This window comes from Xanthomarina gelatinilytica (assembly GCF_000348685.1).
Classification (GTDB): domain Bacteria; phylum Bacteroidota; class Bacteroidia; order Flavobacteriales; family Flavobacteriaceae; genus Xanthomarina; species Xanthomarina gelatinilytica.
Map to the genome: position 1 here is coordinate 1 of NZ_ANLA01000017.1, position 57,671 is coordinate 57,671.

The 57,671-nt window shown below is 36.2% G+C and carries 47 protein-coding genes (1 of these 47 running past the window's edge); 22 read left to right on the forward strand and 25 right to left on the reverse strand.

The window, feature by feature from the left end; translation table 11 throughout:
- Positions 1-115: 115 nt before the first annotated feature.
- Positions 116-310, reverse strand: coding sequence for a hypothetical protein (locus D778_RS11000; RefSeq protein ID WP_007650648.1), 195 nt, complete (start codon positions 308-310; stop codon positions 116-118).
- 24 nt (positions 311-334) lie between these two features.
- Entirely contained in the window at positions 335-3,166 is a 2,832-nt protein-coding gene (locus D778_RS11005) for a M16 family metallopeptidase (RefSeq protein WP_007650650.1), read from the reverse strand.
- A gap of 100 nt (positions 3,167-3,266) precedes the next feature.
- On the opposite strand from D778_RS11005, the gene D778_RS11010 reads away from it, so the two are divergent.
- Entirely contained in the window at positions 3,267-4,076 is an 810-nt protein-coding gene (locus D778_RS11010) for a DUF1853 family protein (protein WP_007650652.1), read from the forward strand.
- A gap of 8 nt (positions 4,077-4,084) precedes the next feature.
- On the opposite strand, the gene D778_RS11015 is transcribed toward D778_RS11010, so the two are convergent.
- Positions 4,085-4,453 carry a hypothetical protein gene (locus tag D778_RS11015; protein ID WP_007650654.1) on the reverse strand — a complete coding sequence of 123 codons (369 nt, stop codon included), beginning with the start codon at positions 4,451-4,453 and terminating at the stop codon, positions 4,085-4,087.
- A gap of 194 nt (positions 4,454-4,647) precedes the next feature.
- On the opposite strand from D778_RS11015, the gene D778_RS11020 reads away from it, so the two are divergent.
- Positions 4,648-5,484 carry an OmpA/MotB family protein gene (locus tag D778_RS11020; protein WP_007650656.1) on the forward strand — a complete coding sequence of 279 codons (837 nt, stop codon included), beginning with the start codon at positions 4,648-4,650 and terminating at the stop codon, positions 5,482-5,484.
- A gap of 95 nt (positions 5,485-5,579) precedes the next feature.
- Here D778_RS11020 and D778_RS11025 read toward each other — a convergent pair whose 3' ends face one another.
- Positions 5,580-6,431, reverse strand: coding sequence for a universal stress protein (locus D778_RS11025; protein ID WP_007650657.1), 852 nt, complete (start codon positions 6,429-6,431; stop codon positions 5,580-5,582).
- A gap of 248 nt (positions 6,432-6,679) precedes the next feature.
- On the opposite strand from D778_RS11025, the gene D778_RS14535 reads away from it, so the two are divergent.
- Positions 6,680-6,826 (forward strand): hypothetical protein, encoded by a 147-nt coding sequence (locus D778_RS14535; RefSeq protein ID WP_007650658.1) that lies wholly within the window; start codon positions 6,680-6,682, stop codon positions 6,824-6,826.
- Between the two features lie 185 nt (positions 6,827-7,011).
- The gene (locus D778_RS11030) at positions 7,012-8,577 is read left to right on the forward strand and encodes a T9SS type A sorting domain-containing protein (RefSeq protein WP_007650659.1); all 1,566 of its coding nucleotides are present in this window, start codon (positions 7,012-7,014) and stop codon (positions 8,575-8,577) included.
- 95 nt (positions 8,578-8,672) lie between these two features.
- Here D778_RS11030 and D778_RS11035 read toward each other — a convergent pair whose 3' ends face one another.
- On the reverse strand, positions 8,673-10,232 hold the full coding sequence (locus D778_RS11035) for a DEAD/DEAH box helicase (RefSeq protein ID WP_007650660.1): 1,560 nt from the start codon (positions 10,230-10,232) through the stop codon (positions 8,673-8,675).
- A 151-nt stretch (positions 10,233-10,383) separates the two neighbouring features.
- On the opposite strand from D778_RS11035, the gene D778_RS11040 reads away from it, so the two are divergent.
- Complete coding sequence (locus tag D778_RS11040) at positions 10,384-10,962, forward strand: pseudouridine synthase (RefSeq protein ID WP_007650662.1); 579 nt, start codon at positions 10,384-10,386, stop codon at positions 10,960-10,962.
- On the opposite strand, the gene D778_RS11045 is transcribed toward D778_RS11040, so the two are convergent.
- Complete coding sequence (locus tag D778_RS11045) at positions 10,952-11,641, reverse strand: hypothetical protein (RefSeq protein ID WP_007650664.1); 690 nt, start codon at positions 11,639-11,641, stop codon at positions 10,952-10,954. The genes D778_RS11040 and D778_RS11045 overlap by 11 nt on opposite strands.
- A 541-nt stretch (positions 11,642-12,182) precedes the next feature.
- Between D778_RS11045 and D778_RS14855 the strand changes: the two genes are divergently transcribed.
- Positions 12,183-12,314 carry a hypothetical protein gene (locus D778_RS14855; RefSeq protein WP_007650665.1) on the forward strand — a complete coding sequence of 44 codons (132 nt, stop codon included), beginning with the start codon at positions 12,183-12,185 and terminating at the stop codon, positions 12,312-12,314.
- 48 nt (positions 12,315-12,362) lie between these two features.
- Here the strand turns inward: D778_RS14855 and D778_RS11050 are convergent, their stop codons facing one another.
- Positions 12,363-12,731 (reverse strand): 3D domain-containing protein, encoded by a 369-nt coding sequence (locus D778_RS11050; RefSeq protein ID WP_007650666.1) that lies wholly within the window; start codon positions 12,729-12,731, stop codon positions 12,363-12,365.
- Positions 12,732-12,885: 154 nt separating this feature from the next.
- Here D778_RS11050 and D778_RS11055 point away from each other — a divergent pair, with 154 nt between their 5' ends.
- Positions 12,886-14,199 (forward strand): dipeptidase, encoded by a 1,314-nt coding sequence (locus tag D778_RS11055; protein WP_007650667.1) that lies wholly within the window; start codon positions 12,886-12,888, stop codon positions 14,197-14,199.
- A 138-nt stretch (positions 14,200-14,337) separates the two neighbouring features.
- On the opposite strand, the gene D778_RS11060 is transcribed toward D778_RS11055, so the two are convergent.
- Positions 14,338-16,344 (reverse strand): alpha-ketoacid dehydrogenase subunit alpha/beta, encoded by a 2,007-nt coding sequence (locus tag D778_RS11060; RefSeq protein ID WP_040492262.1) that lies wholly within the window; start codon positions 16,342-16,344, stop codon positions 14,338-14,340.
- A gap of 123 nt (positions 16,345-16,467) precedes the next feature.
- Here D778_RS11060 and D778_RS11065 point away from each other — a divergent pair, with 123 nt between their 5' ends.
- Genes D778_RS11065 through D778_RS11085 form a run of 5 tightly spaced genes read left to right on the forward strand, consistent with a single transcriptional unit; the run spans position 16,468 to position 20,448 of the window.
- Positions 16,468-17,418, forward strand: coding sequence for an isopenicillin N synthase family dioxygenase (locus tag D778_RS11065; RefSeq protein ID WP_007650669.1), 951 nt, complete (start codon positions 16,468-16,470; stop codon positions 17,416-17,418).
- A gap of 5 nt (positions 17,419-17,423) precedes the next feature.
- The gene (locus D778_RS11070; protein WP_007650671.1) at positions 17,424-17,756 is read left to right on the forward strand and encodes a translation initiation factor; all 333 of its coding nucleotides are present in this window, start codon (positions 17,424-17,426) and stop codon (positions 17,754-17,756) included.
- On the forward strand, positions 17,756-18,697 hold the full coding sequence (locus tag D778_RS11075) for a DUF1835 domain-containing protein (protein WP_007650673.1): 942 nt from the start codon (positions 17,756-17,758) through the stop codon (positions 18,695-18,697). Before D778_RS11070 ends, D778_RS11075 begins: the two co-directional genes overlap by 1 nt.
- Entirely contained in the window at positions 18,687-19,553 is an 867-nt protein-coding gene (locus tag D778_RS11080) for a nucleoside phosphorylase (RefSeq protein WP_007650675.1), read from the forward strand. The genes D778_RS11075 and D778_RS11080 overlap by 11 nt, the downstream gene beginning before the upstream one ends.
- Before the next feature lie 40 nt (positions 19,554-19,593).
- Complete coding sequence (locus D778_RS11085; protein ID WP_007650678.1) at positions 19,594-20,448, forward strand: substrate-binding domain-containing protein; 855 nt, start codon at positions 19,594-19,596, stop codon at positions 20,446-20,448.
- Positions 20,449-20,744: 296 nt separating this feature from the next.
- Here D778_RS11085 and ung read toward each other — a convergent pair whose 3' ends face one another.
- Entirely contained in the window at positions 20,745-21,410 is a 666-nt protein-coding gene (gene ung / locus D778_RS11090) for a uracil-DNA glycosylase (protein ID WP_007650679.1), read from the reverse strand.
- A gap of 68 nt (positions 21,411-21,478) precedes the next feature.
- On the opposite strand from ung, the gene D778_RS11095 reads away from it, so the two are divergent.
- On the forward strand, positions 21,479-22,972 hold the full coding sequence (locus D778_RS11095; protein WP_007650680.1) for a YfcC family protein: 1,494 nt from the start codon (positions 21,479-21,481) through the stop codon (positions 22,970-22,972).
- Positions 22,973-22,975: 3 nt separating this feature from the next.
- Here the strand turns inward: D778_RS11095 and D778_RS11100 are convergent, their stop codons facing one another.
- Positions 22,976-23,941: an alpha/beta fold hydrolase gene (locus tag D778_RS11100; RefSeq protein ID WP_040492264.1), complete on the reverse strand. Its 966-nt coding sequence runs from the start codon at positions 23,939-23,941 to the stop codon at positions 22,976-22,978.
- A 129-nt stretch (positions 23,942-24,070) separates the two neighbouring features.
- Between D778_RS11100 and D778_RS11105 the strand changes: the two genes are divergently transcribed.
- From D778_RS11105 to D778_RS11115, 3 genes are all read left to right on the forward strand, one after another.
- On the forward strand, positions 24,071-26,239 hold the full coding sequence (locus tag D778_RS11105; protein ID WP_007650683.1) for an endonuclease MutS2: 2,169 nt from the start codon (positions 24,071-24,073) through the stop codon (positions 26,237-26,239).
- Between the two features lies 1 nt (position 26,240).
- On the forward strand, positions 26,241-26,660 hold the full coding sequence (locus tag D778_RS11110) for a thiol-disulfide oxidoreductase DCC family protein (RefSeq protein WP_007650684.1): 420 nt from the start codon (positions 26,241-26,243) through the stop codon (positions 26,658-26,660).
- Between the two features lie 317 nt (positions 26,661-26,977).
- Positions 26,978-27,889, forward strand: coding sequence for an EamA family transporter (locus tag D778_RS11115; RefSeq protein WP_007650686.1), 912 nt, complete (start codon positions 26,978-26,980; stop codon positions 27,887-27,889).
- 279 nt (positions 27,890-28,168) lie between these two features.
- Here the strand turns inward: D778_RS11115 and D778_RS11120 are convergent, their stop codons facing one another.
- From D778_RS11120 to D778_RS11150, 7 genes are all read right to left on the reverse strand, one after another.
- The gene (locus tag D778_RS11120; protein ID WP_007650689.1) at positions 28,169-29,329 is read right to left on the reverse strand and encodes a flavohemoglobin expression-modulating QEGLA motif protein; all 1,161 of its coding nucleotides are present in this window, start codon (positions 29,327-29,329) and stop codon (positions 28,169-28,171) included.
- Positions 29,329-30,159 (reverse strand): N-formylglutamate amidohydrolase, encoded by an 831-nt coding sequence (locus D778_RS11125; RefSeq protein WP_007650693.1) that lies wholly within the window; start codon positions 30,157-30,159, stop codon positions 29,329-29,331. The genes D778_RS11120 and D778_RS11125 overlap by 1 nt, the downstream gene beginning before the upstream one ends.
- Before the next feature lie 3 nt (positions 30,160-30,162).
- Complete coding sequence (locus tag D778_RS11130) at positions 30,163-30,999, reverse strand: sulfurtransferase (RefSeq protein ID WP_040492266.1); 837 nt, start codon at positions 30,997-30,999, stop codon at positions 30,163-30,165.
- 41 nt (positions 31,000-31,040) lie between these two features.
- Positions 31,041-32,078 (reverse strand): glutathione synthase, encoded by a 1,038-nt coding sequence (gene gshB / locus D778_RS11135; RefSeq protein WP_007650697.1) that lies wholly within the window; start codon positions 32,076-32,078, stop codon positions 31,041-31,043.
- Between the two features lie 61 nt (positions 32,079-32,139).
- Positions 32,140-33,585, reverse strand: coding sequence for a dicarboxylate/amino acid:cation symporter (locus D778_RS11140; protein WP_040492268.1), 1,446 nt, complete (start codon positions 33,583-33,585; stop codon positions 32,140-32,142).
- A gap of 58 nt (positions 33,586-33,643) precedes the next feature.
- On the reverse strand, positions 33,644-34,705 hold the full coding sequence (gene aroC, locus D778_RS11145; RefSeq protein WP_007650700.1) for a chorismate synthase: 1,062 nt from the start codon (positions 34,703-34,705) through the stop codon (positions 33,644-33,646).
- A 71-nt stretch (positions 34,706-34,776) separates the two neighbouring features.
- Positions 34,777-37,707 carry an FAD-binding and (Fe-S)-binding domain-containing protein gene (locus tag D778_RS11150; RefSeq protein WP_007650701.1) on the reverse strand — a complete coding sequence of 977 codons (2,931 nt, stop codon included), beginning with the start codon at positions 37,705-37,707 and terminating at the stop codon, positions 34,777-34,779.
- Between the two features lie 97 nt (positions 37,708-37,804).
- On the opposite strand from D778_RS11150, the gene D778_RS11155 reads away from it, so the two are divergent.
- The 3 genes from D778_RS11155 to D778_RS11165 all read left to right on the forward strand — a co-directional run bounded on the left by D778_RS11155 (position 37,805) and on the right by D778_RS11165 (position 40,294).
- Positions 37,805-38,296: a hypothetical protein gene (locus D778_RS11155; protein ID WP_007650705.1), complete on the forward strand. Its 492-nt coding sequence runs from the start codon at positions 37,805-37,807 to the stop codon at positions 38,294-38,296.
- A gap of 63 nt (positions 38,297-38,359) precedes the next feature.
- Complete coding sequence (locus D778_RS11160; RefSeq protein ID WP_040492269.1) at positions 38,360-39,199, forward strand: sugar phosphate nucleotidyltransferase; 840 nt, start codon at positions 38,360-38,362, stop codon at positions 39,197-39,199.
- Positions 39,200-39,202: 3 nt separating this feature from the next.
- Positions 39,203-40,294: a phosphotransferase enzyme family protein gene (locus D778_RS11165; RefSeq protein WP_040492270.1), complete on the forward strand. Its 1,092-nt coding sequence runs from the start codon at positions 39,203-39,205 to the stop codon at positions 40,292-40,294.
- On the opposite strand, the gene D778_RS11170 is transcribed toward D778_RS11165, so the two are convergent.
- Positions 40,277-41,680, reverse strand: a complete 1,404-nt coding sequence (locus D778_RS11170; RefSeq protein ID WP_007650712.1) for a Gfo/Idh/MocA family protein — start codon at positions 41,678-41,680, stop codon at positions 40,277-40,279. The genes D778_RS11165 and D778_RS11170 overlap by 18 nt on opposite strands.
- Positions 41,681-41,936: 256 nt before the next feature.
- Between D778_RS11170 and D778_RS11175 the strand changes: the two genes are divergently transcribed.
- Positions 41,937-42,533: a hypothetical protein gene (locus tag D778_RS11175; protein ID WP_007650714.1), complete on the forward strand. Its 597-nt coding sequence runs from the start codon at positions 41,937-41,939 to the stop codon at positions 42,531-42,533.
- On the opposite strand, the gene D778_RS11180 is transcribed toward D778_RS11175, so the two are convergent.
- The 3 genes from D778_RS11180 to D778_RS11190 form a co-directional block, all read right to left on the reverse strand.
- The gene (locus tag D778_RS11180) at positions 42,530-44,053 is read right to left on the reverse strand and encodes a GH3 family acyl-acid amido synthetase (RefSeq protein WP_007650715.1); all 1,524 of its coding nucleotides are present in this window, start codon (positions 44,051-44,053) and stop codon (positions 42,530-42,532) included. The genes D778_RS11175 and D778_RS11180 overlap by 4 nt on opposite strands.
- A gap of 169 nt (positions 44,054-44,222) precedes the next feature.
- A complete protein-coding gene (bshA, locus tag D778_RS11185) occupies positions 44,223-45,359 on the reverse strand; it encodes an N-acetyl-alpha-D-glucosaminyl L-malate synthase BshA (protein ID WP_007650717.1) in 1,137 nt (378 codons plus the stop codon).
- 57 nt (positions 45,360-45,416) lie between these two features.
- Positions 45,417-48,332, reverse strand: coding sequence for a glycoside hydrolase family 3 N-terminal domain-containing protein (locus tag D778_RS11190; RefSeq protein WP_007650721.1), 2,916 nt, complete (start codon positions 48,330-48,332; stop codon positions 45,417-45,419).
- 252 nt (positions 48,333-48,584) lie between these two features.
- On the opposite strand from D778_RS11190, the gene D778_RS11195 reads away from it, so the two are divergent.
- Positions 48,585-48,956 carry a hypothetical protein gene (locus D778_RS11195; RefSeq protein ID WP_007650724.1) on the forward strand — a complete coding sequence of 124 codons (372 nt, stop codon included), beginning with the start codon at positions 48,585-48,587 and terminating at the stop codon, positions 48,954-48,956.
- Between the two features lies 1 nt (position 48,957).
- Positions 48,958-49,755 carry a TerC family protein gene (locus D778_RS11200; protein ID WP_007650726.1) on the forward strand — a complete coding sequence of 266 codons (798 nt, stop codon included), beginning with the start codon at positions 48,958-48,960 and terminating at the stop codon, positions 49,753-49,755.
- A gap of 74 nt (positions 49,756-49,829) precedes the next feature.
- Here D778_RS11200 and D778_RS11205 read toward each other — a convergent pair whose 3' ends face one another.
- The 4 genes from D778_RS11205 to D778_RS11220 form a co-directional block, all read right to left on the reverse strand.
- A complete protein-coding gene (locus tag D778_RS11205) occupies positions 49,830-52,769 on the reverse strand; it encodes a T9SS type A sorting domain-containing protein (RefSeq protein WP_238307667.1) in 2,940 nt (979 codons plus the stop codon).
- Positions 52,770-53,028: 259 nt separating this feature from the next.
- Positions 53,029-55,692: a DNA gyrase/topoisomerase IV subunit A gene (locus D778_RS11210; protein ID WP_007650733.1), complete on the reverse strand. Its 2,664-nt coding sequence runs from the start codon at positions 55,690-55,692 to the stop codon at positions 53,029-53,031.
- Positions 55,689-56,174 carry a hypothetical protein gene (locus D778_RS11215; protein WP_007650734.1) on the reverse strand — a complete coding sequence of 162 codons (486 nt, stop codon included), beginning with the start codon at positions 56,172-56,174 and terminating at the stop codon, positions 55,689-55,691. The genes D778_RS11210 and D778_RS11215 overlap by 4 nt, the downstream gene beginning before the upstream one ends.
- Positions 56,171-57,671 carry the 3' portion of a DNA topoisomerase IV subunit B gene (locus D778_RS11220; RefSeq protein WP_007650735.1) on the reverse strand. The gene runs 359 nt beyond the window's last position, so the window shows 1,501 of its 1,860 coding nt (coding positions 360-1,860); its start codon lies off the right edge, out of view; its stop codon occupies positions 56,171-56,173. Before D778_RS11220 ends, D778_RS11215 begins: the two co-directional genes overlap by 4 nt.

Below are 57,671 nucleotides of genomic sequence, written 5' to 3' on the forward strand. Positions count from 1 at the left end.
ATATTATGTAAAATAGAATATTTTGAAACTACCTCCTAGAACTAGATATAAACTAAAAAGCATTCTTTTTTATAAGAATGCTTTTGCTTAGTATTATATGGTTTTACAAACGCCATTATTGTTTTATGTCCTTAAATGCTTCTCCTATAAGCGTATCTCCTTGAATAATTTCAAAGGTTTGTTTGTTGGTAGCAGCCTCATGTAAAGACCTTACCAATACTTGAGCCACATCATCCCGCGAAATCTGTCCTTTTGTGTTTAAGGATTTTGATAATTGAATTTTACTAAGACCTTTGTCAAAACAAAACATTGACTCAAACCGTTTACAGGAACACTATAAACGATTTCCATGGATATCCAGTTCTACAACAGGCTTGCCCAATTTTTTTACTTCAGAAAACTGTGTGGCCTTATCACCAACTACTACATATATCATCTCCCGTTCGTTGATGTGTTTGTTGATGATATTTTTATAGTCTTCCAAGCTCATGGCTATTAATTCGTCCTGCTCGTCCACCAAATAACTTGTTTTTTTATCATATTTACTTAGCTCGGTTAAAATATTCAGTTTAGCGCCCAAACTTTCATAAGCTGTGGTATTGGCTTTTAGGATTTTGTTCTTGGTTATGTCCACCTCTGTTTCGGTAAAGCTTTGGCCATAATCCCTTAACATGTCTTTAATGATCTTCAAAGATTGCAAGGTGGCATTGGCCCTAACGCTGGTTTGTACATAAAATGGTGCCATTTCTTCACTGGTGGCCAATCTGGAATAGGCCCCATAGGTATATCCTTTCTGGATACGAAGGGTTTGAAACAGTCTGCCACTGGAACCACCTCCTAAAATTTCGTTGGCATACTGTAGGTTATTGGCTTGTTCATCGCTACTGGATAAGGCCAATGTTCCAACATATATTACCGATTGCTTGGCATCTGGTACATCTATAAAATATAAGGTTCCTTTTTTGCCTAAAGCTGCAATGGGTTCTTTTGGAAGTTCAACAGGCTCCCCAGTCCAGTCCTGAAGTCCTGCCAAAGCTTGTTCTGTCTCAGCTTTACTGATATCACCAGCTATATGAAAGGCAGCCTCTTTAGGTGACAGATACTGATAGTAGGCTTTTAAGTCGTCCATACCAATGTTTTTGATACTTTCCAAGGTGCCTGATCCGGCTGTTCCAAACCTATGCTGCTCACCATATAACAGTTTGTGCAAGGCCAAATTACCAATGGCATTTGGGTTGGCCTCTCTCCCTTTTAAGCTGGTTTCCAAGGCCTGTTTCAACCTGTTGAATTCATTTTCGTCCCAACGAGGTTCCAGAATAATCTCTTTTACCAAGGCCATGGTTTCGTTAAAGTTTTTAGACAAGCATGATCCAACAATATGTAGGTCTTCCTTACTGGAATAAATAGTAATGGAGGCGCCAAGCAAACCTATGGCTTCTTCCAATTCGGCAGGGGTTTTGGTGGCTGTACCTTCCATGAGTAAGTCGGCAAACAGGTTTGATACGCCTTCTTTGCCTTTCGGATCCAATAATTCGCCACCTGGTATACGGATATCAAATTGTACCAAAGGCACCTCCTTGTTCTCAATACCATAGATGCTCAATCCATTGTTTAAGGAACTTTCCCATATCTCTGGCGATTTAAACAGAGGCAATTCCCCAAAAGGAGGTTCGCTTCTATCGTGTTTGCTTGGGGTTTTTTCGTAAACAGCCTCTTCCCCTTGGCTTACCTCTTCGTTGGCAACACCTTGTACTACTTCTTCTTTCCAAACGGTGGCTTCTTGACTATTTTCAACAGCCAATTGTTTTTGGCCTTTTGGAACCACACTGGTCATAACATAGTTTCTGCCTTTCAGATATAATTTGTACACACGCATCACATCATCGGCCGTAACGGCATTGGTCAATTTGGCTGTTTGTGTAATATAGCTAGGGTCTCCACGAAACTCGTTGTCTTGTGCCAGTTGAAATGCTTTGTTCAACACCGTACTGACCCCTTGGTACAGTCCAGTTTCAAGCTCGGCTTTGATACGTTTTAGGTCGCTAGGGTTCACACCTTCGGTTTCAAAGCGTTGCAAGCCCTCATCAATGGCTTTTTTAACAGCATCCAAATCGGTATTTTCATTGGCCCTAACCCGAATGATAAACTCCCCTGCAATTTCATTACTGGATTGGTAAGTGCTGATGGCTGGTGCCAATTGCGCTTCCTCTACCACCACTTGGTATAAAGGTGCTTTTTTACTTCCACTTAGTAATTGTCCTAAAATGTTTAAGGCATAAACATCCTTATGATATTCTTCTACGGTTGGAAATACCATGCGTAATTCTGGGAGCTTGGCAAAGTCGTCTTCAAAATACAAACTTTTGGTTTCCCCTAAGTACACTGGTTGGGCTATCAATTTTTCAACCTCTGGACCACTTGGGATTTCGCCAAACCACTTCTCTACCAATTTTTTGGTTTCTTCTATATCTATATCCCCAGCTATCACCAAAGTGGCATTACTGGCACCATAGTATTTTTTATAAAAGGTTTTAACATCGTCAATGTTTGCTGCCTGCAAATCTGGTAAGGCACCTATTACGGTCCAACTGTAAGGATGGCCTTCTGGATAAAGGTTTTTTCGTATAATCTCATCGGTATAGCCATAGGCAGCATTGTCCACACGCTGTCTTTTTTCGTTTTTCACCACCTGTTTTTCACGCTCTAATGCAGCTTCTGTTACCGTATTGAGCATGTAACCAAAACGATCGGAATCTATCCAAAGGATTTTTTCAAAAGCATCCTTAGGTACAACTTCATAATACACGGTTCCATCGCTCCAGGTACCACCATTCCTACTCCCTCCCCATTCTGGAATGAGTTTTCTATTGGCACCAACCGGCACATTTTCGGAATCGTTAAAACTCATATGCTCAAAGAAATGTGCAAAACCTGTTTTACCAGGCTCTTCCCTATTGGAACCAACATGCATCATGGTAGCCACCGCAATCAATGGATCGCTGTGGTCCTCATGTAAAATGACCTCCAGGCCATTATCCAAAGTAAATTTTTCGTAATCAATTTTAAATTCTGGAGCTTCAGCAATTGCAGGTTCCTCTTTTTTATCTGTTTTACAGGATAGCAAACACACGATAAAAACAAAAGCTGCTAGTTTTAAATATGTCATGGTATTGATGCGTTGGTTATTAAAGCACTTAAAAATAAATACTTTTGGGAAACTTGTATTTAAATGAACTGTTAAACTTTTGAATTTGTAAATTGCCACCATGCCAAAGAACGCTGTCCAATTACAATACGAAGCCTATGTAAACACCCCAAAACTGTGGTGGAACAACTCCGTTTATGGGTTGGAACAGTTCTCTTTTAAAACAGAAACATCCATACCTTTTTCAGAACCTTTGCCCAAAGGCATCCGTTTGGGTAAACGTGTGGAGCAGTTTGTGTTTCATGAGTTACGGCAAGTGCCACAGCTAAACTTGGTGGCTCAAAACCTGCAAATACAGCAAGAAAAACATACTTTAGGTGAAATAGATGCCTTATTGGTGAAGGATGGTACAGCCATTCACCTGGAAATAATCTATAAGTTTTATGTGTATGATGAAACTGTTGGCTCTTCTGAATTGGAACATTGGATAGGCCCCAACCGGAAAGATAGTTTGGTAGAAAAACTGAACAAATTAAAACACAAACAACTACCACTACTCTACCATCAAGAAACCTTGAAATACCTAAACACCTATCAGTTGGATATCTCAAACATCAAACAACAGGTATTGTTTAAAGCCCAATTGTTTGTGCCTTATAAACACACACAAGCCGAATGGCATGAGATCCATACTGCTTGTATCATGGGTTATTATTTAAAACAAGGGGATTTCATTGACTTTAAAGATTGCAAATTTTATATCCCCAAAAAGGCCAATTGGTTACTACAACCACAAATTGATGTGTCTTGGCTTAGCTTGGATGCTTTTTCAAATAAGATGATTGGTTATTTTGAAAATCAACAATCTCCCATGGTGTGGATAAAGCATCCCAAGGGTCGTATGGACAAAGTTTTTGTGGTTTGGTGGTAACAGCTTTTTTATCTTTTCTTGTCCACTGTAGTTATAGGTTGAATGCTTGGTTTTACACGTGTGTACACTTGCATCTGGTTTCTGGTTAAAATGTCTTTCATTTCTTCGGTTTCCTGATCCTGTAAAAGATACAAGGCTTCCAATTTGTCCCTACCTTCCAATGTGTTTTCAATTTTTTCCCTTCTTATAAGGAACTCTTCCAGTTTGATTTCAAAAACCTTTAACTGATCGGTATTTAATGCCAATTCGTTATTGTAAGCCAAACTTAGTGATTTTACCTCCTCATGCAGGCTTCTATCAGGTTTTTGAAGCATGGGATCCTGTGCAAACACAGTTGTTGTAAGAACCATTAAAATAAGTGTGAATATATTTTTCATAATATTTGTGTTTTAATATAAAATAAGGCTTAAGCATTTAAAAATCAAATAATTAATATTTTTTAACACTTCTTAGCACAGCTGTTCATAGCTTAGAGCGGATTTTGTTAAATAAATGATAAAATATCCCCACGGAACGTCTAAGGCTAGTCTGGATGCGTAGATAGTATAAACCCAAAACTTAAATTATAATTATGAAAAAACTTTCAATTTTATTACTAACCGGAGTATTACTATCAGCCTGTGTTTCTAAAAAGAAATACGTTGCCTTAGAACAGGAAAACGGGGAAATTAGAAGCGAGTTACAGAAAACCCAAGTCGCTAAAGAAGATTTAGAAGCCAAGTTTGATGAAATTCAGGCACGAATAGATACTTACAATTCCAAAATAAATTCCCTCACCGAAGAAAATGATGCCAAGATTGTAACCGTTGGCGACGACTTAGTGATTTCCAATGATGTAAGAAAGCAAATGGAAGCCACATTGCAACATGTCGATCCAAACGAGTTGGCTCAAGCTCAAACACTTAAAGACTCCATGAACTTGGCTGTAGGTTACAATTTGCGTCAATCCATGGATACCTCCAACATGAATGAAGATGAGGATATTGCTATTGATATTAACGAAACTGTGGTAATGATTTCCATATCAGATAAAATGTTGTTCAACTCTGGTAGCTATCGTATTAGCAGTAAAGCCGATGCCATTCTACAAAAAATAGCGGATGTTATCAATTCTGAAGAAAGTTTGGACGTGATGGTAGAAGGACATACAGATAACAAAACCATGGTAGCCAATGCATCGGTAAAAGACAATTGGGATTTAAGTGTGTTACGTGCCACTTCCGTAGTTAAGAAATTGCAAAAGGATTATGGTGTGGCCCCTGAAAAGCTGATTGCAGCCGGAAGAAGTTTTTACCAACCTCTAGTGGATAATGACACCAGTGAAAACCGAGCTAAAAACAGACGTACACGTATTATTATCCTACCAAACATCAATAAGTTTTTTGCCCTAATGGCCTCAAACGAATAAAACAAGCCTCTTATATTATATTAATTAGTCCAAAAAAAGACGTTTCCATTAGTAAGGAAACGTCTTTTGTTTTGTTACAGAACCTAGATCAAATATTATAAACTCTCATGATTGAAAATAATTAGTGGCACATTCAAATGACTGCTAATGGACTTGCTATTGCTTCTATTGAACAATTTCTCAAAGAAACTTCGTTTCTTATTGATGATACAGAGCATTCCAAGTTTTCTACTTTCACTGAATACACGTGTTCCCACTTCCACAGGCACATCGTTTATCAAGTAAAAATCCATTTTTATTGGTTTTAATGTCATTTCCAAAGCCAATTTGTTGGCCAATAAATCTGGGCTTAGGTTTGTGCTTTTATTGGTGATGTGCACAGCAGAGATGATAGCGTTGTGTGCCATGGCAATTTCTTTTAATAAGTCCAGATCGTCGCCATAATTTTCTATACTCAAATCGGTTGCAAAACCAATTTCAGACAGATCCATACTGCTAAGGGCATTTTGTGGCACAGCAATAATTGGGCAACTTTGTTTGTTGATTAAGTTGGCCGTGTTGCTACCAATGGTCATTTCCTTGATACCACTAGCGCCTTTGGTCCCTAAAATAACAATATCGATTCCCAGTTTCTTTACAGTAGAGGTAACTGCATCCAAAAAGTAATCATGAACCAGTAGCGTTTCAAATGCATGATTGCTGTTTTTAGGAAGTTCTTGAATTTTTTGGAGCTCTTTTTCCAATTCCATTTTAGATTCATTATTTCTAGAATTTAAAATGGCTTCATTGGCTCTTCTGGATGAAACAGAAGATGGTGCGGATACCAATGGCTCAAGCGAGTGCATAATGTAAAAGGTACATGGCTCATTTTTAAATAAGTTTAAGGCATAACGTGTCGCTTCCCAGGAATTTGCAGAAAAGTCTGTTGGCAATAATATCTTTTTCATCTCTATAAAATTTAAAGTAGAAAGATATTATTTATTTGTTAATTATAAATTGACATTTATCACTTTTAAGAAAAAGTAATCAACTCGTTGGTTCACAGGTTTTTATTAAATGGGAATTTTAAGCCAAAAAAGACTTTTATAGCTTAAAGCACTGTTTTTAACGTTAAAAAGTAAAATTTTGTAAGAATTTAGCATGAATAATTTCCAATTTTAAATAATTTTGCTGATTTATTTTAAAATTTATAAATATGAAAAAAATTAATTTAATAGGTCTTTTAATGTTGTTTATAACTAACATACAAGTTTACTCACAAACCGAGTTTTGGTCGGACGATTTTGAAGATACCGGGTCTCCATCTTCTGGAGTAAGAACCCCTCTAATAACATTGCTCTAGGTAATCCTTCTCAATTCTACTTTGCAAGAATTAATAATGAAGGTATTGATTTAGCTTTTGGCTCTTATACAGGAAATAATGGTGATTACTTTTGGGCTGGTGAAAATCATAGAGGTTTTTTTGGTGTTGACAATGAAGAACAGAATATAGTATTTTCTTCTATTGATGTTAGTGGTAAAACAAACTTGGTTTTTAAAGGTCTTTTTGCAGCAAATAATCAGTCGGCAGCTTTTGAGAATGTTGCTTTTGGCCATTCACATACTGATTACATAATTGTTGAATATAGTATTGATGGAGGTTCATATCAAAACTTGATTCAGTTTTATTCCATTAATACATCTGGAATCTATAACAAATCATTGGCAGAAGACACCAATTACGATGGTATTGGAGATGGAACTGTCTTAACTGGCGATTTTACTGTGTTTACCAAATCCATACCAGAAACGGGTAATTCACTATCCTTAAGAATTCGTTGTTCTACAAATGGGAGCAATGAAGAATTTGCCTTCGACTATTTACAAATATTTGGAGATAGTTGCGTACCACTTATTATAACAACTAATCCTGTAAACCGTTATATATGTAATGGTAATGATACAAGTTTTGAAATGAATGCAAGTGGTGCTACCTCGCTGCAATGGCAGGTGGATTCTGGAAGTGGTTTTACAAATATCTCAAATGGTGGTGTGTACTCTGGAGCTACCAGCAACATGTTAAGTATTTCTGGTGCCACTGCTTCCATGTCGGGTTATCAGTATCGATGCATAGCATATTACGGAGATACAGACTGTTACTCCACAACCAGTTCAGCTACGTTATCCATTTCCAATATGACAACTTCAGGAGCTCTATCTAACATATTGTGTAGTGGGAACGCTAATGGAGCAGCTGCTGTAAGTGTTTCAGGAAGAGTTCCACCTTATTCTTATAATTGGCTTCCTTATGGAGGTTCTGGAAGTTTGGCTACAGGGCTTACAGCTGGTACTTATACAGTAACTGTAATTGACAATATTGGATGTATTACAATTCGAAATTTTACAATTAGCGAACCAAGTCCATTGGATGCTACTCCAAGTTCTCAAACAAATGTTACTTGTTATGGTGGAAACAATGGCAGTGCCAGTATAAGCGTGTCAGGTGGCGTTTCTGGCTATACCTATGATTGGACTGGAAACCCATCAGGCGATGGTACCCCAACGGTTGCTGGATTGACTGCTGGACCAATTTCCTGTACCATTACAGATGCCAATGGTTGCACTGCAACCGTAAATTTTGTAATCACTGAACCTGACATGATAAACAGTACTGTTACACAAGTGGATGGCTCATTGACAGCAGGTCAAGATGGTGCTTCTTATCAATGGTATAAATGTCCTGATGTATTGTTGGCTGGTGAAACAAATCAAAGTTTTGAAGCCACTGAAATTGGAGATTACAAAGTTGAAATTACACAGGGTTCCTGCACGGAAACTTCTGCTTGTGTAACTGTTTCTACGTTGTCTGTGAAACCTACGGAAGCAATTAGCAAATTTTTGATGTATCCTAACCCTAGCAGTGGAAGTTTTCATATTCAATCGGCTTTAGAAGGAGATTTTTACGTGGTCAACCTTTTGGGGCAAGTGGTAAAAACATTTGATGTAGAAGCGAATATTATGAAAACAATAACTGTAAACGATTTACAAAATGGAATCTATTTTGTAAAACATCGTATAACAAATCAATCCCAAAAATTAATCATTAAAAACTAAATATATTTATTAAAAGTGTCGTATATCCAGTTGGATTGACACAAAAAAACCTCTCTAAAGCTTATTTAGAGAGGTTTTTTCTTCTGAAGTGTTTGTTAGCTTTCTGCAGGTTTTCCGTGAATTTCTTCAAATACCTCGTCAAAATTCGCTCTTAAGTAAGCCCTTAGTTTCTTTCTGTAATCGTCTTTCAACCATTCCACAAAATTATAAGTGCTTTTACTGATGCATTTGGTATAGCGATGAATTCTATAATCAATATCGTCACCCAGTTTTTTGGCAAGGTCCAAGGCATCGTAAACATCCTCACTGTTTTCGATACATATTTTGGCATGATGCTCAATGGAACGCTCCAAAACCACTTTGGATGACTCCCCATTTCTAACAGCACTGATATAGGTTTCCTTGATATTAAAGTAAACCACATCAGAATTTCCAAACTCAGCACGTAAATCGGCCGGCATTTCATACCTAAAGTTATCTTCCAGTTCTTCATCACTTAAAATATTATCCAGGTAATAGTTAGGGGATTTAAAGATGCGCTGCCAGTCCAAATCGGCTCCCCAAGGCCCAAAACGATGCAGGTTGTTCCCTAAATCGATAACCGTAAAGGTGTTTTTGTTTTTTAAAATTCGGGATCCACGACCTATCATCTGGTAATAAAGGGTTAAGGACTTTGTGGCTCTATTTAGGATGATGGACTCTACGGTTGGCTCATCAAAACCTGTGGTTAAAATACTCACTGAGGTTAAAATGGCATCTGGTGTTTGGTTGAACCATTTAAGGATTTTACGACGTTCTTTTTTGGTGTTGGTATTGTCCAAATGCGCAATTGGATAGCCTGCAGCACGAAAGGTATCGTACACATGCAAGGAGGTGTTGATCCCATTATTGAAAATAAGGGTTTTCTTCCCTTTGGAACGTTCTTCATAGGCTTGCATGAGCTTGCTAAGCATGTCGTTGTTGGTATATAAATCTTCAGAAGACTTAACGGTATAATCACCATTGGCACCAACAACCAAAGAGGTTAAACCTACATTATAGGAATAAATGTCTGCTTTGGACAGGAATTTGTTTTTAATCAAGGATTCAATGGTTTCCCCAACAATCAACTCATCGTAATTGTCTTTCATCGGTAGTTTGATGTTGGAGCTTAAAGGCGTGGCCGTAACCCCTAAAATAAAAGACTTTTCAAAGTATTTAAACAACTTGGTAAAGGAGTTGTAATGAGCCTCGTCTATGATAACCAAACCAATATCCGAAATATCCAGTTTGTCTTCCTGCAAACGGTTGTTCAAGGTTTCTACCATGGCCACAAAACAACTGTATTGTGCTTGGTCGTCCAGGTTGGCCTTACTGCTTACCACTTTATTGACCACTCCAAACTCTTCGAGCATGCTGGATGTTTGTCGGCATAACTCAATTCGGTGTGTCATTACCAACACCTTTTTTTTATGATGTTTTAGGTATTGTCTAACAATTTCAGAAAATATAACGGTTTTTCCTCCACCAGTTGGTAATTGATATAGTAAATGGTAATCTTCTGGAGCCTCTTCAAAGCATTTAAAAATCTTGTCTATAGCTCCTTTTTGATAGCTATAAAGGTCCTTCCCTACACGTCTGTCTTCTAATTCTAAAGATGTAACTGTCTTGCTCATAAATTTTGTAATGTGCAAAAATAAGGTGTTTTCTTAGTTTTTGTTGCTTTAAACCGAATAAAATTCTCAAGTTTTTTTAACATTTGCAGTTGATAAGATTCATTAATGAAATCTAAATTCATTTTAAAACACTCTCTTATTTTATTATATTATGTCCCATTCTAAAATCCATACCCATTTTAAACTCTACAAACCTTATGGATATTTAAGTCAGTTTGTTAATAATCAGAACAAAAGACGAAATAAAAAACTCTTGGGCTCACTTTATCCATTTCCTAAAAACCTGATGGCCATAGGCAGACTGGATGAGAAATCTGAAGGCTTGTTGTTGCTTACAACCCATGGAAAAGCAAGCGATTATATAAGAAGTTCTGTAATAGACAAGGAATATTATGTTATGGTTGATGGTATTTTAACTGTTGAAGCAATTGATAAGCTTAAGAATGGCGTAACTATTTCGATAAATGGACAACCGTACCTTACGAAAGCCAAGGATGCTTATTTGTTTTTTGAAACACCAAATGTGCCAGTTAGATTTGTAAGGGATGAAAAACATGGCCCAACCAGTTGGATATCAATAACCTTAACTGAAGGTAAGTTTAGACAGGTTAGAAAAATGACTGCAGCCATTGGCTTCCCTACGTTACGCTTGGTACGTGTTAGGATTGGCAACTATAGGTTGAACCAGATGCAACCAGGCGATGTGGAAGAAATAGAAACTATTCTTTAATTACGATAAGAGTGGCCTTGACACCTGTAGCCAAATTCCATACTCCAGTAGCTATAACATTTCCAGTACTGTCCAGAATTTGAAGTTCGGCAGTATTGGGACCGGAATCACCTTGATTTAAAGCTTGAAAGTCTATTTTATTGAAGCCTTCTACCAAATCCAATTGAAAGCCTTTAAAGGAAGATTGCAATTGCACATCAGACATGACCACATCGTCGTTAACAAAAATACGTACTCTATCACCATCAGGATATTGATGGTCTCTATAGATAACATTTACTTTGGATACTCCTGTTTTAAAATCCCCTAAATATTGATTGGTCGTACTGCCATTATCCCTGGAACCAGCTTCTTCTTTAGTGAATTGGGCGTGTTTTTTTATTTGTTTGGTGTATAGCTCTGCCGGATTGCCAAAGGTTTCACTGTTAAACATGGAAAACCCTTTTTCGTTAGGATCTGACATCTCGTTCTGTTTGGGAACAGACAAACCATTGATTTTATCGGAATTGGTATTGCTCAAACCTTTGTTTTCTATGGGTTTCGATTCCAATAACGATGTCCCCTGGCTACCTTCCTCACTTTTTACGGCAGGAATACTGGTTGATTCCCTACTGGCATCAATTTGTGAGAATACCGAAACAGAAAACAAACAACAAAAGATGAAACAAATGTATTTCATGGTTAAGCTTTATGATTATAATAATAAGTTCTTAAGAAAACTTATTAATTCAAAAATCGTACCTTAAAAAATAATATCCAATTTTTTATCAAAACTTTAATGAAATAGTTTTTAGAACAATTGAGTCCAGATTCCAGCATTTCCCTCCCCTATTGTTAAAAAATGTTAAATATCTATTATGTTATGCATAGTACTGTAACAATTTTAAATATCTATCGTCTATCTAGTAACAATCAATCATTTAAAACAAAACATTATGAGAACTTTAAACAGCAATCAAGTATCAGAAAGAACAACCACAAGTATAGGATATACCTGGAACAGCAAAAGACGATATAGATAAGCCTATAGACACGATCATCAATCAAAAATAAAAATCAAGAAATCATGAGAACATTAAACAACAATCAATTAACAGAAAGACAAAGCAGTAGTAAAGGTTACACCTGGAACAGTAAAAGAAGATACAGATAGGTATCTAAAAGCAAATTTTATCAAATCAATCTGCCTAAGTGTTAGGGCAGGTAAAAAACCAATTATCATGAAAGCAGTTATTAAAATCTCCAGGGATTCTTACGGGAAAGTAAAACACCTTTCGGTTAATAAACTCATACAGAGGTTTAATAACTCAAATGAAGAACTTTGGACTGGCATTAAGCGTTTTGCGCATTGAATATTTTGAAATTAGTACAAAAAAACCAGCAATAACTTGCTGGTTTTTTTATTCATTGGTGTTTATTGTTGTCTCTTCTTTATTCATAACACCATAATGTATGGTTACTTTTCTTCTTCCCCAATGTTTTGCAGCTTTAACATCAGTTCCCATATAAATATCAATTTTATTTTTCCAGCGTGAGTGCATTCTGTCCTTTACCAAATAGGTGCCTTCCAGTCCTTCAATCTTCACAGGTGTATTATAATCAAGCCCCAAAGCCTGTAAATCCCTTGAAACAGCTATGTATTTTAAACCAGGCTTTAAACTGTCGCCAAAAGCAGTTATATGAGGGTTGCTATTTGTTTGATAGGCCAAAGAGTTGTATGCAGAAGCTGTAACCTCTAATGGTTTCCATGTATAAGGGTCATTAAACATGGTACAACCCGAGTTCCATACAAACAACGATAAAGTGAAAAAAAATTTAATAATCATCTTTTTATAAGCTAAAGTTTAAAGATACAATTTTTACTTAGATCTTAGATTCAATTTTGTTTTGTAACTTCACAATACGAACCAACAAAACAAACACATGAAAACCAATGTATTAATTATCATATTTGCCATAGCATGTTTTTCCTGCAAAAATGATGTCAAACAAGTCCCTGAACAAGATATGAAAAACGATTCCCTTGCCCTAATGGAGCACGCCAAAGCCATACATGAACGTATAATCACCATTGATACCCACGATGATTTTGAGTTAAGTAATTTTACGGATTCCATCAATTATACCCAAGATTTAAGTTCGCAAGTAACCTTGCCCAAAATGAAAACGGGAGGATTGGATGTTATTTGGCTAATTGTATATACGGGCCAGGACACCCTAACAAATGCAGGCTATAAAAAAGCTTATTCTCAAGCGATGTCTAAATTTGATGCCATCCATAGATTGGTTGACGTGTATGCGCCAGACCAAATAGAATTGGCTTTAACGTCAGATGATGTTAAACGAATCCATGCTTCTGGAAAAAAGGTAGCGATGATTGGTGTCGAGAATGGTTTTCCAATTGGATTGGATATTAAAAATGTTGAAAAGTTCTACAATCTAGGAGCACGATATATGTCCTTGGCACACAATGGCCACAGTCAGTTAAGCGACAGTCATACAGGAGAAGCAGATGACGTTTGGCTTAATAACGGATTAAGTGATCTTGGAAAAGAAGTGATTGGTGAAATGAACCGTTTGGGGATGATGATAGATGTGTCACATCCTTCCAAAGAAGCCATGAAGCAAATGATTGCACTAAGTAAAACACCAATTATAGCTTCACATTCGGCAGCTAGGGCCTTAAGTAATGAAAGTAGAAATCTGGACGACGAACAGTTGCAATGGTTAAAACAAAATGGTGGTGTGGTACAAGTGGTTGCTTTGGATGATTACTTAAACATCAACAAAATGAATACCAGGAACAAGAAAATAATAAGCATACAAAAACAAGTGGCTGATTCCTTAGGTGTTAAGTGGTACGCATCAAAAGAGGAAGTCATGGCGTTGAAACCACAAGAACAAAATGATTTTTTTGGATATTATAAAAAAGTGCTGGACTTGGCTAATGCCAAAGCCAATAAAATTGAAGGCTTCCCTCCTAACGTAAATGTATCGGATTTAGTAGATCATATTGATTACATCGTTGAAAAAATTGGCATAGAACATGTTGGTATTAGTAGCGATTTTGATGGTGGTGGTGGCATTGAAGGTTGGAATGATGCTTCTGAAACCTTTAATGTCACTTTGGAATTGGTAAAACGTGGTTATACCGAAGAGGAAATCGACTTGATTTGGGGTGGGAATTTGTTGCGTGTATTGGACGAAGTTCAGGCTTATGCAAATTCTTTAAAATAAACCAGCTCAGTTCTAACAAAGTCGATAACACCAGTTATTATTATCTATTTAAGAATTCGTTCAGTTATTATTGAATAATTTTGCCACGAACACACGATTTAATTTTTACATCAAATTCATGTGTTCGTGGCAATAATACTAATAAGCCAGCAACTCCTTCAAAGCTGTTTCAAACTTGCCTTTTGCTAAATATTGCGTTTCCAGTTGATTGATAAACGGAATAGGTGTTTCCATACTTGCCACACGTTTTACTGGTGCATCTAGGTCTTCAAAACAGTTTTCCATAATCAGGGAAGAAATATCCGAAGCAATACCACCAAACAAGGAATCTTCCTGTAAAACAATGGCACGACCGGTTTTCTTAACTGAAGCATAAATGGTTTCGGTGTCAAGAGGCTGTAAAGTCCTTAAATCTATAACATCTGCTTGAATGTCTGGATTGTTCTCCAGAGTCTCCAAAGCCCAATGTACTCCTGCTCCATAAGAGATTATGGTAACCTCATTCCCTTCTTTTAAAAGAGAAGCTTTTCCAAAGGGAAGTGTAAAGTAATTGGTTGGAACTTCTTGTCTGATGCTTCTATATAAGGCTTTATGTTCAAAGAACAATACAGGATTTGGATCATTGATGGCGGTTGCCAATAAACCTTTGGCATCTAAAGGAAATGCTGGATAAACCACTTTTAAGCCAGGTGTTTTGGTAAACCATGCCTCATTGGTCTGCGAATGAAAAGGGCCTGCAGCCACTCCAGCACCACAAGGCATCCTTACTACCACATCGGCTTCTTGGTTCCATCTATAATGTGATTTGGCCAAATAATTGACCACAGGGTTAAAACCAGACGTAACAAAATCTGCAAATTGCATTTCAACAACAGCTTTCATACCTGCAATGGATAAGCCCATTCCGGCTTCTACGATGGCAGATTCACAGATAGGCGTATTTCTTACACGATCTTTCCCAAATTGCTCAACAAAACCTTCGGTAATTTTAAAAACACCACCATATTCTGCAATATCTTGACCCATAATCACCAAATTATCATGTTGCTCCATGGATTGCTTTAAGCCTTCGGAAATGGCATCAATCAAACGGAGTTCCTTGGTGTTTGTATTTTGCGTAACTTCTTTATATTCAAAAGCTTTGTATACATCATTTAACTCAACGCTTTCATCTGGAACAATGGTTTTTTCATCAAAGGCCATTTGAAGGTGTTCATTGATTTCATGAACAATAGCTTCTTTAATAGCAACTTCTTCCGTTTCGGTTAAAAGCCCTTCCTCTTTAAGGTAAGCCTGATAATTTTCTAAAGGGTCTTTTTTAGCCCAAGCGTCCATTAAATCTTGAGGCACATATTTGGTACCACTAGCCTCCTCGTGCCCACGCATTCTAAAGGTTTTAAACTCCAGCAATACAGGACGTGGGTTTTGCCTGATGCTTTCAGCAAAGTCCCTTACTTTGGTGTAAACTTCAATGATGTTGTTACCATCTATAATATGGGATTCCATACCATAGCCTAAAGCACGATCTGCAATATCTTTACAGTTGTATTGTTCATTTGTTGGCGTGGAGAGTCCGTAACCATTGTTTTCCACACAAAACATAACAGGCAATTGCCAAACCGAAGCCACATTTAATGCTTCATGGAAATCGCCTTCGCTGGTACCACCTTCTCCAGTAAATACAGCTGTCACCTGATTTTTATTTTGAAGTTTGCTTGCCAGGGCAATCCCATCTGCAACACCCAATTGTGGTCCCAAATGGGAAATCATGCCCACAATCTTGAATTCTTGTGTTCCAAAATGAAACGACCTATCGCGACCTTTGGTGAAACCATTTGCTTTTCCTTGCCATTGACTGAACAAGCGATGCAATGGGATCTCCCTAGTTGTAAAAACCCCTAGATTTCGGTGCATGGGTAAAATATACTCCTCCTTTTTTAAAGACATGGTAACTCCCACGGCAATAGCTTCTTGGCCAATGCCAGAAAACCATTTGGAGATTTTGCCCTGACGTAATAGAATAAGCATTTTCTCTTCTATTAATCTGGGCTTAAGCATGTTTTTGTATAATTCCAATAATTCGGTGGAATCCAAATTAGCTTTATTGTATTGTATTACAGTAGGTATAGACACGTGCGTACTCATAAAAATTGTTTGTCAAATATAGTATAAATTGAGAATTACAATCTAAATTCTTAAAATAATTAGTGTTCAAAACTTTATAATGTTTTCGTACATTTGTAATACATACTTATTAAAATAGATACCATGAATAATATACCTAGTGTTAATTTAAACGATTTCACTTCGGGAGATCCAGTAAGAAAGCAAAAGTTTGTTGATGAAATTGGTAAAGCTTATGAAGAGATAGGCTTTGTTGCCTTGAAAGGCCATTTTTTGGATGATGCCTTAGTGGATAAACTGTATAGTGAAGTGAAAAAATTCTTTGCACTTCCTTTGGAAACCAAACAGAAATATGAAATAGAAGGCATTGGTGGTCAAAGGGGATATATCTCTTTTGGAAAGGAAAGCGCCAAAGGCAAGAAAGAAGGCGATTTAAAAGAGTTCTGGCACTTTGGGCAGTATGTGGAAAACAATCCGAAACTGGAAGCAGAATATCCAAAAAACGTCGAGGTTGAAGAGCTTCCGGAATTTAATAAAGTAGGTAAGGAAACTTATAGAATGCTGGAAAAAACTGCCAAATATGTATTGCGTGCCTTGGCTTTGCATTTGGGCTTGGAAGAAACCTATTTTGACAATTACATCCATAATGGAAACAGCATCTTAAGACCTATCCACTATCCTCCAATCTTAGAAGAACCAAAAAACGCAGTTCGTGCTGCAGCTCATGGAGATATCAACCTCATTACCTTGTTAATGGGTGCCCAAGGACGTGGTTTGCAAGTTCAAAACCATAAAGGCGACTGGTTGGATGCTATTGCAGAACCTGATGAATTGATGATAAATGTTGGCGACATGCTTTCCAGGCATACCAACAACAAACTAAAATCTACCATTCACAGGGTAATCAATCCACCAAGGGAACTTTGGGGAACCTCGCGATACTCCATTCCGTTTTTTATGCATCCTGTGAGCGATATGAAATTGGATGTTTTGGAAAGTTGTATAGATGAAGATAACCCAAAACAATTTGAAGATATCACTGCAGGAGAATTCTTAAACGAACGTCTTGTTGAGTTGGGATTAATCAAGAAATAGCAGCTATGGATTTACAGGATCAATTAAAACAACTTTTTCCGGACCATAAACCAGACCCATCCACCCAAGAACCTGAGGAAGAAACCCAAGGTCTATGGATGCAAGAGGATCCTATTATCTGTAAATATGAAAAACGTAAAGGCAAACCCATTACCATTCTTGAAGGTTATACTGGAGCCACAGAAGATTTTAAAACCTTGGCCAAAGAGATAAAAACCACCTTAAGTGTTGGAGGCAGTTTTAAAGATGACAAAATCATGATTCAAGGGGATTTTAGGGATAAGATCATGGAAATCCTTAAAGATAAAGGTTTTCAGGTAAAACGTGTTGGAGGATAATGAGCCAAAACACCTTGCATATAACCAATGGAAGTAGTTTAACCACCTACTTAAAAGAACTTGATATTCCTGGAGAGATATTAACTTGGCAGGAAATGTTGTGTGAAGGGCCTACTGCCAGAAATATAGATTCTGAAGAATTTTTAGCAAAACGAAAAGCCTTTTTAAACGAGTTTTACCAAATAGAAATCAACGAAACCGAGTACAAAAATGAATTGGCCATTTTAGATAATTCGGAAGCGTTTACTGAAATCATCCTTTGGTTTGAATACGACTTGTTTTGTCATATCAATCTCTTGGCGGTTATTAAATTGCTGAAAGAAAAAAACATCAAACTCCCACTCTATTTGGTTTGCAGCGGAAGGGTTAAGGGAGAAACCGAACTGAAAGGACTTTCAGAATTGAATTCAGAGCAATTGTTGCAACATTACAAAGACAAAGTAAAATTAACGGAAGCTGATATTGACATGGCCATTTCCATTTGGGATATTTACTGTGGGAAAGACCATAACCTATTAAAACCTTATATCACGCAAAAGTCCTCTTTTAAATACCTTAGCAACTGTTTGAAAGCACATTTAAAACGGTTCCCGAACTTAAAATCCGGATTGAATGCCTTGGAAAAAAACATTCTTAGCATCATAAAAGAAAAAGAAGTAAAATCCAGAAACCAGTTAATGGGCTATGTGCTTAATTACCAAGGATATTATGGCTATGGAGATTTGCAAATTTACCGTTTAATAGATTTGCTTCAAATGTTTTACACGGAAGAAAACAACAAGATAAGTCTAAATAGAAAAGGTCATGAAGCTCTAATAGGCAATCATAATTTTTCTTATCAAATAAATAATAATTTGACTTTTGGAGGCATCAATCGCTTAGATTTTTCATACGATAGTCACACCAATAAATTAATTAAAACCCCATTAAATGTCAATTAAAGATTCAGAATTAATTTTAAATCCAGATGGTAGTATCTATCATTTAAATTTAAAACCAGAACATATTGCACACGATATCCTTTTGGTAGGAGACCAAGATCGTGTAGAGAAAATCACCAAACATTTTGACAGCATTGAATTTGCTACTCAAAAAAGAGAGTTTAAAACCCAAACAGGATATTATAAAGGCAAGCGATTAACGGTTCTTTCCACTGGCATTGGACCCGATAACATAGATATTGTTTTAAATGAGTTGGACGCTTTGGTGAATATCGATTTAAAAACCAGAAAACCTAAAGAGACCCATACCAGTCTTAATTTTGTTCGTGTTGGAACGTCCGGTTCTTTGCAAGCCGATGTGCCTGTAGATGGTTTTGTTATCAGTTCTCATGGATTGGATTTAAATGGCATGTTGCATTTTTATAAAATAGATGACATTAGCAACCCAGAAATAGAAGAAGCTTTTGTTGCATTTACGAACTGGAATAACAAAAAAGCACGTCCTATAGTTATAAACAACAGTAAAAAATTGGAAGCAATTTTTGATGGCAATGAGGTATATAAGGGTTTAACAGCAACAGCAGGTGGTTTTTACGGCCCACAAGGGCGTGTGTTGCGATTGCCTTTGCAAGATCCAGATTTGAACAAAAAAATGGACACCTTTAGCTTTAATGGCATGAGAATTACCAATTTTGAAATGGAAACCTCTGTTATTTATGGTTTATCCAAACTGCTTGGTCACCATGCACTTTCATTAAATGCCATTATTGCCAACAGAGCCACAGGACAATTCAGTAAAGACCCAAAAGCTGTAGTGGAAAGACTTATTGCCTACACACTAAATAAACTGGTGTGATTTTTTTAATGCCTTTTGTATGGCAAATCAAATAATTTAAATGAAAACAATTCATATTGGAGGTGTTCCAGAGCATTTTAATTTAGCCTGGTATTTGGCACTTAAAAATGGGGATTTTAAAAAAGCTGGAATCAACTTAAGATGGGAAGATTATCCCAGTGGCACTGGAGCAATGACCAAGGCCTTAAGAAAAGGAGACATTGATTTGGCTGTTATTTTAACCGAAGGCATCATTAAGGATATCGTAGAAGGCAATCCCAGCAAAATAATACAAACCTTTGTTCAAACCCCATTGATTTGGGGAATACATGTGGCTGCAAAATCAAATTACCAAACCATAGACCATTTAAAAGGAACCAAAGCTGCTATCAGTCGTTTTGGTTCTGGATCTCATTTAATGGCCTACATCAATGCCCAAAACAATCAATGGAATGTGAATACGGATTTAGACTTTGAAGTCGTTAAAAATGTGGAAGGTGCTGTGGAAGGTTTAACACAAGGTAAAGCCGATTATTTTATGTGGGAAAAATTCATGACCAAACCACTGGTAGATAAAGGTATCTTTAGACGTGTGGGAACCTGTCCAACGCCTTGGCCATGTTTTGTGGTTGCAGCTAGAATGGAGTCTTTGAAAACGCATCGCGATGAAATTAAAACCATATTGGAGATAATTAACCGTATTACAATAGATTTTAAAAACATCGCAGATATCGATAAGGTCATAGCCAATAGATACCATCAAAAAATTGAGGATGTGCAAGCGTGGTTATCCCTTACAGAATGGTCTCAAGACCTTATTTCAGAAGAAACCATACATAAAGTTCAAGATCAATTGTTGGCTTTGAATATTATTCCAAAAAAGTTGAATTATTCCGATTTGGTGACTCAAATCTAGTCTGTGATTTTAACATAAATATTCCTTAAGGATTTTTAAAATCAGCTAGAAATCACTGCTTTAAAAATGGCTTTTTTCAGAAAATGTTAAAAAATATTTAATTTTTAACAATGAATCTCTTATATTTGTCGGTACAGGAGTTTAAAAAAAACAATTGCTTATGCTATTAACAATTACTTTAATCCTTTCTTTTTTAGTTGCCGTAAATTTTTTATTGCTGTTTTTTAGTTGTAACAAAACCACGCGACGTACTGATACTGTACAAAAACAGACAACCATCATTATTAAACCTGAGACTACCACGCAACAGGCTGTAAGCCAACTTGCTCCAACAGGTAGTTAGTTTTACTAAAATGTTTATTTCCAAACCAAAAGCCTCTATTGGCACTTAATGGAGAAGGATGTCCTGTTTCCAAGATAAAATGTTTGTGTTTGTCTATTAATTTTGCCTTCTTTTTCGCATATCCTCCCCAAAGTAAAAAGACTACTTGCTCTTTATGTTCATTAATTATTTTAATTACAGCATCTGTAAACTGTTCCCAACCTTTTTTTTGGTGACTTCCTGCCTCTCCTTCCCTAACGGTTAGTGTGGCGTTTAATAAAAACACACCTTGGTCTGCCCATTTGTTTAGATTACCACTTTTGGGATAAGGAATGCCTAAATCCTGTTCCAGTTCTTTAAAAATATTTATTAAAGAAGGAGGATGTGCCACATCTTCATTCACCGAAAAACACAATCCATGTGCTTGTCCATTTCCATGATAAGGGTCTTGACCTATAATCACCACTTTTAAATTTTTAAAGGAAGTATGTGAAAACGCATTAAAGATGTCTGTAGCTGGAGGAAAACATGTGTTGTTTTCATATTCTTTGGAAATGAAATTGGATAAGTCCTGAAAATAAGGTTTTTCAAATTCTTCCTTTAAAAAAGGCAACCAACTTGGGTCTACATTAATTGTCATTTTATATCTTCGCTTTTAAGTTTCAACTAAAATAATACTATCTATATTCTAATTAAAATAATAAACACTTGAAAAATATAAAATTCCCAACAGCACAAACCATTTTATTGTTAATAGCAGCTATTGTAGCCCTTTTAACTTGGGTTATTCCTGCTGGAAAATACGATTCACTTTCTTACAACAAAGACACCAATACCTTTACTAGAAGCAGTATGGAAGGTTCCACCACCTTGGAGGCTACTCAAGAAACCTTGGAAACATTACAGGTGAAAATTCCTTTGGAAAAATTTACCAATGGAGACATATGGAAACCTATTTCCATTCCCAATACCTATCAGGAAGTGGAGCCAAGGCCTCAAGGGCTTCTCGCGTTTTTTAAATCGCCAATCAAAGGAATTATAGAAGCTGCTGATATTATTTTTCTTGTATTGATTATAGGAGGTTTAATTGGAATCATGAATCTTACAGGAGCTTTTGATGCAGGTATTTCATGGTTGGCGAAAACGTTAAAAGGTCATGAGTATGTCCTTATTATTTTGGTAACCATCTTGGTTGCATTAGGAGGTACTACTTTTGGCCTGGCAGAAGAAACCATAGCCTTCTACCCTATTTTAATCCCCATGTTCCTGGCAGCAAAATATGACGCCATTGTACCGTTGGCAGCTATTTATATAGGTTCCTCCATTGGTACCATGTGTTCAACCGTAAACCCATTTAGTGTCATCATTGCTTCTGATGCTGCTGGCATTAACTGGACCACAGGATTCTCGGGAAGATTGATAATGCTTATTCTGGGAACCCTTATCTGTATTATTTATATTTTACGATATGCCAATAGAGTTAAAAAAGATCCTTCAAAATCCATTATCTATAGCCAAAAAGAACAAATTGAGGCTATGTTTGGAACCACTTCCAATGCTACTGTTGTATTGACCACTCGATTACGTCTCATCCTATTTGTGTTTGCCATGTGTTTTGTGGTAATGATATATGGGGTTTCTCAACTGGAATGGTGGTTTTTGGAAATGACAACGGTCTTTTTTGTTGGAGCCATTCTTATAGGTATTATTGCTAAAATTCAAGAAGCCAATTTTGTGGAAACCTTTGTTAAAGGCGCTGGAGATTTATTGGGAGTTGCCATTATTATTGGAATTGCAAGAGGTGTTTCGGTGTTGATGGAAGACGGTTTTATTAGCGATACTCTTTTGTTTCATTCCAGCAACCTAACCGAAGGGATGAACAAAGGTCTTTTTGCCAACGTTATGCTTTTTATTTATGGAGGGTTATCATTTTTTATCCCTAGTTCTTCCGGAATGGCTGTATTGACCATGCCTATTATGTCGCCACTAGCCGATACAGTAGGTTTTGGCAGGGAAATTATTGTGAATTGTTATCAATATGGAATGGGATTATTTGCTTTTATTAACCCAACAGGTTTAATTTTAGCATCTTTAGCCATTGTAAAAGTAGGATACAACAAATGGCTGAAATTTGTGATCCCGTTGGTTGTTATCCTAACAATTTTCACCATGATAGCTTTAACCATACAAGTGTATCTTTAAGACCTATTGATTTGTAACACTGTTTAAAAACTCCAAAATTTTAGTGTTGACCACCTCTGGCTGATCTACAGATAAAAAATGTCCTGCATTTTCAATTTTATCTCCTTGTCCATAAGGGATTAATTTTCTGGCCATAACCAGTGTTTTATCGTTATTTATCATGTCATCATCTCCTATTAATACCAAAACTGGCATTTTTAAGGATTCAAAATCTTTTTTTGAGAATGGTTGCATGTCCATAACAAACTTATTGATGGAGTCTTTTTCCACACCAATGTAATATTGTTCCAAATAGGTTTTATTGATGTTGTCCACATTGCTGGACATGGACTTTAAGTTTTGTTCCATTTGCTTTTCTTTTGATGATAAGGCATAAATGATATTTTTAAGCAAATCGGCACTTGGTCTTATCCAAATAAAGGTTTGGGCAGGACTCAACAAAGTCATGCTTTTTATTCTGTCTTGATGGTTTAAGGCTAAATTTACGGCTAACCAACCACCTCTGGAAGCTCCAATAATATGATAGCTCTCCAATTTAAGCTTGTTTAGGATTTCTTGATACCAAGCTGCAATTTGCGTTACATTTTCTATGTCATTGGTTTTATAGGATTTTCCTGGTTCCAAAATAAAATCGATGGCAAACACACGATATTCCTGGCTTAAGGCTTCTATATTAGGATACCACATGGTAGAACTGGCATTCATTCCATGCAATAAAACCAAAGGTTCACCAGATTCCGGACCACTCACAACCACATGTGCGGTACCATAGGTTGTAGGTATGTATAATTCCTCATAAGGCACCTTCCATATTTTTAATGTGGCATCATAAGCATCAAAATAAGGCTTGTTTTCTTGGGAAGGTGACGTGATATATTCAGGCTTTTTAGTGTATTTTAAATAGTCTTTTTTGCAACTTACCATCATTGCAAATATGAACACCAAGCTAAAAAAAATTCTATATTTCATATATAATATGTTAGTCTTTCAAAATTAATCAATATAAATGGTATCAAATAATAAGCTTCCTGTTAGTTTTAAAACATATTGTGTAAATTAGCATGTTTTAAAAAAAGTTGCTTTTAGAAGCAAAAAAACATGATACACATTCATAATAAAACCCTTCAAGACCTAGAATTTTCAACTGTTTTGCAACAAATAAGCGAATTGTGCATTACAGCTTTGGGTCATGAACAAACTTTAAAAATTGAACCATTTAAAAGTAAGGAAGCCGTTTTAAACAGTTTAACGCTAACGAATGAATTTTTAGCTTCATTTTACAACGACAACCGAATTCCCAATCATGGTTTTGAAACCATAGCCAAAGAACTAAAGCTGCTAAACATTGAAAACACTTATTTGGAAGCTCATAGCTTGAAGAAAATTGTGGCTATTTCCTTGACCTCAAACGAGATCATCAGGTTTTTAAAAAAGTTTGAGGAATATTATCCAAAATTAAATGAATTTGCTTCAAATATTGAAGTCACCAAAGTTCTTATTGATCAAATAGACCTTATTATTGATAGATTTGGAGATGTAAAGGATACGGCATCACCTCTCCTTTCAGAATTAAGACAGGAGATCAACAAAATTAAAGGTAAAATCAATCAGAGTTTCACCACAGCGTTAAACAGCTACCATCAGCTCGATTATTTGGATGACATCAGGGAATCGGTTGTGGACAACAAACGTGTGCTTGCCGTTAAAGCCATGTACAGACGCAAGGTAAAAGGTGCCATTATGGGAGGAAGTAAAACAGGTAGCATTGTGTATATAGAACCTGAAACCACCTTACAGCACACCAGGGAATTAAACAATTTGGAATATGAAGAACACGAAGAAGTTATTAGGGTTTTAAAGTCCTTAACAAACTTTATTCGGCCGTTTTTGCCACTTTTGAAACAATATCAAGAGTTTTTAACCGAAATGGATGTGATTTCTGCCAAAGCCAAATATGCCAAATCCTTGAACGCTGTTTTACCAGAAATCAACACCAACCGAAAATTGTTTTTACGTGATGCCTATCATCCCTTATTATACCTTAGTAATTTAAAAAAGAAAGCCAAAACCTATCCTCAAAGTATTGAGCTAAACCAGGAAAATAGAATCATTGTGATTTCCGGGCCCAATGCTGGAGGAAAAAGCATCACGCTTAAAACGGTTGGTTTACTGCAATTAATGCTTCAAAGTGGTATGTTAATTCCGGTTCACGAACGTAGTAGCGTGTATTTATTCGATAGGATTATTACAGATATTGGCGATAATCAATCTATAGAAAACCATTTAAGCACCTATAGCTATCGCTTAAAACAGATGAACTATTTCCTGAAGAAATGCAATAAAAACACTTTGTTTTTAATTGATGAATTTGGAACAGGTTCTGACCCTGAGTTGGGAGGTGCTTTAGCAGAGACGTTTCTTGAAGAATTTTATCATCGTGAAGCCTTTGGGATTATTACAACCCACTACTCCAACCTTAAAATTTTAGCCAACGAGTTGCCCTATATGCAAAATGCCAATATGATGTTTGATGAAAAAACCCTGGAACCCATTTATAAATTGGCCTTGGGACAGGCAGGAAGTAGTTTTACTTTTGAAGTGGCTCAAAAAAATGGGATTCCCTACGGTTTGATAAACAGGGCCAAAAAGAAAATAGAAAAAGGCAAAGTACGATTTGATAGAACCATAGCTAAACTACAAAAGGAGCGTTCCAAATTAGAAAAAACAGAACAATCCTTAAAAGTCAATGAGCGAAAAAAGCAAAGTGAAGCCGAAAAATTGGAAGAAATCAATGCCAAAATCCAAAAAAAACTGGAAAGTTATCAAGAATTGTATGATAGCAATCAACGTTTAATATATTTAGGACAAAAAATAGACGATCTATCGGAAAAGTATTTTAACAACAAACAAAAGCGGGATTTGATGAATGAGTTGTTCAAAATCGTTCAAATTGAAAATTCCAAGCGAAAAAAGGTTTCTGTAAAGCAGAAAAAAGCAGAAAAAGCCAAGGAAAAACAAGTAAAGCAAGAAGTAGAGAAATCGGTTGAAGTTATTCGAAAAAAGAAAAAGGCAGCCAAGAAAAAAGAAGCTTTAAAACCACCTACACCCAAACCAACTTTAAAAGTAGGAGATCGTGTAAGACTGGAAGATGGTCGCGCTGTTGGTAGCATAGACAGTATAGAAAAAAATAAAGCCATAGTTAATTATGGCATGTTTACAACCAAAGTAAGTTTGGAACAGTTGGAACTGGTAGAAGCCATAAAGTAGCATGATACAAAATTTGCAAAAAAATAAACAACTTATTCTTTTTGATGGTGTTTGCAACCTTTGCAATGCCAGTGTGCAATACGTTATAAAACACGATAAAAACAATGTATTTATGTTTGCACCTTTACAAGGTGAAACAGGACAACTTATTATTGAAAAATATCAAATAGACACTGCCAAAACAGATTCCATACTATTATATACAGAAGGAAAAGGAATTGTTTACAAATCTACAGCAGCTCTTAAAATAGCCGGAAAATTAGGCTTTCCCAGAAACTTATTGCAAGTCTTTTTGGTCATTCCTCCCATAATTAGAAATTGGGTTTACGATTATGTAGCCAAAAACCGTTACAAATGGTTTGGCAAACAAAACGAATGTATGATTCCTACAGAAAATTTAAAAGCTAGATTTTTAAATTAGTTCAAAATTTATAATTCAATTAAACTCTCTATAATTATAAGTGTTAAATAACCAGCAATAGCGAAGACCAGTTATCATATGAACGGAATTGGTTGCGGTAGTTATGTCTCTAATTGAAGATCCACAAGATGTGACAAAAATTACACAGGAATACACCAAAAAGAGTCATAATACTTACATGAGAAAAAAATTTAAAGTTTAATTTATTAACTAAAAACAGTCAATATTTTTTTAGAGCAGCTCTATAATATAACATATTTTAACAACAGCAAATTTAAATATTACGATACATTTGCAAATTATTTAAATGCGTTAAGATGCCTACTGCCAAATACTACATTTCGGTTATTTCTGCCTTTACCATTTGGGGCTTTTTCAGTGTTGTGTTAAAATCCCTAGATGATTTTACAGCTTTCGATATTTTAAGTTATCGTTCTCTATTGTCTGCTGCCATCATGATGGTTATCACATTATTTTTAAGGCCTAAAACTTTAAAAAAAAGTAAGGAATTATTTTTCTCGTTTGAAAAAAAAACACAGTATCGAATTATAGGTATAAACATTCTTAGTGGTTTCTTTTTGGCTTTAAATTGGTATATTTTTATTTACGTGATGAACAATGTAAGTGTAAGCGCTACTTCTTTGGCCTATTTAATTTGTCCCATCCTAACCATGGTTTTGGCGTATGTTATTTTAAAGGAAAAGCTTTTTAAATTACAATGGTTTTCGGTGATATTAAGTTTAATTGCTTGTTTGTTGCTTTCCTTGGGAAATTTCATGGACTTATTTTACAGTATGGTTATTGCATTTTCTTATGCTCTATATTTAATCTTGCAACGAAAAAACCAGGAAATGGATCGGTTTTTGGTGCTTACTGCCCAAATATTTTTTGCTGTAATTTTATTGTTCCCTTTTTTTATGACATACGATTTCCAAACCGTTAAAACACCATTCTTTTATAAAATGATAGGTTTAATTGCAGTGGTTTTTACAATCATCCCAATGTTTTTAAACATCTACGCTTTAAAAGGGCTACCCTCTTCCATAGTGGGAGTGTTTATTTATTTAAACCCAATCATTAACTTTTTTCTGGCTATTTTCTATTTTAAGGAAGAATTGACACTGCTTCAAGGCCTTAGTTACCTGTTAATTATAGTATCCATCATCATATTCAATATTCCTGCTCTAAAGCATCGTATTCACAGGCGTAGAGCGACACATATTCAATAATGACAATCCATAAAAAAAGGTCTTGAAGTATGTTCAACACCTTTTTTGTAAACTTAACAACTAACCAAAAAATTAAAATAAAACTATGAATATGTATATAAATATATATTAACACATTTATTTTGACACTGTAAACATACCAAGATTTTTAAAAAGCTTCATGATAAACTCGACGAACGGATAGAAATAATTGTTTTATTTTAAAAACATGCAAAAATCATCCATAAAATACATAAGTGTTTGATAATTAAGCTTAAAAAAGGATTTTTTTTAAAAGGCTTACTTTAAACTATTTAAGATAAAGTCTAAATCTTTATTGAAAGCATCTTTCAACAAATACGCATCTGTATAATATTTTGAAGTATTTGCAAGACCCATGTCCTGCAATTTATAGATGGCATCCTTATATTCCAAAGAAGATTTCCCAGTAAGAATAACATCCAAATCATTGTCCTGCTTGGCATATTGATACACTTTTTGCAAACCAGATAAGTACAGATGGTCTTTGGTAAATCCTCCACCTCTATGCACACGAAGGTTTATGGCAAAAGCTTTGTCCTTTTCAAGCTTGTATTGATTGTACAACAAGTCGAAAGTGTCCGAAAAGCTATAGCCTTTTATCAAACTATCCACAGCTATCACACGATAAGACAATTCCTTTAACCTGTTTAAGGTTAAACAACCAGACATGTATTCGGAATATACTGCAAGGCCTTCTTGGGTTTCCACATTATTGGGAAATCCATTGGAAAAAATCTGTAATGGCTGGTTTACAGCATTAAAGGTGGTTACCATATGTACTCCTATTTCATGGTTTGCCAATACTTGAAGCTGGTTTTTACTGAATTTATGGTTCTTTCTCAAAAGTAAGGTTTGTGCATTGTTTTGAACCATTGCTGCAGCCGAAATATTAGTGGATAACTTAATGTGGAACTTAAAATCGTAACGCTTGGAGAATGCTTCAAAATATGCAACAGCTTCCTGTGCTGTGTATAAGGGCTGCATGTCTTGAGAAAAATCAGCATCTTCAAACCTTAAAATAAATTTGGCATTATCTAAATCCTTTTCAGTTGGTGTCCCAAAACTTTTTAAGCTATTGAAATAAAATTTACGACCTTGGTTAATGGTTTCTATGCACTCTATCAACCCAGAATATTCGTAAATAATATCTTCATACAACAGTCTGATATGTTCCTCTTGAATACGCTCCAATCTTTGGGAATAAAACAAACGATGCAATTTAAACCCATTGAATTTTATTTTTGGATACTTGAACTGTGGTTCATAATTAAATTTTGAAGCATAAAACTGCTTTTTCTCACTTTCAATATTCAATGGATTGATATAGTTTAGAAGTTCAATTTTTTTAACCAATCGGTTTAAATTGGCATCAATATCAAATAAACTCTGGTGTTTTTCTATTAGTTTTTCTGAAATCATTATCTAGAATACATGTTGTAAAATTCCGAAGCATGTTTTGGAAGCCTGTTTTTAAGCGCATCCGAAACTGTAGTGACTACTTCGGGAAATATAATTTGTTGATATTCATCGCAATATATTTTTGCGATTTCTGTTGCCAAAACTAAAGTGTTCGGGAAATTATTTGTAATGAATTTTAAAAAATAGCCATTGCCTTGAAATGTGTCGTTGATCTTTGAAGTTGATGCAATTTGATCAGGAAACTTAATCTCAGACAAACTTTGTCTCCAAGCCTCAATGGAAGCCTTAAACCTGTTGTTGTCTATATTACTGGTTCCCAAATTCCAGGTTGGCACTTCCCTATCCCAACGTTGCCAATTATAACTGTGCATGTCGTAAACCACACAAACACCGAATTTTTTTTCCAGTTTGTTTGTTAACGCATAAACCACTTTATAAAACGCTAGATGTTTCAGTAAGCTTTTTTGTTTTAAATGGTCAGGTAAGGGCTGTCTCCAAAGTTGTTTTCCCCAAGCTGTTTCAAAAACTGCTTCTTCTGGAGGTCTGTTTAAATCGTATTCAAACCTGGAATCGCAACCAGCAAGAACAATGGGATGGGAAGCAATCATATTCTTGGTTTCAGGGTCTTCCTCATACCACCTATCGTATTCAGAGTGCAAGCAGTTATCCCATAATTCTTTTCTAAATTGATGTCCATCGTGAATGGCTGCACAGACATAAGGCACATAAGCTTCAATTTTTAAGCTAAAGGAATAATCTTTGCAAACAGCATGAAATGCTTCTTCGTTCTCAATGTTTAAAATAATCTGTTCAACCGAAAGCCTTTGCATATATCAACCGTTTGTTAAACTTCCCCATTCGGTCCAGGAACCATCGTAAACCGATAGATTTTTGTATCCTGCTATTTCTGCTCCTAAAGCTAAAACACAGGCTGTAATTCCAGAACCACAAGAAAAAATGAGGTCTCTATTTGTGTCTGCTAGTGGTTGAAACAGCTGTTTTATCGCGTCTTCTGGTTTTAAAAACCCCTTATTGTCCAATAAATTTTCAAAAGGTAAATTAACCGAATTGGGAATAGTGCCTCTACGCAGACCTTCTCGTGGTTCTGCTTCCAAACCTTTAAACCTGTTTTCGGAACGCGCATCAATAATCAGGTATTTATTGTCTTGAGCTGCGTTTTTTAAATCTTTAAAAAAGACCAAATATTTTGGTTGGAGTTTTGCTTCAAAATTCCCAAATTCATTTTTATGGTCTTGTTTGGGTTCCGTTTGAAAACCTGCTTTTTCCCAAGCAGGAAAACCGCCATCCAGAACAGCCACATTGTTAAAACCAAAAGCTTTAAACAACCACCAAACCCTAGCACTGGAATAAATGCCTTTTTCATCATAAACCACAATGCCACTCTGTTTGTTTATCCCTAAGGCTTGAGCTTCGTTTGTAAATTGTTTTTCAGAAGGAAAAGTAGTGGGAAATGGCGCAGATACCTCACTGAATTTATTTTTTAAATCGAAAAATCGGGTTGATGGAATTTGCGTATTGATCGTATTTATGTCATTACCTGTTACTTTTGGAATGGTTGCGTTAAGGATTACAAGATTAGGATGTTTTAAATGGGTTTTAAGCCATTCCACAGAAACAATTGGTGATGTTATTTTTAATTTGGAGTTCATTGGGTCATCTATTAAACTGAAACTGGATTTTACCAACTGCTTTAAGCGTCTTCAACTTTCTTTCTTAAACGTGAGCGTCTGTTAAAAGCTTCTACGTTGTCAAGCACTTTACTTTCTAGAAAATCGATAACTTTCTCTTCAACCTTATATTTGTTTTTATACACTTTATTAATGTAGGTAATACCTCCAGGAGACATCACATTGACCTCTACCAATTTACCTCCAATAACATCTATACCAACAAAATAAAGCCCATCTTTAACCAATTTAGGGCCTATTTGCTTGCAAAGTGCTTTTTCGGCTTTTGTGAGGCTGTGTTTTTGTACAGAACCACCAGCAGAGACATTGGAACGATGGTCCTCTGAACCAGGAACACGTTTCATGGCGCCAATTGGTTCGCCATTAAGCATTAAAATCCTAACATCACCTTGCTCTGCTCCTTCTATATAATCTTGAAGAATCACATAATTGGATGTGCCATCTGCACTGTTTATGTAAAAATCCAATAAGGAGTTGATATTGCTCATAGCCGATTTTTCAATAAGTATAACACCAGAGCCACCAAAACCGTTCAAGGGCTTGATAATCATTTTATCGGATTTGGATTCTTTTATTTGACGTATTAGGTAGTTTTTGTTTTTAGACACATGCGTATTTGGGATAATGTTACTATGTGCATCACCAAAAGCAGCTGTGTAAAGTTTGTTGTTGGCTTCTCGCATCCCTTCTATAGAATTGATAATAAAAACATCATCTTTAACAGAATCCAAAAAATTGAGCATGATTGGGTCTAACGGAGGGTTGGCTCTAAAAAAAATCGTATCGAAACCAGCCAAAGGCAACATCTCTTCTCTTGTTGTGGCTTTTTTATAAAACGCTTTTAAAGAAGCGGGTACTTTTTCCATACGTCCAATAACGGTACAAAAGGCATTAGTAACACTGTTCCTTATGGTAAGGTTTGCTGGTGTACAAATAGCCACACCATGATTTCTTTTAACACATTCTTTAATCAAAGCCAAACTTGTGTCGTTTTCCGGATCTATGGTATCCCAAGGATACATTAAAAAGCAAATATTCATAATTCTATTTAATGGGTTGGTTTTTTAAAGTTAATGATAAAAGCACAACAATTAAAACAGATTATGAATCTAAATCAAAAGTTTCTGTTGGGTTTTCATGTTCTTTATAGTCCAGCATGTTTTCCCCATCAGCAATAATAGAGCATACAGTTGCATCACCAGTTACATTTACAACAGTTCTGAACATGTCCAAAATTCTATCTACCGGAAAAATTATGGCTATCCAAGCTGGATTTAAACCAACCGAATCCAATACAATAATAAGCATTACCAAACCAGCACTTGGCACTGCTGCAGAACCAATTGAAGCCAAAGTAGCGGTTAATACCACAGTAACTTGTTGTGCAAGGGTTAAATCTATCATGTGCATTTGTGCCAAGAAAATAACAGCTATTGCCTGATACATACTGGTTCCATCCATATTTACCGTTGCTCCAATAGGCAACACAAAACTGCTTATTTTTTTATTTACGCCTAAATTTTGCTCTACGCATTCCATGGTAACAGGAAGTGTGGCAGCACTACTGGAAGTAGAAAAAGCTAAGGTTTGCGCTGGACTCATCCCTTTAAAAAAACCTGTATAGGGAATCTTTTTTACAAAGGTTTTTAGGATTATAGGATAAATCACAAAAATCATTAATAACAATCCAAGCAATACCGTTAAAGAATACCAACTGAGCCCTTTAAAAATCTCGACCACTTTGCCTATATCGTTTCCAGCCATTTTACTAACAACACCTGCCAATAAAGCAAATACAAAAAATGGAGCAGCTTGCATGACTACATCCACCATTTTTAAAAAGACTTCGTTTATCCCATCGACCAAATTCAAAACAGGCTGTGACTTATCTGTAGGTATAAATAGCAAGCAAACACCAAAAAAGATGGCAAAAAAGATAATTTGAAGCATCAAACCATTATTGGATAAAGAATAGAAAAAATTACTTGGTACTATGTCCACCAAAGGTTGTAAAGGAGTGGTTTCTTTTCGGCTTTTGGCTGTTTCCACTTTGTCTGAAACGGCAGCTTCTTTTAATTCACTTTTGGATAATTCTGAAATTTCCTGAGCACGTTCAAAAAACTCTGGGTCTTGAAGATAGTTGATGCCATCCTTTATCTCATAACCTTGAGAATCTGCCCATATTTCATAACTGATCCTATTGTCTATCCTGCTTTGTTCATCGATTAATTTTCCAGGTTTAAAGGTGTTTACCAACAACAAACCCAAAGAAATGGCCATAATGGTTGTAAGCAAATAAATTCCCAAGGTCTTTCCTCCCATTCTTCCCAAACTGGATGGGTCTCCTATATTGGCAACACCACTAATAATGGAAAACAAAACTAAGGGAACTGCTATTAACTTCAATAGGTTAATAAAAATGGTGCCAAAGGGATCAATCCAATTAATGGTAAAAGCACTCCAGCCCATGGTGCTTGAAAGTAAAGCCCAAATGATACCAAGTACCATCCCAATTATAATTTTCCAATGTAATGCTAGTTTTTTCATAAGCCCATATGTCCTTCGTATAACTTCCCAAAGGAAAGAAATCATTAGTTATATTTAATTAGTTATAAATTTTATTAAGCAAATAATAGTCAGCAAGAACCAAAGCAGCCATTGCCTCCACAATGGGAATGGCTCTTGGCACCACACAAGGATCGTGACGACCTTTTCCTTGCATCTCTACGATGTTCCCTGAACTATCCAAAGCATTTTGTTTTTGAATTATGGTAGCCACAGGTTTAAAAGCCACTCTAAAATAAACATCCATACCATTGCTGATACCTCCTTGTATGCCTCCAGATAAATTGGTTTTTGTACTGCCATCTGCATTAAACAAATCGTTGTGTTCACTACCAGTCATTTTGGCGCCACAAAAACCACTGCCATATTCAAACCCTTTTACGGCATTTATGGAAAGCATGGCTTTGCCTAATTCGGCGTGGAGTTTATCAAAAACCGGTTCTCCAAGTCCAACAGGTACATTCTGCAACACACAAGTAACTGTGCCTCCAATGGTATCTCCTTGTTTTTTAATGTCTTTTATTTTTGAGATCATGCGTTCTGCTGTATCCTTGTCTGGACAACGAACAGCATTGGATTCTATTTTTGAAAAATCTAAATCCTGGTATGGTTTTTCAAGAAAAATATCGCCAACAGAAGAGGTATAGGCATGTATAGTCACCTTTTTTAAAAGTTGTTTGGCTATGGCTCCTGCCACAACCCTACAAGCTGTTTCACGTGCAGAGCTTCTGCCTCCTCCTCGATAATCACGAATACCATACTTTTTTTCGTAAGTATAATCGGCATGACTTGGACGATACACATCTTTTATATGCGAATAATCTTTGGATTTTTGATTCGTATTTTTAATTGTAAAACCAATAGGAGTTCCTGTAGTAATTCCTTCAAAAACACCTGATAAAAACTCTACGGAATCTGGTTCTTTTCGTTGGGTAACAATGCTGGATTGTCCTGGTTTTCTTCTATTTAAATCGTTTTGAATGGCTTCAAAGTCCAGTTTCAATCCTGGAGGACAACCATCTATAATCCCTCCTATAGCGACGCCATGAGATTCACCAAATGTGGTTAGTTTGAATAAGTTCCCGAAGGTGTTTCCTGCCATTCTCTTAAGTATCGTTGTTTGTTTTAAGTATCAAGTACGCTAAAATATATTTTATATTACAGAAACAAAAATTATAAGAGGGCTTCTTTAAGGATTGTTATTGGATGTTTGGCTTTCTTTTGGGTACCATCACTTATTTGATGTCTGCAACTTGTGCCATTTGCCGAAATCAATGTTTGTGGATCTGCTTTTCTTATGGCTGGAAATAAGGTTTGTTCGCCAATGTTCATGCTCACGTTATAATGTTCTTTTTCGTAACCAAAACTTCCTGCCATACCACAGCAACCACTTGGAATAATGGTTACCTTATAGTTTTCCGGTAAATTCAGGACGTCAAAACTGGCTTTCTGGTTGCTCAATGCTTTTTGATGGCAATGTCCATGAAACTTTATGGTTTTGGCTTCTTTGGTAAATTTCTCAGGTTTGATATTGCCTAAAACAATTTCTTGTTGAATAAACTCTTCTATTAAAAAGGTGTTTTCAGCTATTCTTTTTGCTGATTCTTTATCATCTACCAGTTTTAAATATTCATCTTTAAATGTTAATATAGCTGAAGGTTCAATACCTACCAATGGTGTTATGGCTGTGATTTTATCTTTAAATATGCTAATGTTTTTAGTGGCTACTTCTTTAGCTTGTTTTAGCAAGCCTTTGGATAAAAAGGCACGTCCAGATTCTTCATGATTTAAAATAATGACTTTGTAATTTAAAGCTTGTAAAAGCACTAAAGCATCTAAACCAATTTGTGTGTCCAAATAATTGGTAAATTCATCATTAAACAAATAGATAGTTTTTATATGTTTTTCTTTAAAATTCTGATTTAAAGTAGTTTGATGCATTTTACTTAAACTTTTATTTGAAATCAAAGGCAGTTTTCTTTTAGGAGCTATTCCGAAGCTTTTTTTCAATAATGAAGCAGTGAATTTACTTGAAAACATAACATTTGTGAAGTTAGGAAACTTACTCCCTATCCTATTCAATTGATTATTGTATGCAAACAATTTTGTTCGTAGTGAAATGCCATTCTCTTTCTGATATTGATATTGAAACTCGGCTTTTAGACTAGCAACATCTACACTACTTGGACATTCACTTGCACAAGCTTTACAACTTAAACATAAGTCAAATACCTCTTTTAGTTCATGGTGGTTAAATTTGTTCTTTTTTTCAGAGTTTGTTAAAAATTCCCTCAGCGCATTGGCTCTAGCTCTAGTGGTGTCTTTTTCGTTCCTGGTTGCTCGATAACTGGGACACATAGTACCTCCAAATTCAGGAAGTTTTCTACAATCTCCCGAACCATTGCATTTCTCAGCTTCCCGAAGAATACCCAAAGATTCTGTAAAATCTAAGAAGGTTTCAATTTCAGGTTCTTTTCTATCTGGAACATAACGCAGGTTTTTATCCATTGGAAAAGCATCAACAATTTTTCCTGGATTAAAAATATTATTAGGATCGAAAGCTGTTTTTATATGCTTCAGAATCTGATAATTAGCATCCCCAATCATTAACGGAATAAATTCGGCCCTTACAATACCATCGCCATGTTCGCCACTCATGGATCCTTTGTATTTCTTCACTAAATGGGCTACATCTGTGGTTATTTTTCGAAACAATACCACGTCTTCTTTTTTCTTTAAGTTTAAAATGGGCCTTAAATGCAACTCTCCTGCTCCCGCATGTGCATAGTAAACAGCTTCTTGATTATAAGAGGCCATTAACTCTGTAAATTCATGAATGTAATCCGCTAAATCGGTTAAAGCCACAGCAGTATCCTCAATACAAGCAGCAGTTTTTTTGTCACCAATTATATTGCCCAACAATCCCAATCCAGCTTTTCTTAATTCTATGGCTTTATCAATTTCTTCGGCTATAAGTATGGGGTTTGCATAACTTAAACCCAAACGTTCTATAGAATTAATTAGGGAATTGGCTTGGACTTGAGCATCGTGAACAGAATCTGCTTTAATTTCACACATTAAAATTGCTTGAGGATCTACCACTATAAAGCGTCTGTTTTCCTGTTGGGTTTTGTTGTGTTTGGTAAGGTCCAAAATGGTTTTATCCATCATTTCACAAGTGTGTAAATCATGCTGCATTACAGTTACAACAGCGTTTAAACAATCTTGAATGGATTTGAAATGTGCTGCAATAAGCAGGTTTTCTTTTGGTGGAAGCACATCCAGCCTTAAGGTTATTTCTGTGGTAAACGCCAATGTTCCTTCACTGCCCGAAAGCAATTTGCACATGTTGAAATTTTCTGGTTTCCCTACAAAAACATTGGTGTTAATCAGTTCATCTATAGCATAACCTGTATTTCTTCTGTGAATCTCAGGTTTTGGGAATTCCCTCAATATGTTGGTCTGTACCGTTTCGGGAACCAATTCGTTATAAATGGTTTTATAAATGCTGCCTTCCAAAGAATTCATAGCGAGCTTTTGATGGAATTCTTCTTTGGTCAATTCCCCAAAAACAACTTCGGAGCCATCACTTAAAACGGTTTTCATTTCAAGCACTTTATCTCTGGTTACACCATATTGAATGGAGGTAGTTCCAGAAGAGTTGTTGCCAACCATACCTCCTATCATGCATCTGTTGGAAGTTGAAGTGTTGGGTCCAAAAAACAAACCAAATGGCTTTAAATAGTTGTTAAGCTCATCCCTTACAATACCAGGTTGAACCGTTACTGTTTTATCTGTTTGGTTTAGCTGTAAAATCTTAGTGAAATATTTGGAAACATCAACAACTATACCAGTTCCTACACATTGCCCAGCCAAAGAGGTGCCTGCCGTTCTTGGTATTAAAGAAGTTTTGTTATTTTTTGCAAATTCAATTAAAACCTTAATATCCTGAGTGGTTTTTGGAAAGGCAACGGCTTGAGGTATCATTCTATATACCGAAGCATCAGTTGCATAGATGGATGTTGTTAAATCATCGTAATGAAAATCGCCTTCCAGCTGTTGTTTCAACTCTTTAAAAAGACGATCTGTTTGCAATAATTTCAAATATTTATAGTTTAAAAGATAGCCATAAATTTAAGATTAGTTTATGACTTTTTGTAAAACAAATTTGTTTATTTTGAACTTCAAATTAGAAAAGATTATGAAAAAAATAGCATTAATAGCATGTGCCTTTTTAGGCTTTACAACATTTATGAACGCACAAGAAATATCTAAAAACGCCATTGGTTTAAGACTTGGCGATAGCGATGGTTTTGGAGCTTCAATATCCTATCAACGTGCCATTATGGAAACCAATCGACTGGAGTTTAACTTTGGTTGGACAGATGGCAAAAATTACGATGGCGTAAAATTGATAGGTTTGTACCAATGGGTTTGGAACATTGATGGTGGTTTTAATTGGTATGCTGGTCCAGGAGCTGGTTTTGCTGCTTATAAATTTGAACATCCCAATGGCAACGACCATAAAGATGGGTTTGTTATTTTATCTGGAACCGTTGGAATTGAATACAACTTCGATTTTCCATTGTTGCTTTCATTGGATGTAAGACCAGAACTTGGTTTTGGAGATGATGTATATGATAACAACGATTTGGATTTTGATTTAGGTTTGGGAGTACGCTATCAATTTTAAATACATTTTTTAAATACATATCAAAACACCTTTTTTAGGTGTTTTTTTATATAGTTTTGTAATATGAGGCAAAAAACATTGGCTATTATGGCAGCTGGATTGGGATCCAGGTTTGGAGGTTTGAAACAAGTCCATGCTGTTGTAAACAACTATGCCATTTTGGACTTCTCCGTTTACGATGCGCTTCAGGCTGGATTCAATCACATAGTGTTTATTGTTAATGAAGACCTAATATCTGTTTTTAAAGCACGTTATTTAAATGTTTTTCCAGAGCATATTAAAGTGGATATAACCCTTCAGGACACTTCAGGTTTACCAAAAAGAAAGAGACCTTGGGGAACAGGTCACGCCTTACTTTCTTTAAAAAAGCTTGTCCACAACAATTTTGCACTAATAAATGCAGACGATTTTTATGGTAGAGATGCTTTTAAATTGATGCATGATGCGTTATACACAGACACAAACAAGCAGAACTACTTTATAGGCTATCCATTGAAAAATACCTTATCGGATTTTGGGGCAGTTTCTAGAGGTGTATGTATTTTAAACAAAAATCAGGATCTTAAGAATATTGTGGAACATACCAATATTAGCAAAGAAAATCTTTCAATGCCATTGGACACGATAGTTTCCATGAATTTTTGGGGATTTACACCAGAGGTATTCAACATTGCTGACTCCTTGTTTGCAACATTCCTCAGAAAACACAAAAACTCCCAAACAGCTGAATTTTTTATTCCACAAATCGTTGATTTTATGATTAATGAATACGATAGCGTTTTTAAAATGCTTGAAACAAGCGCCAAATGGTTTGGTGTTACATACAAGGAAGATGAGGCTAAGGTAAAGGAACAACTGCAGGAGTTAATTTCCTTGGGAATATATCCTAAAACATTGTGGTAAGCTTTGGAGACACTAAAACACATATGCAATCAATTCCAGATAAAGGCACCTGTTTTAAAAATGGATGTTTTGGCTTCTGGACATATAAATGACACTTATTTAATAACATGTAGTAATGGTTTAAATTATGTGCTTCAAAAGATTAACAATCAAGTTTTTAAAAATGTAAAAGATATTGTTTTAAATAGAATATTGGTCAGCAATCATTTAAAAAAAGAGTATGCAAAAACAGGTAGCTCCTACCAAGTAGCTAGTTTTATTCCATCTAAAAACAAGACTTTTTTTGTAGAAACAACTCATGGGTTTTGGGTGATGATGGATTACATTCCAAATTCCAAAACCATTGATCGAGCAGAAAATAATAAACAAGTTTTTGAAGCAGGGAAATTGTTTGGAAATTTTTTGGCCTCCACTTCTACTCTAGAAAGCAGTGAGGTTATAGAAACCCTTCCAAAATTCCATTCAGTTCCTTTTCGGTTTTCTCAATTTGAACAAGCCCTTAAACAAGCCACACCTGAAAGAATATTTAAAGCCAAACACCTTATTGATTTTGTTTATGATTTTCAAAAAGATATGTTTTTACTTTCAGAATTAAAAGAAAAACACATATTTCCTACTAGAATCACGCATAACGACACGAAATTATCAAACATTTTATTCGATCCGGGAGACAATGGTTTAGCTGTAATAGATTTGGATACAGTAATGCCTGGTATTGTGCATTTTGATTTTGGAGATTCCATTCGTTCCATATGTTCGAACACCGAAGAAGATTCAACAGAATTAGAATCAACATCCATCAATTTAGGTTTTTATGACGCTTATTGCAAAGGTTTTGCCACAGACACCTTGAAAATATTAACTCCCATAGAAAAAAAATATTTGCCTTTAGCTGTAAAAACCTTGATTTATATAATGGCTTTGAGGTTTTTAACCGATTACTTAAACAACGATGTATATTACAAAACGGCCTATGAAACCCATAATTTGGTTCGGGCAACAAATCAAATAACCTTATTGAAGAGTGTAATTGAAAATTACATTGACATAAAGAGAATTACTTATTCTAATTTCAATCTAGAGAATATCCCGTAAAACCTCGTTTTTTCTTGGTGTTTCCCAAGTGCCTCCTGTAAAATCCGGGACCATGGTTCTAGCACTATTATTGGCAACAGACAACTCCGACAAAGGGGTAATGGCACTCCAAAGCACACTGTCGTATAAATTGATATCCAAAGCCAACCCTTCATTTAAACAGCGAATCAATCTATAAACCATTACAAAGTCCATACCTCCATGACCCACAGCATTGGCATCTATTTGAGTTTTTAATTTGTTCCATAAAGGATGGTCGTAACGTTCCCTATACGTTTTGTATTCCTCATCATTCAACCAACTGTGTCCCCATTGCAACTCATCATGGCCAACATACAATCTGGATGGATAGCCTTGGTGAGCAGCTTTGGTACCAAATACATTATTTAATCTGGAATAGGGTCTTCCAGTATGTGTGTCGAATTGCAGCATGATGGTTCTTCCTAATTTTGTTTTTATTAAAGTGGTATTCATATCTCCACAAGCAAATTGTTTTACCGGAAAATTTTCCATTCTGGCGCCTGCGCTCAAACTGTCTTCACGGGAACTCATGGATGTTATATAGTCGTAATTGTCACCACGGCCTATATCCATATAAAAGCTGGTTGGCCCCAAGCCATGTCCTGTATAAAAGTTACCGTTTTTCGTTTCATGATGTTTAATGCGCCAATGGTTTTCGTAGTAGTTTGCATCCATCATGTGCTTGCGTAAATCGTGAATGTAAGCACCTTCAGCGTGGTTAACATCTCCAAAAACACCTTGATCTATCATGTTCAGGACCCAAAGCTCTTCGCCATTAAAACAACAGTTTTCCAAGTACATACAATGTTTTTGAGTCCGTTCTGCCACTTCAATCAGTTTCCAGCAATCTTCAAGGGTCATGGCCATTGGTTGTTCGCACGCAACATGTTTGCCTTGTTCCATACCATAAACAGACATTTCAGTGTGGTAGTTCCAAGGAGTGGCAATTATAATTAAATCAATATCGTCTCTTTCTACCAGTTTTTTCCATTCGGTTTCATTGCCATAATACAAATCGGCTGTTGTGTTTTGAATGGTTTTAAGGTACTGGTTGTTTTTTTCAACTTTCTCTTGTTTTAAATCTGAAAGTGCTACAATTTCAGCATGATTGTTTTTTATTAAATAATCGAACATTTGAATCAAAACACTTCCTCTGTTTCCCATACCAATCATGCCTACACGCACTTTGGAAATAGGATCTGCTGTAAGGCCAACGGCATTTCCCTGTGCCTTTTTTTGGGTTAAAAGATGATTAAGCAATTCCTTATCTATGGTTTCATTGTTTTTGTTGGCCAACATACTTGGTGCCAAACCAAAAAATAGACCTGCTCTGGCTGTTAGGTTTAAAAAGGATTTTCTGTTCATGTGTAGCGTGTGTTAAATAAGAAAAGAAAGGTATAAAATTATTTGATGTTTTTGATGTTAAAAACAATGGATTTTGACAGGGTTCAAACAATTATTATCTGAAGGTATCGTAAAAGCTTAGGCTCTAAACTCCTTAAGCCAAGTTAAACCAATAATTTCTTGCTCTAATACTTTAATCGTTAGCTCTTTCAATAAAAGCATTGTAAATTCCGAAAAAAAATGATGATATTTAAATGATTACAGAATTTTAAACAAGATGAATTTATTATTAACCTACATATCCTTAGTCTTTTTAATGCAGATGAACCCAGTACATATTATACCAGAAAGTATTTATAAAGAAGTGCAAGTGGCACTAACTTACTACCCAGAATTGAAAGATGTGCCCATAGAATTCAAGTTTAAAAAAAACATTAAGAAATCCACCATGCAGGCACGTCCTAAAATGGGAAGTTTTTTTAAATCGAAAACAAACCGAAGTTATATCATTCTAATTAGTGAAAAGTTTAAAATTTCAGATAAGGAGTTCTTGACCAAACACATCCCATCCGATATTTTGATAGGTTGGATTGGTCATGAATTGGGACATATTATAGACTATAGAAATAGAAGCAATATGAATTTACTTTGGTTTGGCATCAATTACCTGTTTTCAAAAAACCATATTTTGGAAGCAGAACGTGCAGCAGACACCTATGCTGTAACCCATGGGATGGCAGATTATATTTTAAAAACGAAGGATTTTATTTTAAACCATGCAGAGATTACCGAAACATACAAACTTAGAATTCAAAAGTTTTATTTGTCTCCCGAAGAAATCATGCATCTTGTAGAGCAAAGTGAAAGCAATTAATTGCCAGTAAAAGCTTCCCATTCAGCAAATGTATCTTCGTTCATAACCCGTTCCATTTTAACCTGTCCACCCTTCTTTTTATTATTGGCATTCCAGTCATAAAATGTTTCAGGACCTACCACTGTTACCCTTACACCTTTAAGCGCTTTACTTCTAGCTACTTTATAGTTTTTATTGGCCTCTTTTAAAAAGGAGTCCAAACTTGCTGCCATTTCTGTGGTATCCGGTTGCTTTATATCGCTACCCAAATACCAACAATGATAAAACTCGCCATCTTCACAGCGTTTGGCACAAATAGTATATTCAGGGATTTTTGTTGAAAAGGTATCTTCCAAATGCTTGACGGCATCGTCCATTTTATTTACTGAAAGTTGTGACCCAACGGTATTCAAAAAGAATTTGGTACGACCAGTAATTTTTATTTCAGCTCGTTCTATATCGGTAAATTCTATAGTGTCGCCAATTAAATAGCGCCATGCTCCACTAACAGTGCTTATTACCAGGATATAATCTTGGTTCAAGGACACTTCGGCCAAAGTTAATGCTGGAGCTTCTTGTAGCAAAGAACCATCTTCATTAATGTACTCTGGCTTAAAAGGAACGAATTCAAAATAAATTCCTCCATCTGTTATTAACTGCATGGACGTGGTTTCCGGACGCATTTGACAGGCAATAAAACCTTCGGAAGCCAAATAGGTATCTATAATGGTAACCGGTTGTCCCATAAGTGCATTGAAACTTTTCTCGTATGGTCCAAAGGCAACTCCTCCAGAAGTAAACACTTGCAAGTTTGGCCATATTTCATGAATATGGTTTAAATGATGATAGTCTATAACCTTTTCCAACATTAGCTCTATCCAAGAGGGAATCCCACTTAAGGCTCCAATATCCCAATCTTTGGCGCGTTCGGCAATGGTTTGAACTCGTGTATCCCAATCATCTATTTTTGCAATTTCCTCTCCTGGTTTATAATATCCTTTAAACCAAAAAGGAATGTTACTGGCACTTATACCACTTATTTCACCTTCCAGATGATCATTTTTTTCTTTCAATTCTGTGGAGCTGCCAAGCATCATGATTTCCTTTTCAAAAAAATCTGTAGGTAAATTAAAATTGCTTAAGGCAAACACTTGTTTGATGCCAGCCTGCCTAATGGCTTCAATCATCTCATCAGTAACTGGGATGCGTTTGCTACTTTTTCCAGTGGTACCGGAACTTAAAGCGAAATATGAAGGTTTATCTGGCCAAGTTACATCTGTTTCTCCATCATGTAATTTGTGCCACCAAGTTTCATGGATTTGATTGTAATCGAAATAAGGGATACTGTCAGCAAATTTCTTTTCTTGTTTTTCATGATCCAGAATGGCCTTGAAATTGTAATGTTTGCCAAATTGGGTGTTTTTTGCGCTCTCCAATAGGTTTTTTAAAACATTTTTTTGCTCTTCAACATGATTGGGCTCACCGGAAAACACATCTTTAGCATGAATAACACCTTTTATAATACTGCCTAATATTGCCATATTCAGTTTATTTTATGGATGTTAAAGTTATGGGATTAAATGGTTTCATAAAAACCAAATGTGACCTAGATTGATAAAAAGGTTAATGCAATGAAACAATTCACAGCTCTGTTCTATATGGTTTTGAGTTATTTTTAAAAAACCACCAAAATACCATGGAACATTTTAATTATAACACCATACATTTTTTAATGGTGGCTTCGTAAATGGCTTCATATTGAGGCACAATTTGATAGATATCAAAATTACAGGCTTGTTTTTTGGCTTCTTCCTTAAATTTATTTAGCGTGGTTGCATCATTTAGTATGGAAAGGGCATTTTTGCTCATATCAGCAATATCACCAACATTACTTAAATAACCTGAAACCCCATGAATGTTCACTTCCGGAATTCCTCCAGAATTACTGGATATAACTGGTACACCGGAAGCCATGGCTTCTAAGGCTGCCAATCCGAAACTTTCAGTTTCTGAAGGAAGTATAAACAGATCGGAATAGCATAAAATTCGGTCTATTTCATGACTGTTGCCAAAGAAAACCACTTTGTCTTCAATTCCCAATTGGGCACATAATTGTTCTGCTGGCTCTTTTTCAGGCCCTTCTCCTACCATCATTAACTTGGCAGGCATTTCCTTTTGAATGTTGTAAAACACCTTTATCACATCTGGAATGCGTTTTACCTTCCTAAAGTTGCTGATGTGAGTAATGATTTTTTCGTCTTCGTTTGCCAACAAATCTCGTTGACAATCTGTAAAATGAGGTGTATGTTTTGCAATATCAATAAAGTTTGTAACAACGTGAATGTCGTTTTTAATATCAAATAACCTCAAGGTGTCTTTTTTTAGGCTTTCGGAAACTGAAGTTACGGCATCCGATTTATTGATACTAAAAGTAACTGCTGTTTTATAAAAGGGATGACTCCCAACCAAGGTTATGTCTGTACCATGAAGGGTTGTTACTATGGGCAAGTATATACCTTCTTCCTGTAACATTTTTTTTGCCATGTAAGCAGCATAGGCATGTGGAATGGCATAATGTACATGTAGGACTTCTATTTTATGAAGCTTTACCATGTCAACCAATTTACTGGTTAGTGCCAATTCGTAAGGTTGATAGTGAAACAAAGGATACTCTGGAACTGTCACCTCATGAAAATGTACATGACTTCCCAAAAGTTCCAATCTTACGGGTTGTTTGTAAGTAATAAAGTGTACTTCGTGACCTCTTTTAGAGAGCTCGATTCCAAGTTCTGTAGCAACTACACCACTTCCTCCAAAGGTTGGATAACAAACAATTCCTATTTTCATTTTTTAAGTTTTTAAGTGTTTAAAGTGTGTAACCTTGACAAAACTTTAAGTACTTCATTAATCTATAATCGCTTCGTAAATTAAGCGTTGAATATCTGTTCTTATGTTTTCTTTTAGCAACAAATTAGAATCTGCTTTAGGATAGGTTCTATTTGCCAAAAACACATATACTATTTCTTCTTCTGGGTCTGCCCAAGCATAGGTTCCAGTAAAACCGGAATGTCCAAAACTGGTCATGGATACACAACCACAGGTTGGACCTTCGTCTCCTAATTGAGGCTTGTCGAAACCTATACCACGTCTGTTGTCTTTGTCACAAAAGTAACACGTATTAAACTCATCTACTGTGTCTGGTTTAAAATATCGTTTGCCTCCATAAAATCCTTTTTGCAAGAACAACTGCATGATTTTAGCCACATCGTTGGCATTGCTAAATATGCCTGCATGACCTCCTACTCCATTTTGCATGGCTGCTCCCATATCGTGAACATAACCATGAACTTCTTGGTACCTGTAATAATCGTCTATTTCTGTTGGTACAATTTTTTTGCCACTAAATTTGTTATACGGATTATAGGTGGTATAATTTGCACCCAAAGATTCGTAAAAATGTGTTTGTACCAACTCGTCCAGTCCTTTGTCGTAATAAGTTTCAATATATTTCTTTAAAATGTAATATGGTAAATCGCTATATCTGTAACGCTCTCGATCCAAAAGATCTGTTTCCAATATTATTTTTTGAATTGAATCTTGATAATCGGTTCGCATGTATAAATTGTTTGCAATTTTCACACTGAATTTTTTACTGGGTTCTTTTCTGTAATATTTTGGGTCTGGATGTTTGGTAGAATCCAGCGTAGCATAATAAAATGGTATCCATGGTTTTAGTCTGGCGTAATGCGATAGCATCTTTTTTAAAGTGATGTTCTTTTTATTGGAATTGGCATATTCTGGAAGGATATCAGATAGTTTTGAATCCAATGAAACGATACCATTTTCCTCAAGCTCCATTAACAAAGGTAAAGTTGCCAAGATTTTAGTTAGTGAAGCCACATCGTAAATATCGTCGAAGCTTACAGGTTCTGAGCCTCTGTCGTAAGTATGTGTGCCAAAATTCTTATTATAAACAATTTTACCTTTTCTGGCCACCAATAACTGAATTCCAGGTGTCATTTTCTTGTCTATGGCATATTGAGCAATGGAATCAAGCTTTTTAAGTTTTTCACTACTCATGCCTACACGTTCTGGTAAACCATAATTTAAACGGGATAGATTTGATAAGGCAATGCCATCTCCAGCATGAAAGCCGTTACCAACAGAAACAGGCAACACACCTTTTGCGGAAATGGCGCCAAATATTAATTGAGCCGATTTTTGCTGGGCAATTTCGCTATTTTGATAACTTACTACTATACTTTCAAAATTTTCAACCGTAGATAAATTCAGTAAGGCATAAGGTTTTACAAACAAATCCAGAATCACGTTGTTGGTTCTTGCAATTTCGTATAACCAAACCAATTCCTTATCTGAAAAGGCATAATCTTTCCATGGCGAATCGTTGGATCGATGAAATCCAACGATAACGGTGTTGTAGGCAGATAATTTGGTTATCAACTCATCCAGATTGTCGGCAGACACCTCATGCACTTTGGTGTATTTTTGTAATTCTTTTAGAAATATAGAGCCATCATCGTCTCCCATTTGCACATAAGCAATCTTCTTTTTTTCCAATTTTCTTATTGGAAGGACCTCGTCTTTGTTTTTTAGAACGGTTATGGCATTTTCAAAAAGGATTTCAGAAAGTGTTTCGTCTTTAATTCTGTTTAAATCTTCAATTAAATGTTTGGTTTCAATAGGTTTATATTTGTTTAAGCCCACTTTATATTTGGCTTGAAGGATTTTTTTTACTGAATGCGACAAACGCTCTTCGGTTACAATACCAGCATCATATGCTTCCATGATTTTTGTTATGGCTTTAGGAACATCTTCAGAAATCAAGAGCACATCGTTTCCTGCCAAAAAAGCAGCGAGATCTATGTCTCCAGGCAAACTGAAATTGGAAGCTCCTTTCATGTTTAGAGCATCTGTATATATCAAGCCTTGAAACTGTAAGGAATCTTTTAATATATCTGTGACTATATGATGTGACAAAGATGAAGGAACTCCTTCTTGTGGCTCCAAAGCAGGAACGTTTAAGTGGGCAACCATCACACTGGACAATCCTTGTTTTATTAATGATCTATACGGATATAATTCTACCGAATCTATTCGTTTTTCATCAAAATGTATGGTTGGCAAGGTTTTATGCGAGTCACTATCTGTATCTCCATGACCTGGAAAATGCTTGGCATTGGCCAATACGCCAGCCTCTTGCATACCTTTCATAAAAGCTAAGGCTTTGTTGGTAACATTGTCCCTATCTTCCCCAAAAGACCTGTTCCCAATTATGGGGTTTATAGGGTTGGTATTGATGTCAACCACAGGTGCAAAATTAAAATGAACCCCTAAACGCTTACAGTGTTCTCCCAATTGTTTTCCTACTTGTTCAATAAGGCTATTATCTGTTATGGCTCCAAGGGTCATGTTCCACGGAAACGCATAAGTATTTTCCAATCTCATGCTTAAACCCCATTCGGCATCCATACCTATCAACAAAGGTATTTTAGAGGCATCCTGAAATATATTGTTTATCCTAGCCTGACTCATTGGATCCCCTTTTGAAAAAATAATCCCTCCAATGTGGTGGTTGGTTATTAATTGACTGATTAGGTTTTCATGTGCCAAACCTTGATTGGAAAAAGCCTGTACCATAAAAAGCTGTCCTATTTTTTCTTCCAAACTCATCTGATTGTACAAACTATCAACCCATTTTTGTTGCGCTTCGGCATCCTTGGTAATTAGAGGGTTTGTTGTTTGTGAGAACAGGCTCCAAGAGGTACATAAAAAAAATATCAGATATAATAAGTGGCGCATATATTTATACTTTGAGAAGCTATTTACGGTTATGTTTTAAAACTATGCCAAAATAGTACTTTTAGAAAGAAGATTAAAAGACTTTAAGATAGATTTATAAAGATAATATTAACCACACAAACGTTGTTAAGTCATTTTTTATTTTCAAATTCAAAAAATTACTCTCTCTCTCGTTTTATGAACTTCTTTTAGTACTTTTGAATAATTATTTGATTAAAACTTTTACCATCCTTTTTTATTTAAAAATTATATATGAAATATTTTTCTGGTTTTTTGTTGCTCTTATTGTTCACTGGTTGTTATGAAGTTGAACGTCATTGCGAAAACTTTCAAACAGGCACCTTTTACAGTGAAATAACCATAGATGGTAAGGTTTACAGATCGGAATTTACAAGAACCAAAGACCTTCAAATTGAAACGTATAATAACAAAGTGGACTCGTCTCAGGTAAGATGGATCAACGACTGCGAAGTTGTTTTTAAAACCATCAACCCTAAAAGTATGGCAGAAGAAAAGGACATCCACTTAAAGATATTAGTGACTACCGATTCCACTTACACCTTTGAATATTCGTATGTTGGAGAAAAAACCAAACAAAAAGGGATTGCAACAAAAATAAAGTAAGATGTTAGAGTTTTTATTATCTGGAGATGCCATCATGGCGTTGTTAACATTAACATTTCTGGAAATTATTCTAGGAATAGACAATATTGTTTTCATTTCTATTGCTGCCAATAAACTCCCGGAACATCAAAGGGCCAAGGCTACAAATATTGGACTTATTTTGGCTATGGTTCAAAGAATCATCCTCTTGTTTTTTGTTTCTTTTTTAATTGGCCTTAAAGAACCTTTTTATACCGTTGAAACCAGCTGGTTACATATTGGTATTAGTGGTCAGGCTATTATTCTGTTTTTAGGTGGCTTGTTTTTAATTTATAAAAGCACGTCTGAAATTAGGGAAAAAGTAGAAACTCCGTCTCATGATGAAGATCAAGTAAAAGGCAAGAAAATCAAATCTCTATCCCAAGCCATTACACAAATCTTGATTATAGACTTTATTTTTTCCATAGATTCCATTTTAACTGCTGTTGGAATGACCAATGGCTTGCATCCAAACCATAATTATGCATTGGTATTAATGATTATTGCTGTGGTTATTTCAATTATCATCATGATTGTTTTTGCAAACCCAATTAGAAAGTTTATTGATGAACATCCAAGTATGCAAATCTTGGGCTTGGCATTTTTAATTCTAATTGGTTTTATGCTTATTACAGAAGCAGCTCACTTATCTGAAACATCCATTTTTGATCAAACTGTTGGAGCCATCCCTAAAGGATATCTGTATTTTGCGATAGCGTTCTCTTTATTTGTGGAATTTCTAAATTTTAAAATGCAGAAAAAACGATTAAGTAATAAATAAGCTTCTTTCAATATAGAAAAAGACCATTCACAAATACGGAATGGTCTTTTTTTGTTTTAAAGGTTTTTAAAGGTTTATCTTTTAATTATTTTATGGGTTGTTATATTCCCATTTACTGCAGATCTTAAGAAATAAGCTCCTTGGCTTAAACTGGAAAAATCCAGGGTAACCTCCATGGTTTTTGGACTTAAGTCCATAACCTTTTGACCAAGCATGTTTATAACTTCTATGGAATCTATATTTTGTTTAGCATTTACATGTAACAATCCTGTGGTTGGATTTGGATAATAATTGAATTGAGTAGCCGAAAATTCATCTACAGACAAAGCGCCACAAGTTACATTGGCAATCCAACCTGTTTCGGTAACACTTCCATCTGAAGTGAAAACCATGGTCAGAGCACCAGACGCATCCGAGGATGTAAAAGCATCACCTACAGAAAGTAAACTTGTTGCTACAGAAGGGACCCCTCCATCACCACTTTCTTCACCACATAAAGTTTGGGCCAATACTGGAAATGTTGCATCAGGTCCATCATAAATAGTTAAATAATCCCAACAACCATCTTGAGTACCGGTACCTGTTGCCGATTCAATATCCACATAGGTAAAGGTAATGGTTACATACTCTCCTGCCACATCAGGTGTTATGGTAGTGGTAGTGCTCTCGTTTACGGCATAGTTTCCTGAAACACCTCCAGAGTCCACAAATGTGCCACCACATACAGGTGGTGCTGCTTCAGTGGTGAAAGTGTCTAAATCTGTTGCAGACATGCCTGCTGTATCACAATCAGCCATAATGTAAGCATCATATGTGGTTGCAGCCATTAATCCTGTGGCTGTAGCAGTATTTGTTCCAAAAGGCACATTTTCGGTATAAACAGGTGTTGCTATTTGTGGATCATCTCCATTATTAAACACGCTAAACACATAACCATTGCTGGCATTGGCTGTTTCATCCCAAGCATAGGTTGCCGTAGTATCTGTAGTTGCTGTATTGGTGAAAGTTCCTGGCGTTACACAACTTGGTGGTGGCCCACAAGTAACATCTGCCAACCAACCTGTTTCTTGAATGCTTGTATCGGAAGTGAACACAAAAGTTAATGCTCCTGAAGCATCCGTAGAAGTAAACGACATACCAATGGACAACAAACTACTTCCCACAGATGGAACACCCCCATCTCCACTCTCTTCACCACAAAGTGTTTGAGCCAAAACAGGATAGCTTGTATCTGGACCGTTATAAACAGTTAAGAAATCCCAACAACCATCTTGTGTTCCAGTTCCTGTAGACGATTCAATATCCACATAGGTAAACGTCACTGTAACAACATCTCCAGGGTTGTCTGGGGTTATAGTGGTTATGGTATTTTCGTTAGGTAGATATGGCCCGGTGGCACCACCAAGATCTGCATATGTACCACCACAAACAGGAGGCGCTATGTCTGTTTCAAAAGTTAAGGAAATGGCATTAGACAGACCATTTGTATCGCAATCTGCCGTTATATAAGCATCGTACATGGTTTGAGCCATCAATGGTGTGGCTGTAGCTGTTAGAGTTCCTGAAGCTATGTTTTCTGTATAAACCGGAGTGTCAGTAAGAGGGTCATCTCCAGCGTTAAAAACACTAAAGATATAACCATTGGAAGCGCCTGTTACTGCATCCCAAGAAAATGTGGCTGACGTATCTGTTATGGTTCCTGCAACAAAATTTACAGGGTCTGGACAGGAAATAAGCAAGCTTAACTCAAAATCGAAAGCAGCAGCATCATTGGCATCATCCCATTCTATGAGGTAGGTTGTTCCACTGACCACAGGAATGACCAATGTGGACGTGTTATTGGCACCTGAATTGTCATCGGAGGCAATACAGGTTAAATTCATACAATCATTGTTATAAACCGAAACCCTGGTATCTATACCAGAATTTGAAGCTAAATCTGATGTAATTGTCAAATCCCCTGAATTCGTTGCCGTATACCTATACCATTCGGCATTGGTTGCTCCAGTTAAGCAAACATTGGAAGCTCCTGTACTTGAATTTGAAGGTCCGTTTGAATTTATAATCCCTAAACCAATGGTAATGGCATCGTCACATACAAAATTGTTATCTATTCCTATAGGACCATCTATAGTAAACATACCCAACTCAGCATTGTTACTATTTACGGTTCCAACAGCAGTTGCTGTTCCTGTGGATACATCTACAGTATAAATATTGTTTACACCTCCTCCAATATATCCAGCCATATATAAGGTATTGGATACAGGGTCTACATCTGCTTCTTGAGCAAAGGAAATATCCACTCCTAAAGGCCCCACCAATGTAGCAGCTCCTGTACTTGGGTTAAGGGTATAAAAATTGTCATTACCTATATCTGCCATGTAAATAATGCCGTTATTATCAATGGCAATCCAAATTCCTAGAGTGGTACCTGTAGGCCCTACCAAAGTTAATGCACCTGTACTTAAGTTTAAAGTGTACAAGTTGGTAGTGGTTCCATCAGTTGTAAGTGCATACATGGTAGAGTTGGTTTTATTCCATGACAAGCCAGAATATGTTACTCCTGCAGCAGCTCCAGTAAGCGGTGCCACAACAGTTATGGCTCCAGTATCTGGATCTATGGACAGCAAATTGGCATTGGTGGTTTCCAAAGCATACAAGGTTCCGGTAACATCGAAATCGGAAGCATAGATGTCGTTTGGAATTGTTGCAATATTGGAAATATTAAAAGGACCTGTTAGAGGAAAACTCCCATAAACCCCACCGTTTCTAACATCTAAAGCATAAACATCGCCAGTGGCTCTAAATGTGCTGTTTGATATTTCTGAAGACTGGTAATAATTCTTTAAAATCTGCTTTTCTTCTTTACTGAGTAAATTAGTAGGCTCCCTTTCAGCCATATTGCTGACGGATTGAACTTTTTCCAAAACCTTTTCCACTTCGGTAGGAAGGTAGGATTCTCTGGCTGTTTGCGCATAAACTGACGTAACAAATAACGTAACTGTAAGCATAAACAGCTGTTTTAATGTAGTATTTTTCATAAAAAATAAGGATTGATTAACACCTAAAAATACAAAACAAAACCTAATAAACATCATTTTAATGGAAAATGCATGAGGTTAAGTTATTAACAATTAAGGAATTGAGCCCTGTAGCAGTTTTTTTATAAAGATTTGCATTCCTTATTTTACATGATTTATTCAGTTTAAGTGAAGAATAAAAAAAGTCTGGTTAAATTAACCAGACTTTTAATAAACCTTAATGATGAATTTAGAACAAGGTGATTTGACCTTTTCCGTCCAAACTGTCTGAATCACCTTTATCTTGGTCGGTTTTTTTTGAGGGGTCATTTGATTTATTTGATTTGCTTTCGTTAGAAACATCGGTTTCATCCACCACTTCTATGTCTTCAGCTGGTGTTTCTTCTGGAGCTTCGTATGGCAAGGGATCCAACAAACTTACCTGGTTTATTTTATCCTTGGTTAACTGATTGCCTTGAGCTGTAATTCCTTTTACGGCAATAAATTCCTCAAAGTTTACTTCCATATTGTCTTTTCTGTCTTTGCCTCTTTCTTTGGTGAATTCTACTTCAGCCATCGGTCTCCAGTCTGTAGATACAATTTCCAATTGTGAATTTGGATGATCGGAAATAAAGCGTTCTTCTTTGGATTCGTTTTCTACCACAAAACGCTTCACATAATAACGTTCTTTTTCGCCATCAAAATAAATGGCTGAAATGGGTTTTTTAGGAATCCATTTTTCCATAACAATCATGTCATCGTCAAAATGTGTGGTAATTTCTGGAATAATGGTTTTAACGGTTCCCGATTGTGTAATGATAAGGATCCTGTCTTCTCCCCGAAACTCTCCAACCAATTCCCCTCTCTCATCAACATTTAAGCGTTGCACTGTATCGTCGAACCATATTTTACGAGGCTTTAAAGTGGAAACACCTTTTTCTTTGAGTTCTACTTTTTTAATGGCATGCTTGGTCACTTTATTACCTTTGGAGGCACGCCCTTTAATCAAGACATCGGCAAAATCCAAGTCCCATTTTAATTTTTTGATACTGCCTACCTGCCTTAAGTAAATGGTTACCATTTCTGCCTCTCCATTAGGGTTGGCGGAAAAATACCATACCAAGGAGCCTTTGTTGCCATTGGTTAAATCGTATTCTTTATCACGTGTAATGGAGGTTACAGCAAAACGTTTAACGTACGATGGACCTTTGCTGCCATCTCTATAAATCATGTTGTAAATGGTGCGCTTGTCTTTTTTCTTGAACACAGCCACATGAATGATGTCTTTGCCTACAAAGGTTTTGGCATCTACTTTGCTCACCATCATTTTACCTTCTTTGGTAAAGACAATAATGTCGTCTATATCACTACAATCGCAAACATATTCATCTTTTTTAAGTGAGGTTCCCACAAAACCTTCAGCTCTATTTACGTATAGTTTGGTGTTTCTTATAACCACTTTGGTGGCATCTACATCATCAAAGGTTCTAATTTCTGTTTTTCTTTCCCTGCCTTTTCCATAATCTTTTTTAAGCCTTTCAAAATATGCAATGGCATAATCTATCAAATGTGCCAAATGATGTTTTACTTGTGCTATTTGATCTTCTAAGGCATCTATTTTTTGTTGGGCCTTATCGATATCGAATTTGGAAATACGTTTGATGCGAATTTCTGTAAGTCTTACAATATCTTCTTCTAAAACTTCACGTTTTAGGTGTTTGGTATGTGGTTTTAACCCTTTGTCAATGGCTTGGATGACACCTTCCCAAGTTTCTTCTTCTTCAATATCCCTATAAATACGGTTTTCTATGAAAATGCGTTCCAAAGAAGCAAAATGCCATTGTTCTTCAAACTCGCCCAATTGAATTTCCAATTCACTTTTTAAAAGCTGAACCGTATTATCAGTAGAACGACGAAGCATTTCTGTGACACCCACAAATAAGGGCTTGTTGTCTTCAATGACACAGCCTAAAGGCGATATGGAACTTTCGCAACTGGTAAAGGCATACAGGGCATCGATGGTTTTGTCTGGTGAAATACCACTAGGCAAATGCACCAATATTTCGACTTCGGCAGCTGTATTGTCTTCAATTTTCTTGATTTTTATTTTCCCTTTGTCGTTGGCTTTTAAAATGGAATCTATTAGTGATGAGGTATTGGTTCCATAAGGGATTTCGGTAATGACCAAGGTGTTTTTGTCCAATTGGGAGATTTTGGCCCTTACACGAACCCTTCCTCCCCGCATCCCATCGTTATAATTGCTGATATCTATAATTCCAGCCGTTGGAAAATCTGGATAGAGCGTGAATTTTTTTCCTTTTAGGTGTTTTATGGAAGCATCAATGAGTTCAATAAAATTATGAGGTAGGATTTTGGTTGAAAGCCCTACAGCTATTCCCTCTCCACCTTGAGCCAAGAGCAAGGGAAACATGACCGGAAGGTTCACGGGCTCTTTCCGTCTGCCATCGTAAGAGGCTTGCCATTCGGTAATTTTAGGGTTGTAAACCACATCCAGGGCAAATTTGGACAAACGTGCTTCTATATAACGGGCAGCGGCAGCACTATCTCCTGTTAGGATGTTTCCCCAGTTTCCCTGTGTATCAATCAAGAGGTCTTTTTGGCCAATTTGCACCATGGCATCAGCAATACTGGCATCGCCATGAGGATGGTACTGCATGGTATGGCCCACAATATTGGCTACTTTGTTGTAACGTCCATCATCCAAATCTTTCATGGAATGCATGATGCGACGTTGTACGGGTTTAAAGCCGTCTTCAATTGCTGGGACAGCACGTTCCAGAATTACATAAGAGGCGTAATCCAAAAACCAGTCTTTAAACATGCCAGAAACCTTGGTAATGGTTTCGTGGTTCTCTTCTTGTTCATTTAACAAATCGTCGTTCTCTTCACTCATGAATCGGTAGATTTTCTATTTTGTTTAATCATTTTACTTAATGATTGCTTGATGTATTTTCTTTTTTTCTTGGAAACCAGTGTCACATTAAAACGTTCCTTTCTGGTATGTCCGTGGGTATCTTTTATATATAAAACCAATTCTTTATAAACCAGGTAATTGTTGAACTTAAAGCCAGCTAACCTGTCTTTATAAAATTCAACTGTATATTCTCTATAATTAAAATGGTCTGATAATAACAATCCTTTGTTTGTGACCACCACTTTTATTCCATCGCTATCGTATTCAAAATATTTTGAGATAAAATGAACCAGAAAAAAAAGGACAGCAAAGCTTAAAATAAGGATTAGAAAAGTGGCCAATGGATTATCGGTTACATCACTGAAAGCCCTAAATACCGTTGCTAAAAGTATGGCAAGGACTATCAGCACAAAATACACCGAAATTATAACATTTCTTACTTTGTGGTTATTGGTTCTCATATATTTTCTTCTACTAAATCCAACTCCACTTTTAAGTTGTCAATAATAAAGTCCTGCCTGCTTGGTGTGTTTTTTCCCATGTAGAAGGAAAGCAACTCTTCTATGGACATGTCTTTGTCCAACATGACTGGGTCCAAACGTATGTCTTCTCCAATAAAATGGACAAACTCGTCCGGAGAAATTTCACCAAGCCCTTTAAATCGTGTGATTTCCGGTTTTGGTTTTAATTTCTCTATGGCTTCTTTTCGTTCTTCTTCAGAATAACAATAAATGGTTTCCTTTTTATTTCTTACCCTAAACAAAGGGGTTTGCAAGATGTATAGATGCCCTTCTTTTATGACTTCCGGGAAAAACTGCAGGAAGAAGGTGATCAACAACAAACGGATGTGCATGCCATCTACATCGGCATCTGTAGCAATTACCACATTGTTGTAACGTAAATCCTCTAGGGATTCTTCAATATTTAAAGCTGCTTGAAGTAGGTTGAACTCTTCGTTTTCGTACACAATTTTTTTACTTAAACCATAACAGTTTAGGGGTTTCCCTTTTAGGCTGAATACTGCTTGTGTGTTTACATCCCTGGACTTGGTGATACTTCCTGAAGCCGAATCCCCCTCTGTGATAAACAGCGTTGTTTCCAGATATCTTTCGTTTTTGGTATCGCCAAAATGCACACGGCAGTCGCGAAGCTTTTTATTGTGTAGGTTTGCTTTTTTTGCCCTGTCTTTGGCCAGTTTCCTAATTCCTGAAAGTTCTTTGCGCTCGCGTTCTGCCTGAAGGATTTTACGCTGAATCTTTTCGGCTGTGTCTGGGTTTTTATGTAAGTAATTGTCCAGATGGGTTTTTAGAAAGTCGTTTACAAAGGTACGAACGGTTGGCAGCTTCCCTCCCATGTCTGTGGAGCCCAACTTGGTTTTGGTTTGACTCTCGAACACGGGTTCCATGACTTTGATGGAAATGGCAGAGACTACCGATTTCCGGATGTCTGAGGCTTCGTAGTTTTTTCCATAGAACTCTCTAAGGGTTTTAACCAAGGCTTCCCTAAAGGCCGACAAATGGGTTCCACCTTGTGTGGTGTTCTGACCATTTACAAAGGAATGATATTCTTCGCTATATTGTGTTTTGCTATGTGTTAGGGCCACTTCTATATCGTCTCCTTTTAAATGAATAATAGGATACAACATGTCTGAATCTTTAATGTTTTCTGACAATAGATCTTTTAGGCCGTTTTCACTGAAGTACTTTTCGCCATTGAAAATAATGGTTAAGCCTGTGTTTAAGTACACATAGTTTTTGAGCATTTTAACCACATACTCGTTTCTGTACTTGTAGTTTTTAAAGATGGCATCGTCTGGGACAAAGGACACTTTGGTCCCTTTTCTTCGGGAGGTATCGTCCAGGAGTTCTTTATTGCTCAGGTTTCCTTGTTCAAATTCGGCAGAAGCCGATTTATTGTCCCTAGTGGATTCTACCCTAAAGTATGAGGAAAGGGCATTT

What these genes read in the sequence shown, in the direction of transcription:
- D778_RS11175 (WP_007650714.1), top strand. Translation starts at nt 41,937, where the DNA reads ATGAATTTATTATTAACCTACATATCCTTAGTCTTTTTAATGCAGATG.
- D778_RS11070 (WP_007650671.1), top strand. Translation starts at nt 17,424, where the DNA reads ATGGATTTACAGGATCAATTAAAACAACTTTTTCCGGACCATAAACCA.
- D778_RS11085 (WP_007650678.1), top strand. Translation starts at nt 19,594, where the DNA reads ATGAAAACAATTCATATTGGAGGTGTTCCAGAGCATTTTAATTTAGCC.
- D778_RS11200 (WP_007650726.1), top strand. Translation starts at nt 48,958, where the DNA reads ATGTTAGAGTTTTTATTATCTGGAGATGCCATCATGGCGTTGTTAACA.
- D778_RS11005 (WP_007650650.1), bottom strand. Translation starts at nt 3,166, where the DNA reads ATGACATATTTAAAACTAGCAGCTTTTGTTTTTATCGTGTGTTTGCTA.
- D778_RS11120 (WP_007650689.1), bottom strand. Translation starts at nt 29,329, where the DNA reads ATGATTTCAGAAAAACTAATAGAAAAACACCAGAGTTTATTTGATATT.
- D778_RS11190 (WP_007650721.1), bottom strand. Translation starts at nt 48,332, where the DNA reads ATGCGCCACTTATTATATCTGATATTTTTTTTATGTACCTCTTGGAGC.
- D778_RS11065 (WP_007650669.1), top strand. Translation starts at nt 16,468, where the DNA reads ATGAATAATATACCTAGTGTTAATTTAAACGATTTCACTTCGGGAGAT.
- D778_RS11215 (WP_007650734.1), bottom strand. Translation starts at nt 56,174, where the DNA reads ATGAGAACCAATAACCACAAAGTAAGAAATGTTATAATTTCGGTGTAT.
- D778_RS11075 (WP_007650673.1), top strand. Translation starts at nt 17,756, where the DNA reads ATGAGCCAAAACACCTTGCATATAACCAATGGAAGTAGTTTAACCACC.
- D778_RS11010 (WP_007650652.1), top strand. Translation starts at nt 3,267, where the DNA reads ATGCCAAAGAACGCTGTCCAATTACAATACGAAGCCTATGTAAACACC.
- D778_RS11140 (WP_040492268.1), bottom strand. Translation starts at nt 33,585, where the DNA reads ATGAAAAAACTAGCATTACATTGGAAAATTATAATTGGGATGGTACTT.
- D778_RS11050 (WP_007650666.1), bottom strand. Translation starts at nt 12,731, where the DNA reads ATGTTTAATGACCCTTATACATGGAAACCATTAGAGGTTACAGCTTCT.
- gshB (WP_007650697.1), bottom strand. Translation starts at nt 32,078, where the DNA reads ATGAATATTTGCTTTTTAATGTATCCTTGGGATACCATAGATCCGGAA.
- D778_RS11045 (WP_007650664.1), bottom strand. Translation starts at nt 11,641, where the DNA reads ATGAAATACATTTGTTTCATCTTTTGTTGTTTGTTTTCTGTTTCGGTA.
- D778_RS11210 (WP_007650733.1), bottom strand. Translation starts at nt 55,692, where the DNA reads ATGAGTGAAGAGAACGACGATTTGTTAAATGAACAAGAAGAGAACCAC.
- D778_RS11110 (WP_007650684.1), top strand. Translation starts at nt 26,241, where the DNA reads ATGATACAAAATTTGCAAAAAAATAAACAACTTATTCTTTTTGATGGT.
- D778_RS11170 (WP_007650712.1), bottom strand. Translation starts at nt 41,680, where the DNA reads ATGAACAGAAAATCCTTTTTAAACCTAACAGCCAGAGCAGGTCTATTT.
- D778_RS11055 (WP_007650667.1), top strand. Translation starts at nt 12,886, where the DNA reads ATGAAAACCAATGTATTAATTATCATATTTGCCATAGCATGTTTTTCC.
- D778_RS11080 (WP_007650675.1), top strand. Translation starts at nt 18,687, where the DNA reads ATGTCAATTAAAGATTCAGAATTAATTTTAAATCCAGATGGTAGTATC.
- D778_RS11020 (WP_007650656.1), top strand. Translation starts at nt 4,648, where the DNA reads ATGAAAAAACTTTCAATTTTATTACTAACCGGAGTATTACTATCAGCC.
- D778_RS11040 (WP_007650662.1), top strand. Translation starts at nt 10,384, where the DNA reads ATGTCCCATTCTAAAATCCATACCCATTTTAAACTCTACAAACCTTAT.
- ung (WP_007650679.1), bottom strand. Translation starts at nt 21,410, where the DNA reads ATGACAATTAATGTAGACCCAAGTTGGTTGCCTTTTTTAAAGGAAGAA.
- bshA (WP_007650717.1), bottom strand. Translation starts at nt 45,359, where the DNA reads ATGAAAATAGGAATTGTTTGTTATCCAACCTTTGGAGGAAGTGGTGTA.
- D778_RS11115 (WP_007650686.1), top strand. Translation starts at nt 26,978, where the DNA reads ATGCCTACTGCCAAATACTACATTTCGGTTATTTCTGCCTTTACCATT.
- D778_RS14855 (WP_007650665.1), top strand. Translation starts at nt 12,183, where the DNA reads ATGAAAGCAGTTATTAAAATCTCCAGGGATTCTTACGGGAAAGTAAAA.
- aroC (WP_007650700.1), bottom strand. Translation starts at nt 34,705, where the DNA reads ATGGCAGGAAACACCTTCGGGAACTTATTCAAACTAACCACATTTGGT.
- D778_RS14535 (WP_007650658.1), top strand. Translation starts at nt 6,680, where the DNA reads ATGAAAAAAATTAATTTAATAGGTCTTTTAATGTTGTTTATAACTAAC.
- D778_RS11100 (WP_040492264.1), bottom strand. Translation starts at nt 23,941, where the DNA reads ATGAAATATAGAATTTTTTTTAGCTTGGTGTTCATATTTGCAATGATG.
- D778_RS11105 (WP_007650683.1), top strand. Translation starts at nt 24,071, where the DNA reads ATGATACACATTCATAATAAAACCCTTCAAGACCTAGAATTTTCAACT.
- D778_RS11025 (WP_007650657.1), bottom strand. Translation starts at nt 6,431, where the DNA reads ATGAAAAAGATATTATTGCCAACAGACTTTTCTGCAAATTCCTGGGAA.
- D778_RS11180 (WP_007650715.1), bottom strand. Translation starts at nt 44,053, where the DNA reads ATGGCAATATTAGGCAGTATTATAAAAGGTGTTATTCATGCTAAAGAT.
- D778_RS11035 (WP_007650660.1), bottom strand. Translation starts at nt 10,232, where the DNA reads ATGAGCAAGACAGTTACATCTTTAGAATTAGAAGACAGACGTGTAGGG.
- D778_RS11205 (WP_238307667.1), bottom strand. Translation starts at nt 52,769, where the DNA reads ATGCTTACAGTTACGTTATTTGTTACGTCAGTTTATGCGCAAACAGCC.
- D778_RS11155 (WP_007650705.1), top strand. Translation starts at nt 37,805, where the DNA reads ATGAAAAAAATAGCATTAATAGCATGTGCCTTTTTAGGCTTTACAACA.
- D778_RS11060 (WP_040492262.1), bottom strand. Translation starts at nt 16,344, where the DNA reads ATGAGTACGCACGTGTCTATACCTACTGTAATACAATACAATAAAGCT.
- D778_RS11125 (WP_007650693.1), bottom strand. Translation starts at nt 30,159, where the DNA reads ATGCAAAGGCTTTCGGTTGAACAGATTATTTTAAACATTGAGAACGAA.
- D778_RS11195 (WP_007650724.1), top strand. Translation starts at nt 48,585, where the DNA reads ATGAAATATTTTTCTGGTTTTTTGTTGCTCTTATTGTTCACTGGTTGT.
- D778_RS11015 (WP_007650654.1), bottom strand. Translation starts at nt 4,453, where the DNA reads ATGAAAAATATATTCACACTTATTTTAATGGTTCTTACAACAACTGTG.
- D778_RS11160 (WP_040492269.1), top strand. Translation starts at nt 38,360, where the DNA reads ATGAGGCAAAAAACATTGGCTATTATGGCAGCTGGATTGGGATCCAGG.
- D778_RS11000 (WP_007650648.1), bottom strand. Translation starts at nt 310, where the DNA reads ATGTTTTGTTTTGACAAAGGTCTTAGTAAAATTCAATTATCAAAATCC.
- D778_RS11130 (WP_040492266.1), bottom strand. Translation starts at nt 30,999, where the DNA reads ATGAACTCCAAATTAAAAATAACATCACCAATTGTTTCTGTGGAATGG.